Source organism: Modestobacter altitudinis, from assembly GCF_005930475.1.
Lineage (GTDB): Bacteria > Actinomycetota > Actinomycetes > Mycobacteriales > Geodermatophilaceae > Modestobacter > Modestobacter altitudinis.
On the sequence record NZ_SJEW01000015.1, the window covers coordinates 1 to 54753 of the forward strand.

Here is a 54753-nt window from a genome sequence, read left to right on the forward strand (position 1 = left end):
GTGCTCGAGCAGCGCGACGGCGAACTCCTGGGGGCGCTCCACGTGCGGTGAGTGGCCCACCCCGGGCAGCAGCACCTCGCGGTAGCTCCCGCCGCTGGCGGCGTAGCGGTCGAGCACCGAGCGGGTCTGGGTGACCATCGGCTGGGCCGGGAAGACGGCGTCCCCCGGCCAGCCCGGGACCGCTCCGAGCGCTCCCAGGTGCGCGAGGTCGAAGACCGAGGCGTCGGACACGATCGCGTCGGCGTCGCCGCGGACCCACAGCACCGGCGGCCGCACCGGCAGCTCGGTGATGCCCGACAGGTCCAGCACCGTCGGCGCCATGGTGTTGAGGACGCCGCGCTCCCCCGGCGCCGTCCCGGGCCAGTCGGCCGTGGGCACCGCGTCACCCGGGTAGTGGTCGACGCCGGTGCGGGTGGTGAGCATCGAGCCGACGAAGACGTCCTCCAGCTGCGGGTCCAGCGGCAGCGAGCCCGGCGCGACGTAGAACGCGCGCAGCACCGACCGCGGGCTGGCCGGGCCGTCGGCCGAGGTGTCCCCCGCGGCCAGCGCGGCGACGAAGTCCGGGTTCGCGGCCCCGGCGCCGGAGCCGGTGCCCTCGGGGTGCACCCGCTGCCCGTCGTGGCCGACGGTGCCCCCGAAGCCGTACGGCGACACCGGCGCCACCAGCGCCACGGAGGCGACCCGGGCCGGGTCGTCGAGCAGGCGCTGGAGGACGACGCCGGCGCCCATGCTCCAGCCGACCAGGTGCACGCGGTCCAGGCCGAGCGCGTCGACGAGGGCGCCGAGGTCGTCGGCCCAGTCCCGGACACCGCGCCGGGCGTCGACCGGCAGCGGGTCGGTGCTCCCGAAGCCGCGCAGGTCGACCGCCAGCGGCCGCCAGCTCGGGTCGAGGGTGAGCAGCTGCGGCTGCCAGAAGGCCGCCGAGCTGACGTTCCCGTGCACGAAGAGCACCGCGTCGCCGCCGCCGAAGGGGTCCACGCCCTCGGCGTGCAGCACCTGCTGGGTCAGCCGGGCGGTGGGCACCGCGGTGGCGGCGATCCCGGGGAGCAGCAGGTCAGTGGGCATGGGCAGGCTCCCCGAGGTCGTGCCGGGTCCGCTCCCGGCGTCCGGGGCAGGGTAGTGCGGGCCGCCGCGCGGGGACAGCGAGTCCCCGCTCTGCCGGGGTCGCCCACCTACCATCGACGGCGATGGCGAGCACCCGGGTCGGCAGTCGCCCACCCGTACGCCGGGTCGCCCGTCCGACTCCCCCACGACGACGGGGCCCGCGCCGCAGGATCGGGCCCTTCGTGCTCATCACGGTGCTGGTCGCCATCGGGGGCCTGAGCCTGCAGACCCGCCACGACGAGGAGGCACCCGCCGCGGTGGCCAGCCGGTGCTCGATCCCCGGGCAGGACGTGGAGCTCACCACCGAGCAGGCCGCCAACGCCGCCTCCATCGCGGCCGTGGCCCGCTCCCGCGGCCTCCCACCGCGGGCCACGGTGATCGCGCTGGCCACGGCCCAGCAGGAGTCCCGGCTGCGGAACCTCGACTACGGCGACCGGGACTCCCTCGGGCTGTTCCAGCAACGGCCCTCCCAGGGCTGGGGGTCCGCCGAACAGGTCCGGGACCCGGTCTACGCGGCCGGGAAGTTCTTCGACCACCTGGTCGAGGTGCCCGGCTGGGAAACCGGGGACCTGACGACCGTGGCAGACGCCGTGCAGCGCAGCGCGTTCCCGCTCGCCTACCGACAGTGGACGGGCCTGGCCGAGGCCCTGGCTCCGGTGCTCCTGTCCGACCAGCCCGGGCAGCTCTCCTGCAGCTTCATGCCGGCGGCCGAGGTCGCCACCGTGGCCGACCGCGCGCCGGCGATCACCGACGCGGTACGGCGGGAGGCGGGTACCCCCACCCTCGAGGCCGGCGTGGTCTCGGTGGCCGGAGCGGGTTGGCCGGAGGCGAGCTGGGCGGTGGCGCACGCCGACCGGTTCCAGCTCACCGCCGTGGTGATGGACGGCTGGCGGTGGACGCCGGGCTCCGGCTGGGAGAACACCCCGAGCGCCTTCGCCCGGCCGCTCCAGCTGCACCTTGGGTGAGCGCTCATTCCGCCCCGACCAGGACGACGACCAGCAGCGAACCGGCGGCCAGCGACGCCAGCGCCCGCACGGTGTTCCAGGCCGTCCACCGGCGCAGGTAGTCCGTCCACTGGCCGACCGCGGTCCCGTCGGCCCGGGCCAGCGCGTCGTTGAGCGGCACGTTCGCCAGCACGGTCACCCCGACCACCCCGACCAGGTACAGCCCCACCCCGACCAGCACGGCCGGCCGCCGGTCCCCGCCGAGCTCCCAGCCGCCGACGACCAGGCAGAGCAGCGCCGTCCCGAACAGCAGGCCCGTGAACACCGGCCGCACCGCGGTCCGGTTCACCGACTGCATCGCGGCGATCCCACCGGCACCGGGCAACGCGGCGAGCGCTGGCATCACCATCAGGCTGAACACGGCGAAGGCACCGGCCACGACGGCCGCGCTGAGCCCGGTCGCCAGCAGGACGACGCCGCGGACGCTCACGTCCAGCACCCTGCGGCCGCGCTGCGCCGCACCGCGTCGGCCAGGTCGGTGGGCGGGCGCCCCAGCACCTGCTGCACGCCGTCGGCCGGCCGGGAGTTGCGCCCGTCCAGCACCTCGGTGAACAGGTGCGTCAGCAGGTCCAGGACGTCGTCGGGCACCCCCTCGGCGGCCATGGCCTCCCGGAACCCGGCCGGCGACACCGGACGGAAGGTGACCGGTCGGCCCATCGCCGCGGCGCACTCACGCACCGCCTCGGCGAAGCCGAGCGCGCGGGGCCCGGTCAGCTCGTACGTCCGCCCCGCGTGTCCGTCCGCCAGCAGGGCCTCGACCGCCGCGTCGGCCACGTCGTCGGCGTCCAGGAACGGCTCGACGACGTCGCCCACCGGCAGCGCCAGCTCCCCGGCCTGCAGGGCCGGTGCGAACTGGCCCTCGGTGAAGTTCTGCACGAACCAGCTGCAGCGCAGCACCGTCAGCGCCAGCCCGGCGGCGTCGGCGACCGCCCGCACCGAGCGCTCGGCCGCCTGGGCGCCCGGCTCGCCGCGGCCGGAGAGCAGCACGACCCGATGCACCTCGGCGGTCGCCGCGCACCGGGTGAAGGCCGCGAGCGTCTCCGCGGCCCCCGGCACGGCCAGGTCCGGCGCGTAGGCCAGGTACACCCCGGTCACGCCGGCCAGCGCCGGCTCCCAGGTGCCCGGCTGGTCCCAGTCCAGCGCGCAGGCGCTGTGCCGGGAAGCCGCCCGCACCCGCCTGCCCCGTGCCTCCAGGCGCTGCACCACGCGGCCGCCGGTCGTACCGGTGCCGCCCGTCGCCAACGTCAGCTCTCGTGTCATGCGCTCAGTCCAGCGGCCCGGATCGAGACGGGCCATCGTCGAGACGCCCGAGCGCATGCGCGAGCGTCTAGGTTCGCCGTCATGGACGCCGTCGCCGCGTTGCTGAACGGCCCGCGGGCCAGCGGCGCGTTCCTGCTGCGCTCGGTGCTTCAAGCGCCCTGGTCGATGCGGATCGCCGACGAGGCGCCGCTGACGGTGCTGGCGGTGCTGCGCGGGTCGGCGTGGGTGCTCACCGGCGGGCGGACGGAGCAGCTGGGCGCGGGCGCCGTCGCCCTGCTGCGCGGGCCGGAGCCCTACACGGTGGCCGACGACCCGGCGACGGCCCCGCAGGTGGCGGTCGGGCCCGGGCAGGTGTGCACCCCGCTGGGCGCTGCGGTGATGGCCGGCCTGGGCACCCGCACCTGGGGCAACGACGCCGACGGGGAGACCACCCTGCTGACCGGCACCTACACCGCGCCGGGCGCCGTCGGCGAGCGGCTGGTCCGGGCGCTGCCCGCGCTGGTCGTCGTCCCGCCCGACGCGGGCACCGCCGCGGTCACCGCGCTGCTGGCCGCGGAGATGGCCCGCGACGCCCCCGGTCAGGACGCGGTGCTGGACCGGCTGCTGGACGTCGCCCTGGTCAGCGCGCTGCGCGCCTGGGCGGCCCAGCCCGGCACCGACGCACCCGGCTGGTACCTGGCCCACGGCGACCCGGTGGTGGGTCCCGCGCTCCGCCTGGTGCACGACCGCCCGGCCGAGCCCTGGACGGTCGGCTCGCTGGCCGCCACGGTCGGCGTCTCCCGGGCCACGCTGGCCCGGCGCTTCACCGACCTCGTCGGCGAGCCCCCGATGAGCTACCTCACCGGCTGGCGGATCGCGCTCGCCGCCGACCTGCTCGCCGACCCCGCGCTCACCGTCGCCGGCATCGCCCGGCGGGTCGGGTACGCCACCCCGTTCGCGCTCAGCACCGCGTTCAAACGGGTCACCGGGGTCAGCCCGGCCGTGCACCGCAGCGCCGTCGGCTAACTGGCCAGGCGCTCCACGGCGGCGTCGATCCGCTCGTCGGTCGCGGTGAGCGCCATCCGCACGTGCCGGCTCCCGGCCGGTCCGTAGAAGCTGCCGGGCGCGGCGACGATGCCCAGGCCGGCGAGCCGGTCGATCGTCGTCCAGCAGTCCTCGTCGCGGCTGACCCACAGGTAGAGCCCCGCCTCGGAGTGGTCGATCCGGGCGCCGGTCCCGCGCACCGCCGCCGCCAGCCGGTCCCGGCGCCGCCGGTAGCGCTCCCGCTGGGCCGTGACGTGCTCGTCGTCGGCCAGCGCCGCGGCCATCGCCGCCTGCACCGGGGTGGGCACGAGCAGGCCGAGGTGGCGGCGCACCTCCCACACCCGGCGGACCAGCGCGGGATCGCCGGAGAGCAGGCCCGCGCGGTAGCCGGCCGCGGTCGACTGCTTGGACAGCGAGTGCACCGCCAGCAGGCCGGTGTGGTCGGCGCCGGCGACGTCGGGGTGCAGCACCGAACGCGGGACGACGTCCCAGCCCAGCTCGACGTAGCACTCGTCGGCGACGACCGGCACCCCGTGGGCTCGGCCCCAGGTGACCCATGCTCGCAGCTCGTCGTCGGTCAGCACCCGGCCGTGCGGGTTGCCCGGCGAGTTGAGCCAGACGAGGACGGCGTCGCCCGGGTCGGCCGGCGGGGTGTCGGTGCGCAGCACCTGCAGGCCCGCGACGACCGCCCCCACCTCGTAGGTCGGGTAGGCGACCTCCGGGATGAGCACCGTGCCGCCACGCGGGAGCCCCAGCAGGGTGGGCAGCAGCGCCACCAGCTCCTTGGAGCCGACGGTCGGGATCACCGACGGATCGGCACCGAACGGGTCGGCCACCTCGACCCCGAGCCGGCGGGACAGCCAGCCCGCCGCCGCTCGCCGCACGTCGGCGGTGCCGAGCGCCGTCGGGTAGCCCGGGGCGTTCCCCGCCGCGGCCAGGGCCAGGCCGAGCAGCGGCGGGGTGGGGTCGACCGGCGTGCCGATCGAGAGGTCGACGACGCCGTCGGCGTGCTCGGCGGCGCGGGCACGCGCCGCGGCCAGCGCGTCCCAGGGGAAGTCCGGCAGCCGGACCGTGCTCACTCGCCCTGCGGGGGCAGCGCGGCCACGAGCGGGTGGTCCTTGTTGATCTTCCCGGTCTTGGCAGCGCCACCGGGGCTGCCCAGGTCGGAGAAGAACTCCACGTTGGCGTTGTAGAAGTCCTTCCACTTGTCCGGGACGTCGTCCTCGTAGTAGATGGCCTCCACCGGGCACACCGGCTCGCAGGCGCCGCAGTCCACGCACTCGTCGGGGTGGATGTAGAGCATCCGGTCGCCCTCGTAGATGCAGTCCACCGGACACTCGTCGATGCACGCCTTGTCGAGGACGTCGACGCAGGCCTGGGTGATGACGTAGGTCACGGGTTCCTCCGGGGCGAGTTCCCTGGCAGGCCAGGGGCGTGTTCGATCACCGCAAGTATCACCCTCGGGCTCCCGGGTCGGCGCGACGGGTGGGCGGGACACGACCCGGTGGCCGGCCGCTCGACGCGCCGACGGAGGATCGCGGCATGGGACAGCGCCGTTCACCGCTCGGCGTCGAGGACCTCGAGCGGGTGGCCGCCCGTGGCTGGCGCGCGCTCGAGGAGCACTCCCTCGGCGGGTGGCTGCTGCGTGCCGGCGGCGGGTTCACCGGGCGGGCCAACTCCGCGCTGGTGGTCGGCGACCCGGGCGTGCCGCTGCCGACCGCGGTGGGCGCCGTCGCCCGCTGGTACGACGACCGCGGGCTGCGGCCCGCCGCCCAGCTGCCCGGCGTGCAGTCGCGCGCCGCCGACGCGGCGTTCGCGGCGGCCGGCTGGGAACGGGACGAGGACACGCTGGTCCTGACGGCGCCGGTCGGGCGGCCACAGCCGGTCGACGTCCCGGTCGCGCTGGCGTCGTCCCCCGACGAGGCCTGGCTGGCCGGCTACCACCACGGCGGGCAGCCGCTGCCCGCGGTCGCCGTCGAGGTGCTCACCAGCGCTGCGGACGTCGTCTTCGCCTCCGTGCGCCTGGCCCCCGCCCCGGCCCCGCTGGCCGCGGTGGCCCGCGGCGTCCTCACCGACGGCTGGCTCGGGGTCACCGCGGTCACCGTCGCCGAGGAGCACCGTCGACAGGGGGTGGCCACCGCGGTGATGACCGCGCTGCAGGCCTGGGCCGCCGGACGCGGTGCGCACTCCGTCTACCTGCAGGTGGTCGGGAGCAACGCCGCCGCGCGGGCGCTCTACCGGCGGACGGGCTTCATCGAGCACCACCGCTACCACTACCGGCGCCGGGTGGGCTGACCGGAGCGCCCAGCACCTTGCCGACGGCGAACGCCGCGGCGAGGACGCCGAGCAGCAGGAACCCCAGGGTCGTCGTCGAGGTGACGGCGTCCCCACCGGGCAGCAGCAGGTCCCCCTCGGGACGGCGCATGGTCGCGCCGACCGCGATCACCAGCCACACGACGGCGGGCAGGACGGCGACCAGCCGCGACCCCGACAGCCGCCGGGCCGCGCCGGCCAGCAGCAGGTTGCCGACGACGGCGGCGAGCAGCGAGATCGGCACCGGGATGCCGGCGAGACGCCACGGCAGCCAGAAGACCTCGACCAGGGCGAGCCAGGCCGCGACGACGACGGCGGCGACCGCCCAGCCGAGCAGGTGCAGCGCCCTCATCCGGGCAGGCCGGCGAACAGGTCGTCCTCCCAGCCCTGCTCCCCCGGTCCGGCGGGCCCGCGGGTGCCGCGGACCAGTCGGTAGTGCTCGGTGCCCAGCACCGCGTGCCCGAGGTTGTTGGACAGCGCGAAGAAGGGCCCGTCGACGGTCATCTGCGTCGGGTGCGCGCGCATGGCCGCGTCCTTGCGGTCGGCGTGGGCGCGGCCGTCGACGGCGGTGGTGACGACGTCGTCGGCCACCGCGAACGGGACGTCGTCCAGGTCCCCCAGCCCCTCGAACGGCGACGCCTCCCCCAGCGCGGCCATGGCGTCGATGCCGGCCTGCACCACCGAGCGCGGCATGGCGTTCCAGTAGACCTTGGCGACCTCCCAGGCCGGGCCGAGGTCGGGGCGGTAGCCGGGGTCGGCCGCGGCGTCGACGGCGCCCATCGCGACGCGGTGCGCCTGGATGTGGTCCGGGTGGCCGTACCCGCCGACCTCGTCGTAGGCGACCAGCACCTGCGGGCGCACCTCCCGGACGACGGCCACCGCGTGCGCGACGGCCTCGCCGAGGTCGGCCCGCCAGAAGGCCCGCGGCTTGTCGTTGGCCGGGGTGTCCATCATCCCGGAGTCGCGGTAGCGGCCGGCGCCGCCGAGGAAGCGCCAGTCGGTGACCCCGAGGGCTGCCATCGCGGCGGCGAGCTCGCTGATCCGGTACCCGCCGAGCTGGTCGGCCTGGTCGGCGGCGAGCTGGGCCAGCGCGGGCACGAGCACCTCACCCTCCTCACCCAGGGTGCAGGTGAGCACGGTGACGGAGGCGCCCTCGGCGACGTAGCGGGCCATGGTCGCCCCGTTGTTGATCGTCTCGTCGTCCGGATGGGCGTGCACCAGCAACAGGCGTCGAGAAGTGCTCACGCGGAGATAATCCCGGACAGCACCCACGCGGGTGAGCGGGGCTCCCGACCGCACCACCACGCCCGAAGGGCTGTCGAGTGCAGGCACGGGGCCCGGAGGGCTCCTGCCTGCCCTCGACGAAGCGGCTCAGCGACAGCCGGGACGGCTCCTGGGCGCGGTGCGGCCCGTCAGGGTCGCCGTGTCACAGTCGCGATGTCAGAGCACCGACTGGACCTCGGCGAAGTGGCAGGCGTTGAGGTGCCCGGTGCCGCGGTCGGCGAGGGCCGGGTCGTCGGTGCGGCACTTCTCCCGCCGCCCGTCGTCCAGGACGTTGGCGAACTTCTGGCAGCGGGTGCGGAACCGGCAGCCCGAGGGCGGGTTCGCCGGGCTGGGCACGTCGCCGGAGATGATGATCCGCTGCCGGGCACGCTCGCGGCGCGGGTCGGGCAGCGGGATCGCCGACAGCAGCGCCTGCGTGTACGGGTGCGCCGGGCGGTCGAACAGCTCGTCGCGATCGGCGATCTCGATGATCCGGCCGAGGTACATGACCGCGACCCGGTCGGAGATGTGCCGGACGACGGACAGGTCGTGGGCGATGAACAGGTAGCTCAGGCCGAGGGAGTTCTTCAGGTCCTCGAGCAGGTTGATCACGCCGGCCTGGATGGAGACGTCCAGCGCGGACACCGGCTCGTCGAGCACGAGCACCTTCGGCTGCAGGGCCAGGGCACGGGCGATGCCGATGCGCTGGCGCTGACCGCCGGAGAACTCCGCGGGGTACCGGTTGGTGTGCTCGGGGTTGAGCCCGACGGTCTCGACCAGCCCCCGCACCCGGCTGCGCAGCTCGTCGTTGCTCTTCGTCAGGCCGTGGATCACCAGCGGCTCGGCGACGATGTCGAAGACCGGCAGCCGGGGGTTGAGCGAGGCGTACGGGTCCTGGAACACCAGCTGGATGTCGCGGCGCAGCGGGCGCATCTGCTTGCGGTTGAGCCCGACGATCTCCCGACCCTGGAAGACCACCGACCCTCCGGTGGCCGGCTGCAGGTTGAGGATGGCCCGGCCGGTGGTCGACTTGCCGCAGCCGGACTCCCCGACCAGGCCGAGGACCTCTCCGGGGTAGAGGTCGAGGTCGATGCCGTCGACGGCCTGCACCGCGCCGACGGTGCGCTTGATCAGCCCGCCGCCCTTGATCGGGAAGTGCTTCTGCAGGCCGCGCACGCTGAGGATCGGCTCTCCGCGACCCGTCGCGCCGCTCCTGGTGCGCTCGGTGGTGGGAGCGCTCATGCCCGGTCTCCGTCCTTCGTGCCGCGGTGGGTGCTGATGACGCTGCCGGTGTCGGGGACGTCGGCGGCGGGTTCGGTCTGGTCCGGCGGCGGGGTGTCGCCGGCGGTCGTGTCGCCGGCGCCCTCGCCGAGCGCCAGGTCGGCCGGCAGGGCGTCCCCGGCCAGGACGGCGTCCGTCGCCGTCCCGCTGAACACCTCGGCGGCGTGGCCGTGCGCCCGCTCCACCTGCTCGGTGCGGATGCAGGCGGCCTCGTGCCCGGCGCCGACCTGGAACAGCGGCGGCTCGGCCGCGTCGCACTCGTCGATGTGCAGCGGGCAGCGCGGCGCGAAGGGGCAGCCGGGCGGCATGTTCACCAACGAGGGGGGCGCACCGAGGATCGGCGTCAGCCGCTCCCGGGTCGGGGCGTCCAGCCGGGGCAGCGACCCCAACAGGCCGAGGGTGTAGGGCATCCGCGGCTCGTAGTAGATGTCCTCGACGCTGCCGACCTCGACCGGCCGGCCGGCGTACATGACCAGCACCCGGTCGGCGATCCCGGCGACCACGCCGAGGTCGTGGGTGATCATGACCATCGCCGCGCCGGTCTCCTGCAGCGCCGTCTGCAGCACCTCGAGGATCTGCGCCTGCACGGTCACGTCCAGCGCGGTCGTCGGCTCGTCGGCGATGATCACCTCCGGCTGGTTGGCCATGGCGATGGCGATGACCACGCGCTGGCGCATGCCGCCGGAGAACTCGTGCGGGTAGGAGTGCACCCGGTCGCCGGCGTTCGGGATGCCGACCAGCTCGAGCAGCTCGACCGCGCGGGCCTCGGCGGCCTTCGACGACAGCGACGAGTCGTGAGTCCGCAGCGTCTCCTCGATCTGCGCCCCGACCTTGTAGACCGGGTCCAGCGAGGTCATCGGGTCCTGGAAGATCATCGAGACGCCCTTGCCGCGGATCCGCGACATGCTGCGGTCGCTCTGCCCGAGCAGCTCCTGGCCGCGGTACCTCACCGAGCCGGTGACCCGGGCGGAGCCGGGCAGCAGGCCCATGACGGCCAGCGAGGTGACCGACTTGCCGGACCCGGACTCGCCGACGATGCCCAGCACCTCACCGGAGCGCAGCGTGTAGTCGACGCCGCGGACGGCGTGGACCAGGCCGTCGTCGGTGGGGAACCGGACGTTGAGGTCGGTGACCTGCAGCAGTGGCGCAGCGGCGTCGAAGCCGGGCAGGCTCTGGGTGCGACCGCGGCTGATCGTCCCGGTCGAGGAGACGGCGGTCGCGCCGGTGGTCCCGGGGGTGGACATGGTTCTCTCCGGTCTCAGCGCTGTCAGGCCCGCACGCGGCGGTTGCTCGGGTCGAAGGCATCCCGGATCCCGTCGCCGATCAGGTTGATCGACAAGACGATGATCAGCAGGGTGATGCCGGGGAAGTAGAAGAGCCACGGGCGGGTCGACGCGGCCTGCACGCCGTCGGAGACCAACCGGCCCAGCGACGTGGCGTTGGGGTCGTTGACGCCGAAGCCCAGGTAGGTCAGGGACGCCTCGAGGATGATCGCGTTCGCCGCGGCGAGCGTCGTCCACACGATGAGGGAGCCCAGCGCGTTGGGGATCAGGTGCTTGAAGATGATCCGGCCGTTCGACGCGCCCAGGGAGTGCGCCGCCTCGACGTACTCCTTCTCGCGCAGCGACAGGAACTGGCTGCGCACGATGCGCGCCAGGTCCAGCCAGCCGAACAGGCCCAGGATGATGCCGACCCCGAGCGGCGTCCGGGAGCCGGGGAAGTTGCTGGCCACGACGATCAGCACGACCAGCAGCGGCACCGTGAGGATCAGGTCGACCACCCGCATGAGGACGCTGTCCACCCACCTGCCGAAGTAGCCGGCCAGCGCGCCGACGAGCAGGCCCACCGGCAGGGCGATGACGATGAACAGCAGCACGATGAACAGCGACCGCTGGACACCGGACATGAGGCCGGCGAGCAGGTCGCGGCCGATGGCGTCGCTGCCCAGCAGGTAGCCCTGGGTGCCCGGCCGGACCGACTGCGCCCCGGAGTCGAGGTCGGAGTAGGTCTTGCCGTCGACGAGCGGGCCGATGAAGCCGAAGACGAGCAGCAGGCAGAAGACGACCAGTCCGGTCATCCCGACCTTGTTGTGCAGGAATCGGCGGACGATCTGCTGCCGCTGACTGCGGGCCTTGACGGTGAACTCGCGCTCGACCCCGGCGCCGCCCTGGGGTGCCCCGGGCACGGCCGGCTGCACGCCGCCGGCGGTGGTGCTGGCCTGGGTGGTGGCCATGGTGGTCTCTCTCTCTGAGGGGGTCGGCCGCTCAGGCCAGCCGGATCCGTGGGTCGAGGACCGCGTACAGGATGTCGGCCACGAGGTTGAACACGACGATGAAGATCGCGCTGACCAGCAGCCAGCCGAGCACGACGTTGATGTCGTTCTGGCCGATCCCGTCGAGGATCAGGTACTCCCCCATGCCGTGCCAGACGAACACCTGCTCGGTGATGATGGCGCCGCCGAACAGCGTGCCGATGCCCAGCGCCACGACCGTGGTGAGCGGGATCAGCGCGTTCCGCAGCCCGTGCTTGACCACGGTGCGCCGGTAGGTCAGCCCCTTGGCCCGCGCCAGGCGCATGTAGTCCGAGCCCAGCACGTCGAGCATCGAGGCGCGCTGGAACCGGCTCCACGCGGCGAAGGTCAGCAGCGCCAGGCTCAGCGTCGGGAGCACGAGGTGCCCCAGCCGGTCTTGCCAGAGCTCCCAGCCGCCGGCGTACAGCGACAGCCCGGGCGTCTCCTCACCGAGGGTGTAGACCACCTGGCTGCCGACCAGGTCGTTGATCCCGCCGGCGACGAACTCCTTGAGCAGGGCGGCGAACCAGAAGGTCGGCAGCGCGATGAGGATGTAGGCGATGAAGGTGAAGGTGTAGTCCGAGGGCTTGTACTGCCGGACCGCACCGATGACGCCGACGATGATCGCGAGCAGGACGGCGATGACGACCGCGCCGATGATCATCCGGCCGGTCACCGCCAGCCGCGGGCCGAGCTGCTCGGCCACCGGCGTGCCGTTCACGGTGTTGCCGAAGTCGCCGGTGACCGCGCCGGACAGCCAGTTCCAGTACCGGACGAAGAAGTTGTCGTTCAGCCCCAGCTGCTCGCGCAGGTTCTCGAAGAACGCCGGCGGCGGCTGGGGGTTGCGGTTGTAGTACTGCGCGAGCGGATCGAAGCTGGTCGCGCAGAGCGCGAACACCAGGAACGAGCTCACCAGCAACACGAGGACCGACGCCAGGATGCGCCGGATCGTGAAGAAGAACATGCGGTGACCTTACGCCGACAGCGGAAGTCGTCCGGGCGGAACGACCAGTGCAGCGAACTCCCCTCACCGGTTCCGCGCAGCTCGGGCGGAACCTCGGTCCAGGAGGACATCAGGGCGGACGCGTCGACGCACGGGACGGTCATCGGCGCGACACAGCGGTGTCACATCGTGCCCGGACAGACCTCGGCCCCCGGGGGGTGTGCCCGGGGGCCGAGGTCCGTCCGCGGCCGGCTCCGCGGAGCGGGGCCGAGCCGGAGGGCGGTTGGTGCTCCCGCTGTGCCGGGCAGGGTGCCCGGCACAGCGGGTGGTGCGGTGCTGCGTGCGGCTCAGTACCGTCGGGGGACCCGACGGGTCACTGCACCGTCCAGGTGGACGCGTTCCAGAGCGGGCCGGCCTGCGTCGGGTTGTCCTCGACGCCGGAGACGGTGCTGGTGTACGCGATGTAGGTCGGCTTCTGGTACAGCGGCAGGGTCGCCATCTGCTCCCAGAGGGCCGCGTCGATCTCGTTGCCGGTCGCCGCGACGGCCGACTCGTCGGTCTCGGTCAGCCACCGGGTGAGCAGGGCATCGATCTCCGGCGTGCCGGTCCGGGAGTAGTTCTGCTGGACGGCACCCCCAGCACCCTCAGGGGACTGGTAGATCGGCGGGGTGTTCGAGATGAACGGGCTGCCGACCCAGGCGAACAGGGCGACCTGGAAGCCACCGGCGACGAGGCTGGTGGGCTTGTCCGGGCCGGCGAAGATGTCCGGGTTGGCGTTGAAGACGCCCTCGATGCCGGCGGCCTTCAACTGCGGGATCATGACGTTGATCGTCTGCTCGCGCAGCGGGTTGCTGGCCGTGGTGTCGATCTTGAACGACAGCCGCTGCGAGCCCTTGGCGTAGATGCCGTCGGAGCCCAGGGTGTAGCCGGCCTGCTCGAGCAGCGCCTTGGCACCGGCGGTGTCCTGCGCCTTGTACTGCTCCGGCGCGTTGTCCTGGTACTGCTCCTGGGTGTTGAGCCAGACGCGGTTGTTCAGGACCTGGGCGTCGGAGGAGAACTGGCCGACGGTCTGGTCGACGATCTCCTGCCGGTCCATCGCCATCGCGAACGCCTGACGCACCCGGACGTCGCTCAGCAGCGGGTCGGTGGTGTTGAAGTCCAGGTGCTCGAACGTGATGCCGAAGTTCACGTCGCTCTCGACGTTCGGCTTGAGGGCGTCGATCTGGGCCACCAGGTCCAGCTGCGGCTGCGGGTAGATGACGTTCAGCTCGCCGCTCTTGAGCGCCTGCACCTGAGCCGTCGGGTCGTTGCCCACGCCCTGGATGACCAGCTGCTCGAGCTTGGGCTTGTCACCCCAGTAGTTCTCGTTGGGGGTGAGGACGACGATCTGCTGACCGTTGTTGATGTTGGACTTCTTCAGCTGCCACGGGCCGCCGGAGATGTCCTGCGGCAGACCGTCGGCGATCGGCCAGCCGGTGCTGATGTAGGCGCAGTTGGCCTCGGGGCTGCCCTGGTCCATCACGTGCTTGGGGAAGACCGGGTTGTTCGACCCCGAGAAGAGGGCCTTCCAGTCGGCGTACGGGGAGAGCGTCACGGTGACGGTCTTGCCCTCGTCCGACCCCTCGACCGCGGTGATCTTGTCGTAGCCGGAGGTGCTCAGCAGCGTCTCGCACCCACCCTGCGCGGGGTCGGAGGACTTCTGCAGGTTCCAGCTGAACTCGAAGTCGTCCGCGGTGATCGGCTCGCCGTCGCTCCAGTTGGCGTCCGGGTTGATCTTGTACGTGACCGTCTGGGTGTCCCCGGCGACCTCGGAGGTGGGCTCCTCGGTCAGCAGCTGGTCGTCGTACTTGATGGAGAGGTCGGGCTGGACGAGGTACGCCTGCGGGAGCAGCTGCGCCTCGATGTTCGCCACCGACAGGGCGTTCCCGGCCGAGATCAGCGGCATCAGGTTCTCCGGCCAGTCGGTCGCCTCGCCGTAGACGACGCGGCCGGAACCGGAATCGCTGCCACCGCCCTCGCTGTCGCTGCCGCCACCGCACGCCGACAGGGCCATCGCACCGGTGAGCCCGGTGGCGATGAGCACTGCACTGCGCTTGCTCAACTTCACGTTCGAATGCCTCCTCGACCCGCATGTGCGGGGGGAACGTCCATGTCCGACCGCCCCGGGATCGGGGGGCTGACTGGCTGCCTGCGGAACCACACCCTGTCGAAGACCTGTCCGGAGACTGTCCTGCAGGGAGCGACGGGCCGACATTAGGCAGGTGCCGGAGACCCGTCGAGGACCGTCACCATTTTGTGACCTCGCCTCACGATCAGGGCCATCTCACCGGAACATCACCGCAACATCGGGCCTCTCGCGGGAGGAATTCCGGTCCAGTGGTGGGCCCCCGGGAAGAGATGATCTTCGCGTCCCCCACACGGGCGACCCCACGTGTGCCCGCCCCCGGGCTGGGTATGCGGGCACTGATCGCATCGGACCAGAGGAGGCCCACATGAGCGCCATGGACAAGTTGCAGAACAAGGCCCAGGAGCTGGCAGGACAGGGCAAGGAGGCCGCCGGCAAGGCGACCGACGACAAGGACCTGCAGGCCGAGGGCCACAAGGACCAGGCCGCCGGCAACGCGAAGCAGGCCGGCGAGAAGGTCAAGGACATCTTCAAGTGACCTGCGGTCACTGACCAGCACCACCGAGAGCGCCGTCCCTGGTCCGCCGGGGGCGGCGCTCTCGCTTGTGCCCCCCTCCCCCGGGGCGCACGATGGCCCCGATGATGAGCCTCGCTAAGAGAAGTGACCGGATCCGTGGCTGAGGTCCCCGGCAACGTGGAGGCCGCTGCCTTCGACGCCGCCACGGCGGCGGTCGAGGCCGCACTGGCCGCCGGCGCCCGCTACGCGGACGCGCGGCTGGTCGACCGGCGGTACGAGTCGATGACCGCACGGGACGGTGACGTGCGCGCCCTCACCCAGACCACGTCGGCCGGGCTCGGCGTCCGCGCCCTCGTCGGCTCGTCGTGGGGCTTCGCCGCGCTGGGCGACCCCGCCGGCGACGACGACGCCCGCCGCACCGGCGCCCGCGCCACCGCGATCGCCGAGGCGTCGGCCGCCGTCCCCGGGCCTCCGGTGGACCTCGTCAGCGTCCCCGCCGTGCAGGGCGGCTGGGCCAGCGAGTGCCGGGAGGACCCGTTCGCCGTCCCGCTGGCAGAGAAGGGCGACCTGCTCACCGGCGTCACCGCGACCATGCGGGCCGCCGGGGTGGCCGTGGCGGAGGCCTCGTCACAGGCGTGGGACACCCGCACCGCGTTCGTCTCCAGCGAGGGCGCCCGGATCGGACAGCACGTCCGCGAGTGCGGCGCGGGCATGCACTGCCTGACCGTGGGGGACGGCGAGACCCAGCGTCGCTCCTACCCGGCCTTCCGCGGCCAGTTCGGCACCCGCGGCTGGGAGCTGGTCCGCGAGATCGACCTCCCCGGGCACGCCGACCGGATCGCCGCCGAGTGCCAGGAGCTGCTCACCGCGCCGTCCTGCCCCAGCGGGGACACCACCCTCCTGCTGGGCGGGGAGCAGATGTCGCTGCAGATCCACGAGTCGGTGGGGCACGCGATCGAGCTGGACCGCATCCTCGGCTGGGAGGCCGCCTTCGCCGGGACCTCGTGGCTGGACCTCGACCAGCTCGGCTCGCTGCGCTTCGGCTCGGAGCTGATGAACATCACCATCGACCCGACGATCCCCGGGGCGCTGGGCTCCTTCGGCTTCGACGACGAGGGGACGCCCGCCACGGCCCGCGACGCCGTCCGCAACGGGGTCTGGGTGGGCGTGCTCGCCGGCCGGGACTCCGCTGCGGTCGCCGGCCTGGGGTACGCCGGCTCGGTCCGCGCCGACGGGTTCGCCCGGCTGCCGATGGTGCGGATGACCAACGTCGGCCTGGAGCCCGGTCCGCACACGCTGGAGGAGATGATCGCGGCCACCGACGACGGCGTCCTGATGGAGCACAACCGCTCCTGGTCGATCGACGACCGCCGGCTGAACTTCCAGTTCGGCTGCGAGATCGGCTGGGAGGTGAAGCGCGGCCGTCGCGGTCGGATGCTGAAGAACCCCTCGTACACCGGCATCGGCCCGCGGTTCTGGTCCTCGCTGGACATGCTCGGCGGCAAGGCCCCCGGCGAGTGGCGCGCGTGGGGCACGCCGAACTGCGGCAAGGGCCAGCCCGGCCAGGTCGGGCACACCGGCCACGGCGCGGCGCCGGCCCGGTTCTCCGGCGTCCGGGTGGGGGTGCGCGGGTGACCGCCCTCGACTCGCTGGTGGCCGCCGTCCTCGACGAGGTGCGCCGGCAGGCCGGTGTCCAGGCGTCCGCGATCGTGCGGGCCGAGTCCAGCGCGCTGGCGCTGACCCGGTTTGCCGCGTCGGCCGTGCACCAGAACGTGGCCGACGAGCAGACCACGCTGCACCTGCAGCTCACCGTGGACGGCGGCCGGACGGCGACCGCGTCGACCACCCGGACCTCCTCGGCGCCCGACCTGGTGACCGCGACCCTCGCCGCCGCCCGGCTGCGCCCCCGGGACGCCGACTGGCCGGGGCTCGGCGGCTCCGCTCCCCTGGTGTCGTCGGGCAACCCGGACGAGGCCACCGCGCAAACCTCCCCCGCCGAGCGGGCCGCTGCCGTGGCCGCGTTCGTCGAGGCCGCCGGTGGGCTGAGCACCGCTGGCTACGTGCAGACGTCGGCGAGCACCGTCGTGCTGGCCGACACCGCCGGCCAGCACGTCCGCGGCGCGGCGACCTCGGCGGCGTGCGACGGCATCGCCCGGCTCAGCGGCGCCGACGGCGTGGCACGCTCGGCGTCCCGGCGGTTCGCCGACCTGGACCCCGCTGCGCTGGGTGCCCGGGCCGCGGCGAAGGCCCGGGCCGGGGTGGACGCCGTCCCGGTCGACCCCGGCCGCTACGCCGTAGTGCTCGAGCCGGCCGCGGTCGGTGACCTGGTCGCCGGCCTGGCGTCGGGCCAGTTCAACGGCAAGGCCGTGGTCGACGGCACCTCCGGGCTGCGGCTGGGCGAGCAGCAGTTCGACCGCGCGGTCTTCCTCGTCGACGACGCGGTCGGCCCGGACGCGACCGGCCTGCCCTTCGACACCGAGGGCACCCCTGCCCGGCGCACCGACCTGGTGCGCGACGGCGTGCCCGTCGGCCTGACCACCGACCGGCGGGTGGCCGCCACCCTCGGGAGCTCCTCGACCGGCCACGCGTCGGACACCTCGGCAACCGCCGGTCCGGTCGCGGGCGATCCCGCGCTGGCCGCCGCCGACGGCGGCTCGGTCGACGACCTGGTGGCTGGGCTGGAGCGCGGACTGCTGGTCAGCGACCTCTGGTACACCCGCGTCGTGGACCCCAAGCGGTCGGTGTGGACCGGGCTCACCCGCAACGGCGTGTGGCTGGTCGAGGACGGCCGGGTCGTGGCTCCGGTGAGCACGCTGCGTTTCACCCAGTCCTACCTGGAGGCCCTCGCCCCCGGCGCGGTCACCGTCGGCTCCGTGGTCGACCCGCAGCCCGGCCGGCTGACGATGACCTACGCGGGCACCAACCGCCTCGCCGTCCCCGCGCTGCGCCTGGCCTCCTGGAACATCACCGGCAACACCACCGGCTGACCCCCTCCCCCGGCGCTTTCCCGCGCTCAAGTACGCGCGCTTTCGCGCGCTCAAGTACGCGCGCTTTCGCGCGATCAAGTACGTGCCATCAGCCGAGGACGCCGGCGTCCGTGAGTGCGGTGCGGATCCGGTCGACGACGGCGTCCAGGTCGTGCAGGTCGAACGAGCTCAGCCGGATGACCTTCCACCCGGCGGCGACCAGACGCGCGTACCGCGCGTCGTCCTTGACGATCTGGTGCTCGTCGAAGTGGTACTCGCCCTCGTACTCGACGACCAGCCTGGCCTCGGGCCATGCGAAGTCCACCTGTCCCAGGAGAACGCCCTCGTGGACGACTTCGTACTGGGGGACGGGGTGCGGCAGCCCGGCGAGGTGACACGCCACCCGGACACGCGACTCCGGCGGGCTCATCGCTCGACCGTCGATGAGCGGCAGCAGGTTGCTGGCCCGCCTGCTGCCCCACTGACCGCGCCGTCGGAGGAACTCGGTCACGAGCGCAGACCCGGTGAGACCGTCCGGGTTCTCCCGCCCGTCCCTCAACATGCCGTCGAGAAGGGCGACCGCTGCCGAGGTCGGCTCGAGCGTCGCGACGTCCCACGCGGTGCGCGTGGCCGTGGTGAGGGGCACCCCGTCGTCCGCTGTCCAGGTCACCCGTCCGTCGACGTCTGTCCGGTGGACCTGCACTCCGCGGGGTCCGGTCCACCGACACTCATGCGGGACGACGACCAGGACGGGATCGGCGGACGAGGTGAAGGGCGCACCGAACCAGGCCGCTGCCGAGCGCCCGCCCAGAGCCGCCCCGGCCGGCATCAGCAGAGCAGCCGCGCGTGCCTTCAACCGGTGGTCGTGCCGGAGACCTGGATCCGCGTAGACGTTCCGCAGCACCCGGCGGTACAGACCCGACTCCAGTTGGCGCTTCGTCAGCACTCCCTCGGCCAACGCGTGGGAGCCGAGGAAGAGACCTCCGAGGAAACGTCGGTACGGCGTCACGGCCGCAGCGTCGCCCATCCGGCCACACCCGTGCGTCCGTTGTCCACAGCCCCGTACTTGATCGCGCGAAAGCGCGTACTTGATCGCGCGAAAGCGCTAGGGGCGGGCGAGGAGGGTGCGGACGGCGGGGAGGAGGGGGCGGTCGGCGGCGATCCAGGCCAGGTCCTCGAGCTCGTCGGCGGACAGCCACCGCAGCTCGGTGTGCTCGTGCGCGACCAGCTCCCCCGCCGCGATCCGTCCCGACCACACCCGCAGGGTCGAGGCCCCTGGGGCCCCGCCGGCGACGACGCCGTCCAGCGGCACCTCGCCGAGGAAGGTCTGCGGCTGCACGTGGACGCCGAGCTCCTCGGTGCACTCCCGGACCAGCGCGGTGAGGTCGGACTCCCCTGGCTCGACCTTGCCGCCGGGGAACTCCCAGAGCCCGGCGAGCGGACCGGACCCACGCTGGGCGACGAGCACCCGGCGCCGGTCGTCGACGAGCGCCGCGCCGACCACCTGGGTCACGTCCAGCGCCTTGCGCGCAGCTGCGGCGGAGAAGGCGTCCAGGTGCGCCTGCATCGCCCGGACGACGCGGCCGCGCAGCACCGCCCGGCCCACAGCGCTCCCGAGGGGGCCGGGCAGGGCGGTGTCCCAGTCGACGTGCTCGTCGACGCGCGTGCCGGCGCCGGTCGCGGAGAAGTGCCGGGTGTGCACCAGCGTCCGCCGACCGTTGCCGGGCGCGGCCCGGTAGACGTCCCGCCACGGCCGCTCGGACACGACCTCCTGCAGCGGGTGCCCCCAGGGGCGCCCGAGGGACCTCGCGACGTCGAAGGCCACGGTGAGCGGGGCATCCACCAACGTGGTGAACCTCAGCTGGGGCACGGGTCCAGCCTCGCAGACACGGCAGGATGGCCTCCGTGCGCATCTCAGCCCGGGTCGACTACGCGGTGCGGGCGGCCGTCGAGCTGGCCTCCGTCGCCCCCGAGTCCCTCACCTCCGACCGGATCGCGCAGGCCCAGGGCATCCCGGCGCGGTTCCTCCAGGCGATCCTCGGCGACCTGCAGCACGCCCGGCTGGTCACCAGCCAGCGTGGCCGGGAGGGCGGCTACCGGCTGGCCCTCCCCCCGTCGGAGGTGTCCATCGCCCGGGTCATGCGGATCGAGCAGGGCTTCCTGGCCGAGGTGCACGGCCAGCGGCCCGAGGACGTCGAGTACCCCGGCGCCGCCGCACCGCTGGCGCACGTGTGGGTCGCCGCCCGGGAGGCCTACCGGCGGGTGCTGGAGAACGTCACCCTCGCCGACGTCGTCTCGGGCGAGATGCCCCCGCAGGTGGCGGAGATGATCGAGCTGGAGAGCGCGTGGCGGTCCTTCGGCACCGCCGAGGCCGACTGACCCGGCCGAGCTCCCCTCCGCCCACACCCGGGCGGTGCCCGGGTGTGGGACCATCGAGTCGTGACGGACTGCGGCGCTCTCCTCGTGGAGCGCCTGCACGTCGACCTGGCGCGCGTCTCCAGCGCCGCGTGTCGCGCCCAGCGCTGACCCCGGCCCCGCTCCGCGCAGCCTCCCGAGCTGCTCCCCCGCACCTGGCCGCGTCGCGCACGCTCGGCGTGCCGGCGCAGATGGAGAATCCCTGACGTGTCCACCCCCACCCGCACCAGCACCCGGCCGCAGCGCGGTCAGGGCCAGTGGGCGCTCGGCTACCGCGAGCCGCTGAACCCGAACGAGCGGATGAAGAAGGACTCCGACGGGCTCGACGTGCGCCAGCGGATCATCGACATCTACGCGCACACCGGCTTCGACGGCATCGACCCCGGCGACCTGCGCGGGCGGATGCGCTGGATGGGCCTCTACACCCAGCGGGCGCAGGGCATCCCCGGCGGCAGGACCGCCGTGCTGGAGCCCGAGGAGCTCGAGGACTCCTACTTCATGATGCGGGTGCGCACCGACGGCGGGCAGCTGTCCAGCGAGCAGTTGCGGGTGCTCGGCACCATCAGCACCCAGTTCGGCCGGGACGTCGCCGACGTGACCGACCGGCAGAACGTGCAGTACCACTGGATCCGCATCGAGGACGTGCCGCAGATCTGGGAGCAGCTCGCCGCGGTCGGCCTGCAGACGACGGAGGCCTGCGGCGACACCCCGCGCGGCATGCTGAACTGCCCGCTGGCCGGCGTGCTCGCCGACGAGGTCCTCGACGCCAGCGACGTGATGGCCGCGACGGTCGCCCGGTACGTCGGCGACCCGGCGTTCAGCAACCTGCCGCGCAAGTGGAAGACGTCGATGAGCGGCTGCGTCGACCACTGCACCGAACCGGAGATCGACGACATCTCCTTCGTCGGGGTCCGCAACGCCGACGGCGAGGCCGGCTACGACCTGTGGGTCGGTGGCGGGCTGTCGACCAACCCGATGTTCGCCAAGCGGATCGGCGTCTTCGTCCGGCCCGAGCAGGTCACCGACGTCTGGGTGGCCGCGACCTCGATCTTCCGTGACTACGGCTACCGCCGGTCGCGGACCCACGCGCGGATCAAGTTCCTGATGGCCGACTGGGGCCCGGAGAAGTTCCGGCAGGTGCTGCAGGACGAGTACCTGCACGCAGAGCTGCCCGACGGGCCGGCCGCCGCGCCGGCGGTGCACGACCAGCGCGACCACGTCGGGGTCAGCAAGCAGAAGGACGGCGCCAACGCGGTCGGGTTCGCGCTGCGCACCGGCCGGATCAGCGGCTCGTTGCTGACCCGGATCGCCGACCTCGCCGCCGAGTACGGCACCCAGGGCGGCCGGGTCCGGACGACGACCCAGCAGAAGCTGGTGATCCTCGACGTCCCCGACGAGCGGGTCGAGGACCTGGTCGAGGCGCTGGCCCAGCACGACCTGCTGGTGCGGCCGAGCGCCTTCCGCCGCGGCACGATGGCCTGCACGGGGCTGGAGTTCTGCAAGCTCGCGATCGTCGAGACCAAGCAGCACGCCCAGGACCTGTACGCCGAGCTGGAGAAGCGGCTGCCGGACTTCGACGAGCCGATCGGGATCAACGTCAACGGCTGCCCGAACAGCTGCGCCCGGTTCCAGACCGCCGACATCGGCTTCAAGGGCATGATCGTCCGCAACGCCGAGGGCGAGAGCGTCGAGGGCTTCCAGGTGCACCTGGGCGGTCACCTGGGCGTGGACGCCGCACTCGGTCGCAAGCTCCGCGGCCACAAGATCACCAAGGACGAGACGGCGGACTACTGCGAGCGGGTGCTGCGCGGCTACCTCGACCGGCGGACCGAGGGCGAGAGCTTCGCGGCCTACGTGTCCCGGGCCGAGGACGACTGGCTGCTGTGACCGAGCCCACCCACGGAAGGCAACGGCAGGCGCCACCGTTCCACTGCCCGTACTGCGCGGAAGAGGACCTGACACCGCACGGCGACGACCCGGACGGCTGGCACTGCGGTGCCTGCCTGCGGACCTTCACCGTGCACCTGACCGGAACGGGAGTGCAGCGCCCATGACGATCGCCGTCGCGACGCCCACAGCAGAGCTCGCGGCCGAGGCCGAGGCACGCTTCGCCGGCGTCGCCGACCCGGTCGAGCAGGCGCTGGCCGTGCTGGCCTGGGCCGGGGACACCTTCGGCGAGGCCTTCGCCATCACCTCGAGCATGGCCGACGGCCTGCTGGCACACCTGGCCAGCCGGGCGGTCCCCGGCGTCAACGTGGTGTTCCTCGACACCGGGTACCACTTCGCCGAGACGATCGGCACCCGCGACTGGATCACCAGCGCCCTGCCGATCACGCTGCACAACATCACGCCGGCGCGCACCGTGGCCGAGCAGGACGCCGAGCACGGGCCGGCGCTGTACGAGCGCGACCCCGACCTGTGCTGCGGGCTGCGCAAGGTGCAGCCGCTGGCCGCGGCGCTGGCCGGCTTCAGCGCATGGGGCTCCGGCGTGCGCCGCGACGAGGCGGTCACCCGGGCCGCCACGAAGCTGGTCGACTGGGACGCCAAGCGCGGCATGGTGAAGGTCAACCCGCTCGCCGCCTGGACCCAGGACGACGTCGACGCCTACATCACCGAGCACCAGGTGCCGGTCAACCCGCTGCAGGAGATCGGCTACGCCTCCATCGGCTGCGAGCCCTGCACCCGCCCGGTGGCCCCGGGCGAGGACCCGCGCGCCGGGCGCTGGGCGGGCAAGAACAAGGTGGAGTGCGGGCTGCACCTGTAGCTCTGCGGGGGCCAGGATGGCCGGGTGCCCCGACCTCCGCGCCTGTCCCCCGACGACGTCGCCGCAGCACTGGGCGGGCTCCCGCTGTGGTCCGGCGGCGCCGACGGGATCGAACGCACCCTCGAGCTGCCCAGCTTCCGAGCCGCGGTCGAGGCGATCAGCGTGATCGCCGACGCCGCCGAGCTGATGGACCACCACCCGGACATGGACCTGCGGTGGACGAGGGTGCGGATCGCCGTCGTCACCCACTCGGCGGGCGGGCTGACCGAGCTGGACCTGGAACTGGCCCGGCGCGTGGACGCCCTCTACCCCGGGTCCTGACCACCCTGCGTCACGGCGCGCGCCGACGTCCGGCCGGCAGTCCGGCGCGCCGCCTGCCGCTCCGCCTCGCGAGTAGCTTCCGCCGGGTGACCACCACGGTTGGCACCACCGTCGTCGACAGCTATGCCCGGGCCTGGCTGGAGCCGGACCCGGTGGCCCGACGGGCGCTGCTGGAGCAGTGCTGGGCGGTGGACGGCGTCTACTGCGACCCGCTGAGCCAGGTGACCGGCCGGGACGGGCTCGCCGACCACATCGGCGGCTTCCAAGCCGGGCAGCCGGGCGCCCGCCTGGAGGTGGTCAGCGGCGTCGACGAGCACGACGGCCACCTGCGCTTCGCCTGGCAGTTGCGGGCGGCGGACGGCTCGGTGGCGCTCGAGGGCACGGACTTCGGGGAACTGGACGGCGACGGAGTGCTGCGCCGGATCATCGGCTTCTTCGGCCCCCTCCCCCCGGGTGGTCCGACGAGCTGACCCGACGCCGCCTCCACGGACGGAGGACGGCATGGCTGCGATCACGGTGCTCGGCGGCGGGGTGTGTGGGCTCGCGACGGCCATGGTGCTGGCCCGGGACGGGCACGAGGTGCGAGTGCTCGAGCGGGACGCCGCACCGGCCCCGGACTCCCCGGCGGAGGCGTGGGAGGGCTGGCGCCGGCCCGGGGTGGCGCAGTTCCACCAGGCGCACTTCCTGCACGCCCGTTCCGCCCGGGTCCTCGACGCGGAGCTGCCGGACGTCCGGGACGCCCTGCTCGCGGCCGGGGCGCTGCGCTACGACCCGCTGCGCAACGCGCCGCCGACCGCCGGCGTGCAGGAGCGGCACCCGGACGACGACCGGTTCGTCTCCGTGACCGCACGCCGGACGACGCTGGAGCAGGTGGTCGCCCGGGCGGCCGCCGACGAGCCGCGGGTCCAGGTCCAGCGGGGCGTCGAGGTGGACGGCCTGATCACCCGCCGGGTGGACGGCGCCGCGCTGGTGACCGCCGTGCACACCGCCACCGGCCGGCGGGTCGACGCCGACCTCGTCGTCGACGCGACCGGCCGCCGGTCCCCGTTGGCGGCATGGCTGCACGCGGCCGGGGACCGGCCGCCGTACCAGGAGGCGACGGACTCCGGGTTCGGCTACTACACCCGGTTCTTCCGGTCCCGGGACGGCGACCTGCCGCAGGTCCGGGCCAGCCTGCAGACCCCCGTCGGCACCTTCTCCCTGCTCACGCTCCCGGGCGACTGCGGCACCTGGTCGGTCACGGTGGTCGTCGACTCGCACGACCGGCCGTTGAAGGAGCTGCGGCACGAGGACGTGTGGACGGCGGTCGTGGCCGCCTGCCCGCGGCACGCCCACTGGCTGGACGGCGAGCCGCTCACCGGGGTGCTGCCGATGTCCGGGGTGCTCGACCGCTACACCCGGGCGGTGGTCGACGGCGTCCCGGTCGTCACCGGGCTGGCCGCCGTGGCCGACTCCTGGTCCTGCACCAACCCCTCGCTGGGGCGCGGCATCACCATGGGGCTGATGCAGGCGGCGTGCCTGCGGGACGCCCTCCGGGACGGGGTGGACGACGACCCGCGGACGTTCGCCGGACGCTGGGACGACCGTGTGGAACAGGAGATGACCCCCTGGTACCGGGCGACCCTGGCCGTCGACCGGGCGCGGCTGGCCGAGATGCGGGCGCTGCGGGAGGGCCGGGTGCCCGACCCTCCCCAGGGACGCGCTGCGCTGGGGCCGGCGCTGGGCCGGGCGGCCGGGCACGACCCGGAGCTGTTCCGCGCGCTGCTGGAGATCATCGGCTGCCTCGCCCTGCCGTCGGAGGTGTTCTCCCGGCCCGGCGTGGTCGAGCGGGTGCTCCAGGTGGCCGGCGAGCTGCCGCCGGCACCCACGCCCGGCCCCGACCGTGAGCAGCTGCTCCACCTCGTGGCCGGGGCGCCGGTGAGCTGACCGGCGACCCACCCCGCCAGCGGGGCGTAGACGTCGACGCGGTACCCGTCGGGGTCCGCGACCGTCGCGTAGCGCTGCTCCCAGGGAGCGTCGAAGGCCGCGGTCTCGACGGTGTGCCCGGCCGCCGCCACCCGGGTCACCAACCCGTCGACCTGCCCGGGCGTCGGCACACGGACGGCGAAGGCCGGGGTCTGCTCCGGGGCTCCGACAGTTCTCGCGCCGGGCGCCCCACCGCGGGACCGCCTCAGTCGGTGACCGGCAGCACGAGCAGCCGGAGCAGCCGGTCGGCCTCGACCTCCGGGTCTGCGGTGAGGCCGGTGTGCACCGGGCCCGGCTGGACGACGGTGCTGCGCGGCGCGGTGAGCCAGCGGAACCGCGAGCCGAGCGCCTCCCGCCCGGCGGCACCTGAGGCGACCGCGGCCGAGCACACGTCGGCGGACGCCTGCAGGGCTGCGGTGATCGCGGCCGGGTCGGCGGTCGGGTCCAGCGCGCGCAGCCGGTCGACGTCCAGGTGCACCCGAGAACCGAGGTAGTCCCGCTGCCGGCAGTAGACCAGCACGCCGGCGTTGAGCGACTCGCCCCGCTCGACGCGGGGCACGACCCGCAGCACCGCGTACTCGAAGGTGTCCTTCGGTGTTCCAGCGCGCGCCGTCATCGCTGGGTCACCCCCGCGGGCGGTGGCGGCCCCAGCCAGCTCGGTCGGTTCTGACCGCGCGGTGCGGTGCGCCGGCCGGCTCCCCCGGCGGCGGCCGCGGCCAGCACGCCGGGCAGCCAGGCGTCCCGGGCGGCCAGCCGGTCGAGCAGCTGGGTGACGTAGCGCACCCGGACGTCGTCCGGGGCGTCGTCGGGCGAGGGCCCCTCCAGCCACGCGTCGGGCACCTGGGCCAGCACGTCGGTGAGCAGCCGGCGGGTGACCAGCGGCGCCAGCGCGGCGTCGGCCGCGGCGACGTCCGGGTCGCACTCGATCAGCGCGTGCTGTGCCGCGTCGTAGGCGCGGCCCACCGCGGCCGGCGCGCCCGGCCAGTTGTGGTGGAAGGTCAGCGCGGCGCCGTGGTCGATCAGGTGCAACCGGCCGTGCCAGAAGAGCATGTTCGGGTTGCGCCAGGACCGGTCGACGTTGCCGATCAGCGCGTCGAACCAGAGCACCCGGCCGGCCAGCTCGGCGGAGACCGCGGCGACACCGGCCTCGAAGTCCAGCGCGCCGGGCAGGTAGTCCATGCCGAGGTTGACCCCCGCGGAGTTGCGCAGCAGCTCCTGGACCTCGAAGTCCGGCTCTCCGACGGCGAGCTCGGGCGCCACGTCGACGGTGACCAGCGCGGGGATCGGCAGCGCCAGCCGGCGGGCCAGCTCACCGCAGACCACCTCGGCGGCGAGCACCTTCACGCCCTGGCCGGCGGCACGCCACTTCACCACGTAGGTGCCGAGGTCGTCGGCCTCCATGAGCCCCGGCAGCGACCCACCCTCGCGCAGCGGGGTGACGTAGCGGGTGGCGGTGACGGGGGGGAGCACAGTGACCTGACCCTATGCGGTCCGCTGCGGCTGGAGCTGCACCTCCACCGGGCAGACGTGCGCCGGCGTGCCGACCACCCATCGGACGGCATCGGCGACGTCGTCGGGCTGGATCAGCCGGGACGGGTCGACCCCGGGCGCCCGCAGCCCCGCCCCGGCCGCGACGAGCCCCGGCGACAGCAGCGTGACGGCGACGTCCCGGTCCCGGACGTCCAGGAAGACCGAGCGCGCGAAGCCGGCCAGCCCGTGCTTGCTCGCCACGTACGCCGGGTTGCCCGCGAAGGCGCCGTGCGCGGCCGCCGAGCCGAGCAGCACCAGGGACGACGGCGCGGCCGCGAGCAGCGCTGGGAGCACACCACGGGTCACCCGCAGAGCCGCGGCCAGGTTCACCGTGAGCAGCTCGTCCCAGACGTCCGGGTCACCCTCGTCGGCCGGGGCCCAGTCGAACAGCCCGGCGGCGTAGACGACGACCGACAGCCGGTCGGGGAGCTCGGCCAGGGCGGCGTCCACCTCCCGCGGTGACCGCAGGTCGACCACGCGGGACCGCTCGGGCAGCCGACCGACGTCGCGGCCCCAGCCGAGGCAGTCGTGCCCCGCAGCGGTCAGCGCCCGGACGACGGCCGCGCCGATCGCACTGCTGGCACCCACCACCAACGCCGTTCCCATGCGGCGCCCGGTACCCCGGGTCCCGCAGACTGACCCGGTGGGAGTCCTCCGCCGCGCGACCCTCGAGCAGTTCGCCGACGCACCGTTCAGCTACCCCGAGGTCGGCGGCACCCGGGAGACCGGACTGCCGGGCGGCTACGACCACGTCGAGCGCGAGCACCTGATCGGCGCCGGCCGGGCGGACTTCGACCGGGCGGCCGCGGCGGTGTTCCGCTGGACCGCCCAGCGCGGCGCGGGACTCCGGGTCCAGGCCAGCGGCCCGGCGAGCACCCCGGGCACCGTCGTCCTGATGACCGCCGGGCTGCGCCGGCTGGGCCTGGACATCCCCTGCCGGGTGGTGTGGGTGGTCGACGAGCCGGACCGGCGGGGCTTCGGCTACGGCACGCTGCCCGGCCACCCGGAGAGCGGCGAGGAGTCCTTCGTCGTCTCACTGCGGCCGGACGGCTCCGTCATCTACGAGCTGCGCGCGTTCTCCCGGCTGGCTGACCGGTTCGCCCGGCTGGGCGCACCGGTCGGCCACCGGGTGCAGACCCTCGCCCTGGACCGCTACGTCGCCGCGATGCGCAGGGCAGCCCGGTAGGGACGGGTACGGCCTCCGTGCAGGGTGGGGGCGCGGAGTCCTCGTTCAGACGCCGGGCTCGGACCGGGGCCGGTCGTCCTCGCGCCGCTCGTCGCCGATCGCCACACCGAGAGCGGGGTTCGCCCGCTCCTTCAGCACGGTGTGCGGCGACTGGAAGAACCGCAGCAGGGTGACCAGCAGGACGCCCCCGACGATGTTCCCGACCGCCGCGAACCCCGCCGTCTGCGCCCACTGCAGGTAGCCGAACGGCGCATGCCCGGTGTGCAGCGCGGCGAACATCAGCAGCGAGTTCACGACGGCGTGGTTGAGCTGGGCACCGGCGAGCAGGAAGCCCCCGGTGACCGCCGGCACCAGGCGGACGCCGGCCGACTCGGTGGTGTGCTGCATCCAGGTCATCAGCGTGATCACCGCGCCGCCGATGACGGAGAGGCAGAAGGCCTTGGTGCCCAGGCCCAGGTCGACGTAGAAGCTGCCCGCCTTGATCGCGGTCTCCGCGAACTGGGGGAACCCCTTCATGATCAGGTAGGTGAACAGCCAGCCACCGGCCAGGTTGGCCACCAGCGTCCCGATCCACAGCCGCAGCAGCATCCGGGCTCGGGCCTGCCGGGCCATCACGGTCATCACCGGCACCAGGAAGTCCTCGGTGAACAGTTCGCTGCGGGCCAGGGTCAGCGCGATGAACCCGATCGTGAAGGCCAGGCCCGCCAGTACCACGCTCTGCGTCTCGTGCTCGACGAAGAGCAGCGCGAGCACGCCGGTGCCCACGTCGATCCCGCCCAGCACGCCGGTGGCCAGCAGCGGCCAGGTGCGCCGGGAGATCCGCCGGCGGCCCTCGTCGATCGCCCGGGTGACCGTCTCCTCGACCGGCTGCTCGGCTACCTCGGGGTCCTGCTCGGGGTCGGCGCCCACGCCCGGTCGCGACTCCACCCCGTCCTCGTCCCGCGCACGTGCCTGCGTCATGTCCTCCGGATACCCGGCCGACAGCGACGGAACCGGGCCGGACCGTGACCCTCCCGGTCAGACGTCGCAACGCACCAGCGGGACGGCGGCCAGCACCCACACCCCCCTCGTCGAGCCGGGGCCGCGGCAGGTGGTTGCTCTGCGCCAGCCCGAGCAGGTGGGCGCGGGCGGTGCGACCGGGGTGCCGCGCCCGCGGGTCGATCAGCGCGCCGACCGCGCGCATCGGGCGTCGAGCTCTGCGTACGCGACGCCCAGCACGGTCGCCGTCCCGCGGTCGGCCGGGCGAGGCCCAGGACGCACCGCACCGTCGTCGTCTTGCCGGAGCCGTTGGGCGCGAGGAGACCGGTGACCCGGCCCGGCCCGATCCTCACCCTCAGGTCGTCGACCGCCGTCCGGGCGCGGTAGCGCTTGGTCAGCCCCTCGATCTCGATCACAGACACCTCCGGCGGCCAGCCCAGCAGATCGCCGGCGGCCGCCGGCGGCGGACACGCGGTGGCCCGGCTCAGCCGAGGGCGGGCACCGTGGTGACCGGGTCGCCGTCGGCGGCAGCGGCGAGCGCCGGCACGACCTCGTCCAGCAGGTAGGGCAGCGACAACGGACTGCCGTAGCCCAGCGCCGCGGACACGGCGCCGGAGTAGCTGCCCAGCAGGACCGTCCGGCCCTGGGTGACGACGTCGAGACCGGAGAACAGGGTGTCCGCGGCGGCGTCGGCCTCGGTGTACCCGTTCACCGCCAGGACGTCGGCCTCGAGCAGGTCCAGCCGCTCCTGGCTGACGTCGGTGCTGGTCTCGGGGACGGTGAAGCCCAGGTCGGTGAAGAACTGGGTGCGCAGGTCGTCCTGGCCGAGCGCGTAGTGGCCCGAGCCGACACCGGTGAGGTCCACGGCGAGGCTCGTCCCGGCGAACGAGGGGTTCGCGCTGATCGCCTCGGCGAACTGGCCCTCGACGTCGTCCACGAGCCGCTGGGCCTCGTCCTCCTCGCCCAGCGCCTGGCCGGTGAGCAGGGTCTGCTGCTGCCAGGGGGTGGCGCCGTCGGCGTACTCGTCGGTCTGCGCGAGGGTCGGCGCGATGCCGGAGAGCTGGTCGTAGACCGCCTGGTCCATGTAGGAGTAGACGCCGACGATCAGGTCGGGTCGCAGGGCGGCGACGGCCTCGACGTCGACCTCCTCGCCACCGACGGTCGGGATCTCCCCCGCCCCGGCGAGCTGCTCCTGCGCCCAGGGCCGCTTCGTGACGTCGTAGTCACCGAGGTTCTCCCGGACACCGACCGGGGTCACGCCGAGGGCCAGCACGAAGTCCGCGTCGTTGAAGCCGACCGTGACCACGCGCTGCGGCTCCCCGGGGATCTCCGTGGTGCCGAACGCGTTCTCGATGCTCAGCGGGAAGGTGCCCTCGGCCGACGATCCGGCCGGCGCCGGTGGTTCGTCCTCCGCGCCGCCGCAGGCAGCCGGGCCGGTGATGACGGCGAGCGTCCCCATCAGTACGAGGGCACGACGGACGGTACGGCGGGGCACGGCGACTCCTGGGTGATCGTGGGAAGCAGAGGATAGCCTGCCCTAACTTCACCCTCCGAGCTGTACCCGGCAGCCGACCCGCGGCCCGCACAGCGCCCACCCAGCCGCCACCCAGGGTGACCGCGCGCCGCCCCCGCCGACGGGCGTCGACCGGGCACCCGACCGGGCACGGACCCGCCCCTACCGTCAGCCCGATCTCGCACCCTGCACCCCACGGAGGTGGCCATGAACCGGCGGCTGGCAGGACTCACCCTCACCACGGCAGCGCTGGCCCTGGTGCCCGCGACGGCGCTTGCGGCGCCCGGGCACGGCGGGCACGGGACCCCCTCCCCCGGGGCGCCGGGCATCGGCGACCCGTACTACCCACTGGACGGCAACGGCGGGTACGACGTCGACCACTACGACCTGGACCTGCTCTACGACCCCGCCACCGACGAGCTCACGGCCACCGCGACCATCGAGGCCGTCGCCACCCAGGACCTGTCGGCGTTCGACCTGGACCTGCAGGGCCTGACCGTCGACGCGGTGCGGGTCGACCACGCCCCCGCCGGCTGGACCCGGGAGGGCGGCGAGCTGGTCATCACCCCGCACCGGCCGGTGTGGGAGGGGCACGAGTTCACCACCGTGGTCCGCTACCACGGGGTCCCGGAGACCATCCAGGACGCACTGGGTGCCTCCGGGTTCCTGCACACCGACGACGGTGCGGTGGTGGCCGGGCAGCCCGACGGTGCGGCCACCTGGTTCCCGTCGAACGACCACCCGCTCGACGCGGCGTCCGTGTCGGTCAGCGCGACCGTGCCCGAGGGGCTGGAGGCGGTCTCCAACGGCGTGCTCGAGGACCAGCGCACCCGGCACGGCTGGACCACGTGGCGCTGGCAGGCGGCCGAGCCGATGGCGACCTACCTGGTCACCCTGGCCGTCGGGGAGTTCGACCTGCGGGCCTACGAGGTCGACGGCGTCCGCTACTGGGACGCCCTGGACCCCGACCTCTTCTCCCCCGTCGAGGGCGGCCCGCCGCCGGGTGAGGTGGCCTCGGCGTCCTTCGCCCGGCAGCCGGAGATCATCGACTGGCTCGGCAACTACTTCGGGGACTACCCGTTCCAGGCCGCCGGCGGCATCGTCGACGACACACCGGACCTGCAGTTCGCGCTGGAGACGCAGACCCGCCCGGTCTACGGCTCGGTGTTCTTCACCGACCAGGTGTCCGGTGACAGCGTGGTGGTGCACGAGCTGGCCCACCAGTGGACCGGCGACCTGGTGCGGCTCGCGGCCTGGCAGCACATCTGGCTCAACGAGGGCTTCGCCACCTACGCCGAGTGGATGTGGCAGGAGCGTGCGGGGATCTTGACCGTGCAGCAGCAGTTCGACGAGCTCGCGGCGCTGCCGGCCGACTCGGACCTGTGGGTCGGCGCCCCTGGCGACCCGGGGCCGGCCATCGAGGACCTGTTCAGCACGGGGGTCTACTCCCGTGGGGCGATGACGCTGCACGCGCTGCGGCTGCAGGTCGGGGACGAGCTGTTCGCCACGATCGTGCGGGAGTGGACGGCCCGCCACGCCGGGGAGGCGGTCACCACGGCGGACTTCATCGCGCTCGCCGAGGAGGTCTCCGGACAGCAGCTGGACGAGCTGTTCCAGACCTGGCTGTTCACGCCGGGCAAGCCCGCCGTCCTGGGCTGAGCAGCACGGCGGCCCCGCTCCTCCGGGGAGCGGGGCCGCCGCCGTTCAGCGCTTGGGCGAGTCCAGTGCGGAGGGGCCGAACTTCTCCACCCGCACCGACGTCGGCGGGATGCCCAGCCCGACCAGCAGCTGGCTGGCCGACTCGGCGAAACCGGCGGAGCCGCAGACGAACGCGGTCTGCCCCTCCTCCCAGAGCGGCAGCAGGTCCATCGCGGTCAGCCGGGCGGCCGGGCGGATGCCGTGCGCCTCCCGGGTGGTCACGATCAGCGCGCCGACGTCGGCCAGCTCGTCGGCGTAGGGCAGGTCGGCCAGGGTGCGGGTCGACACGGCCACCCGCAGCAGGTCCAGCCGGCCGAGGTCCCGTGCGTGCCGGACCATCGCCACCAGCGGGACGACGCCGGTGCCACCGCCGACCAGCAGCGCCGGGGTGGCGCCGTCCCAGACGAACCAGCCGCCGATCGGGCCCCGGACCTCCAGCTCGTCACCGGGCTCGACGACGTCGACCAGGTAGGGCGAGACCTCACCGTCGTCGAGCCGCTCGACGAAGAGCTCGACGAGCGGGTCGGACGGCGGCGAGGCCACCGAGTAGGAGCGCTGCGCGGTGTACCCGTCCTCGGCGGTCAGCCGCACGACGTAGTGCTGCCCGGGCAGGTGGGCGACCCGGTCGTGGACGTCGAAGCGCAGTTCCACCGACCGGGCGACCGGACGGCGCACACCGGCCACCGTCGCCGTCCGCCAGCCACCCGCCGGTGCCGCGGCACCGCTGGGCGGGCCGCCCCCGGCGCCGAGCGGGGTGGCGGCGGGGCCTCCCTCGAGCGGCTCGGCGCTAGTCACCCTGGTACCGCTGCTGCTTCCACGGGTCGCCACGGTCGTGGTAGCCGTTCTGCTCCCAGAAGCCCTGCTGGTCGCGCTTCATCACGGTGATCCGGCTGATCCACTTGGCGCTCTTCCAGAAGTACAGGTGCGGCACCAGCATCCGCACCGGTCCGCCGTGCTCGGCGGTCAGCGGCTTGCCGTCGAACTCCCACACGATCCAGGCCTTGCCGCCGGTGACGTCCTCGATCGGCAGGTTGGTCGTGTAGCCGGTCTTGGACGTGGCCATCACGAACCGGCCCTCGGCGGTCGGCTGGGCGACGTCGAGCAGCGAGTCGACGCTGACGCCACCGAAGACGGTGTCGAACTTCGACCAGGTCGTCACGCAGTGGATGTCACCGCGGTACTCGGCGCCGGGCAGCGCGTGCGCCTCGTCCCAGCTCCAGGTCGTCGGGTTCGCCACCTCGCCGTCGACGGTGATGCTCCAGGTCTCCGGGGTGATCCGGGGCGTCGGCTCGGCGGTGAGCACCGGCCAGTCACCCCCCACGTCGTACTGGCCGGGGGGCAGCCGCGGGTCGCTGGCGGTACGGCGGCGTCCGAGGAAGCCGCGGGTCGGTCCGGGCACGTCTCTGGTCCTGTCTGCAGGGCCCCTCCGGGGCACTCGACTCGGTCACGGACGATGTTCCCGCACCCACGGTCCCGTTGTCTGTAGGGGTCGGGGAACACCGGGTGACGCCACCTCGTTGGCCGGACGGGAGAACCCGCAGGTGAGGGTCGCCTTACATGAGGTGTGTCACGACCGGTTCACCTGGGTGTCACGTGTGTCGTGGGCTTACCGTGGCGCTGTGGCGACAGTGACGACGCAGCAGGCTCCACGCACGACCCGGAAGCCCGGGAAGTTCAGCAACTCGGTGGTCAAGAAGGCCGTCATGGCGGTCACCGGGATCATCATGATCCTGTACTTGATCGCGCACATGATCGGCAACCTGCACGCGTTCCAGGGCGCCGAGGAGTTCAACGGCTACTCCCACTGGATCCGCACGATCGGTGAGCCGGCCGTGCCGGAGCAGACGACGCTGTGGATCATCCGGATCGTGCTGCTGGTCTCCGTGGTGGCGCACTTCTGGGCGGCGATCTCCCTGTGGCGCCAGGCCCGGCGGGCCCGGCCGGTGCCCTACGCGACCAAGAAGCGCGTGCAGCAGAGCTTCGCCTCGCGCACGGTCCGCTGGGGCGGGCTCATCCTGGCGCTGTTCATCATCTGGCACATCCTCGACCTCACCTTCGGTGTGGTGAACCCGGCCGGCACGGACACGACGCCCTACGACCGGCTGATCGCCAGCTTCTCCAACATCCCGATCACGCTGTTCTACGTGGTCTCGATGATCCTGCTGGGCCTGCACCTGCGGCACGGCATCTTCGCCGCCACCCAGACGCTGGGGCAGACCAACAAGCGCCGCGAGCGCGCGGTCAACGGGATCGCCTACGCGGTGTCCGCGGTGATCACCCTGGGCTTCATCCTCGTGCCGCTGTCCATCGCGTTCGGCCTCATCGACTGACGGAGTCATCAGCCATGCCACTCGAGCTCTTCACCGTCGGCGAGCCGATCGCCGACACCAAGGCCCCCACCGACGTCCCCGTCCCGCAGATGTGGGACGAGCGCAAGTTCCGTGCCCGGCTGGTCAACCCGGCCAACCGTCGCCGGCTGTCGGTGATCGTGGTGGGCACCGGCCTGGCCGGCGGCTCGGCCGCCGCGACGCTGGCCGAGGCCGGCTACCGGGTCAAGAACTTCTGGTTCCAGGACAGCCCCCGGCGCGCCCACAGCGTCGCCGCCCAGGGCGGTATCAACGCGGCCAAGAACTACCGCAACGACGGCGACAGCGTGCACCGGCTGTTCTACGACACGGTCAAGGGCGGCGACTTCCGCTCCCGGGAGTCCAACTCCTACCGGCTGGCCGAGGTCAGCGCCGCCATCATCGACCAGGCGGTCGCCCAGGGCGTGCCCTTCGCCCGTGAGTACGGCGGCCTGCTGGACAACCGCTCCTTCGGTGGCGCGCAGGTCTCCCGGACCTTCTACGCCCGCGGCCAGACCGGCCAGCAGCTGCTGTACGGCGCCTACCAGGCCCTCGAGCGGCAGATCGGCCTCGGCAACGTGGAGACCCACGGCCGCACCGAGATGCTCGACCTGGTCGTCGTCGACGGCCGGGCCCGGGGCATCGTCGTCCGGGACCTGATCACCGGGCAGATCAGCACCCACCTGGCCGACGCCGTCGTCCTGGCCTCCGGCGGGTACAGCAACGTCTTCTACCTCTCCACCAACGCCAAGGGCTCCAACGTCACGGCGGCGTGGCGGGCGCACAAGCGGGGCGCGCTGTTCGCCAACCCCTGCTACACGCAGATCCACCCGACCTGCATCCCGGTCAGCGGCGACTACCAGTCGAAGCTGACGCTGATGAGCGAGTCGCTGCGCAACGACGGTCGCGTCTGGGTGCCCAAGGAGCGGGGCGACGACCGCGACCCGCGGCAGATCCCCGAGGACGAGCGCGACTACTTCCTCGAGCGCAAGTACCCGGCCTTCGGCAACCTGGTGCCCCGCGACATCGCCTCGCGCCAGGCGAAGAACGTCTGCGACGAGGGCCGCGGTGTCGGGCCCACCGGGCTGGGCGTCTACCTGGACTTCAGCGACGCCATCGAGCGGTTGGGCCGGAGCACCATCGAGTCCAAGTACGGCAACCTCTTCGACATGTACAACCGGATCACCGGCGAGGACGCCTACGAGACCGGGATGCGGATCTACCCCGCGGTGCACTACACGATGGGTGGCCTGTGGGTCGACTACGACCTGGAGTCCAACATCCCCGGTCTGTTCGTGATCGGTGAGGCCAACTTCTCCGACCAGGGCGCCAACCGGCTCGGTGCCAGCGCGCTGATGCAGGGCCTGGCCGACGGCTACTTCGTGCTGCCGAACACGCTGGCCAACTACCTCGCCGACGGGCCGTTCCCGAAGGTGGCGGCCGACCACCCGTCCGTGGTGGAGGCCGAGACGGCGGTCCGCGCGCAGACCGAGAAGCTGCTGTCGATCAACGGCACCCGCACCGTCGCCTCGTTCCACCGCGAGCTCGGCCGGCTCATGTGGGACCTGTGCGGCATGGAGCGCTCCGACGAGGGCCTGCGCAAGGCGCTGGACCGCATCCCGGAGATCAAGCACGAGTTCTGGACCAACGTGAAGGTCTCCGGCGAGCAGGGCGTGTTCAACCAGAACCTGGAGCACGCCGGCCGGGTCGCCGACTTCATCGAGCTCGCCGAGCTGATGTGCGTCGACGCCCTCCACCGCAACGAGAGCTGCGGCGGGCACTTCCGGGCCGAGAGCCAGACCCCCGAGGGTGAGGCCCTGCGCGACGACGAGAACTTCGCCTACGTCGCCGCCTGGGAGTACACCCCGGACGGGACCCCGCCGGTGCTGCACCGCGAGGCCCTCGAGTACGAGTACATCCACCTCGCACAGCGGAGCTACAAGTGAACTTGACCCTCAAGATCTGGCGGCAGGTCAGCCCTGCCAAGAAGGGCAAGATGGTGAGCTACCACGTCACCGACGTCTCGCCCGACATGTCCTTCCTCGAGATGCTCGACGTGCTCAACGAGAAGCTGATCCTGGACGGCGACGACCCCATCGCCTTCGACCACGACTGCCGCGAGGGCATCTGCGGCTCCTGCGGCCTGATGATCGACGGTGTCGCGCACGGCCCGGAGCAGGCGACGGTGTGCCAGCTGCACATGCGGTCGTTCTCCGACGGCGACGTCATCGACATCGAGCCGTGGCGCTCCGGTGGCTTCCCGGTCGTCAAGGACCTCGTCGTCGACCGGTCCGCCTTCGACCGGATCATCTCCGCCGGTGGCTTCATCAGCGCGCCCACCGGCACGGCGCCGGAGGCGCACGCCACCCCGGTGCCGAAGAAGGACTCCGACGCCGCCTTCGACGCCGCCACCTGCATCGGCTGCGGCGCCTGCGTGGCCGCCTGCCCGAACGGCTCGGCGATGCTGTTCACCGCGTCGAAGGTCGCCCACCTCGGCCTGCTCCCGCAGGGCCAGCCGGAGCGGGACGAGCGGGTGCTGCGGATGGTGGGCCAGCAGGACGCCGAGGACTTCGGTGGCTGCTCCAACATCGGCGAGTGCTCCGCGGTCTGCCCGAAGGGCATCTCGATGGAGACCATCTCCCGGCTGAACCACGACCTGCTCGGCGCCCTGCGTGCAGGAGCAGTCCCTGCGAGTTGAGGAAGGACCCCGTCCTCCTCATCCCTCGCGAGCTCGGGACGAGCCTCTGGACGGGGCCGTTCGAACGGGCCGGTACCCCATCGGGGTGCCGGCCCGTTCGTCGTCTCAGGAGGGGGAGATGCCCAGCCGGTCGGTGAGGAAGAGGAAGGCGACGGCGAAGTCGTTGCCCTCGACCTCGCTGCGCAGCCGGTCCCAGTCCAGCTGCTCCCGGACGGCGCGGACGTGCGGCAGCAGCCGGCCGAAGTCGCAGTAGTGCTCGGTCATCGACCGGAGCTTGCTGGACAGCAGGTCGGTGGCCGGCAGCACCGGCAGCCGGATGCCCAGCAGGTCCATCTCCTCGGACCGCTTCAGCAGCTCGGGGTCGACCGGCTCCCCCACGACCCGGTGCAGCACGTCGACCTGCGCTCCCTCGCAGCCGACCTTGAACAGCCAGTCCTCCGGCGGCCGGACCACCTCGAAACCGGCCTCAGCCAGCACGTCGACCGCGCGCTCGGTGTCCTCCTCGGCGACGACGAAGTCGACGTCGTTCTCCGACTCCGGGGCGCCGTGCGCCCACAGCGCGTAGCCACCGGCCAGCGCGAAGGGCACTCCGTCGGCCTTGAGGGTGGAGGCGGTCCGCTTGAGGGCAGATCGCAGGGCGTCCCGGTCGGCGGGCACGCGTCACGCTCCTCGGTCGGGGACCGGATCGGGTGGAGCGTTACCCGGACGGGTAGCGGTCACGCGTGCGCCTCGCGACCTTCAACATCCTGCACGGACGCTCCCTGGACGACGACCGGGTGGACGTCGACCGCTTCGCCGCGGCGGTGCGGACGCTCGACGCCGACGTCCTGGCGCTGCAGGAGGTGGACCGGGAGCAACCCCGTTCGCACCACGCCGACCTGACCGCGGTGGCCGCCGAGGCGATGGGCGCCGCCGAGCACCGGTTCGTCGCGGCGATCGCCGGCACGCCGGGGGCCACCTGGATGGCGGCGACCGGGCGCGAGCAGCCGGGGACGGCGGAGTACGGCATCGCGCTGCTGTCCCGGTACCCGGTGCGCTCCTGGCAGGTGGTCCGGCTGCCCGCCATCCCGTTCCGGTTCCCGATGTGGCTGCCCGGTCCGCGCAAGGTGATCGTGGTCGACGAGGAGCCGCGGGCCGCCGTCGTCGCGGTGGTGGAGACCCCGCACGGCGAGCTGACCGTGGTGAACACCCACCTGTCGTTCGTGCCGGGGTGGAACCGGCGGCAGCTGCGCCGGCTGCAGCGCGACCTGACCGCGTTCCCCGGACCGCTGGTGCTGATGGGCGACCTGAACATGACCCCGCCGACGCCGACCTCGGTCACCGGCTGGCAGTCCCTGGCCAGCGGGCTGACCTTCCCGCTCGACGCGCCGGACCGGCAACTGGACCACGTGCTGCTGCGCGGGTCGTTCGCGCCGGTCACCGCGGTGTCGGCGCCCGCGCTGCCGCTGTCGGACCACCGCGCGCTCACCGTCGACGTCGGTTGACGGAGGTGCACCATGAGCCACATGCCCGCTGGAACGCTCGTCTTCGACGGTGACTGCGCCTTCTGCACCCGCTCGGCCGACGTCGCCCGCCGCCTGCTGCCCGCCGACGTCGAGGTCGTCCCCTGGCAGTGGACCGACCTGGCCGCCGCCGGGGTGACCGCCGAGCGCGCCCGGTCCGAGGTGCTCTGGATCAGCGGGGACGGAGCGGTGGCCGGCGGGGCGCCCGCGGTGGCGCTGGCACTCCGGGCGGCCGGGGCGCCGTGGTCGCTGGCCGGCCTGCTGCTGTCGGTGCCGCCGCTGCGCTGGGTCGCCCCGCAGCTCTACCGCCTGGTCGCGGCCAACCGGCACCGCCTGCCCGGGGGGACGGCGGCCTGCCGGATGCCCCCGCGCGACGCCGCCTGATCAAGCAGCGCGGTCCTGCCGGCGGGCAGCCAGCTCGAGCAGGCGCGGCGCGAGCGCGTCGGCCACCAGCGCGTAGCCCGCGGACGAGGGGTGGAACCGGTCGGCGGAGAACAGCGACGGGTCGCCGGCGAACCGGGCGGTGAGCTCGGGCGCGACCGGGGCGACGACGCCCCCGGCGGCCGCTGCGGCGGCGGTCTGCCGGGCCCGCAGCTGGTCGCAGATGCCGGCCACCACGGCGCGGAACGCCGGCGGGACCCAGGCCACCGACGACAGGTCGGGCGTCGGGACGACGAGCACCTCGGTGCCGCGGGCGCGCAGCTCCCGCACCGCCGCGCCGAGTGCGGCCGAGGCCCGCGCCGGCGGCACCTGGCGGGTCAGGTCGTTGGCGCCCACGACCAGCAGGGCCAGGTCGGCGTCGACGGCGGTGGCGCGCTGGACCTGCGCCGCGAGGTCGAGGGAGGTGGCACCGGGGACGGCGACGACGTGCAGCTCGACGGAGGAGCCGGCGTCGGTCAGCGTGCGGGTCAGCCGGGCGCCGAGGGTGTCCTGAGGGCGGGCGGCCCCGGTGCCGAAGGCGAGGGAGTCACCGAGGACGAGGAAGCGGAGCGTCACACCCCGTACAACCGCCGTGCGCCGTGCGCTGTGCCGTGATCCGGGACGCCCTCAGCCGCCCTGGGCGAAGAGGGCGGCGGCCTGGGCGTCGTCCACGAACGGGTACTTGACCTTGAACTGGGCCAGCGCATCGGGCACCGACAGCACGTGGGTCTCCCGCCTGCCGGTCGCGTCGACGGTCTGCACGGTGACCATGTCCCCGTTGATCGGCACCCAGTGCGTCTCGGCGTAGTCGGTGAAGACGTTCATGCCGCCATCCTGACCTCCGATGAGTCCGGCCGGCCGGGGCGGTCTGCACTGGACCACCGCTCCCCCAGGAGGACGTCATGACCGGCACCGCACGCCGCACCCACCTCACCTCCGTGCACACCGTCGCCGTCCCCGTCACCGACCAGGACCGCGCGCTGGCCTTCTACGTCGGCGTCCTCGGCTGCGAGGTGCGGCTCGATGGCTCCTACGGTCCCGGCGCCCGGTGGCTGGAGGTCGCGCCGCCCGGTGCGGCGACCACGCTGGCGCTGGTCCGGCGGGACGACGCGCCGTCCGGCGTGGACACCGGCATCCGGCTGGCGACGAGGGACGCCGCCGCCGACCACGCGGCCCTGCGCGCCGCCGGGGCCGACGTCGATCCCGAGCTGATCGACATGGGTCCGCAGGTCCCGCCGATGTTCACCTTCCGCGACCCGGACGGGAACACGCTCGTCGTCGTGCAGCTGGCGTAGCGCCGGGGGTGGCGCGGGGTCGTAGCGTCCCCGGCATGGCCACCTGGGACGACGTCGCACGGCTCGCCCTCGCCCTCCCGGAGGCAACCGAGGGACCGACCCACGGCGGCAACCGCAGCTGGCGGGTGCGGGACAAGCAGTTCGCCTGGCAGCGGCCGCTGCGCCCCAGGGACCTCGCCGAGCTGGGGGACGCCGCACCGGCCGGCCCGGTGCTGGGCGCGTACGTCCCGGACGTCGGTGTGCGCACCGCGCTGATCGCGGACTCCCCCGGCGTCTACTTCACCACCGCGCACTTCGCCGACCACCCATCCGTGCTGGTCCGGCTCGCCGAGGTCGACGCCGCCGAGCTGGCCGAGCTGCTCGACGAGGCGTGGGCGTGCCGGGCACCCCGCCGGCTGGTCGCCGAGCACCGCCGGCCGGGCTGAGGTCAGCCGGCGGCCGCGGCCACCGCGGCCAGGTGCCGCTGCTTGTCCGCCTCGGGCAGGAAGCTGGCCCGGAAGCTGTTCTCCGCCAGCAGCCGCCGTTCCGCGGCACCGAGGCCGAGCGCCCGGCAGGCGGCGACGGTGTTGTCGTGCAGGTAGCCACCGAAGTAGGCCGGGTCGTCGGAGTTGACGTTGACCAGCAGGCCGGCGTCCAGCATCGAGCGCAGCGGGTGCGCAGCCAGGCCGGGCACCGCCTTGAGGGCGACGTTGGACAGCGGGCAGACGGTCAGCGGGACCTGCTCCTCCCGCAGCCGGGCCACCAGCGAGGGGTCCTCCATGCTGCGGATGCCGTGGTCGACCCGCTCGACACCGAGGGCGTCCAGCGCGCCGTGCACGTAGCCGGGCGGCCCCTCCTCCCCCGCGTGCGCGACCCGGTGCAGGCCCTCGTCGGCCGCCAGCGCGTAGGCGCGCCGGAAGAGCTCCGGCGGGAACCCGACCTCGGCACTGTCCAGCCCGACGCCGATGACGAGGTCGTGCCACGGGCGCAGCCGCGGCACCAGCGCCTCGGCCTCCTCCGGGTCCCGGTCGCGCACGAAGCAGACGATCAGCCGGGCGCTGAGCCCGTGCCGCTGCTCCGCCGTCCGGAAGGCCTCGGCCAGCCCGTCCAGGACGACCTCGAGCGGCACGCCGCGGCTGGTGTGGGCCTGCGGGTCGACGAACACCTCCGCGTGCCGCACCCCGTGCGCCGCGGCCCGGGCCAGGTAGGCCTCGGCCAGGTCGGTGAAGTCCTGCGGCTGCTGCAGCACCTCGGTGAGCTCGTAGTAGAGGTCCAGGAAGGACGGCAGGTCGCTGAACGAGTACGCCCGGCGCAGCGACGCCAGGTCGGGGTGGCGCAGCCGGACCCGGTTGCGCCGGGCCAGGTCGACCGCAAGCTCGGGCTCGAGGGTCCCCTCGATGTGCAGGTGCAGCTCGGCGGTGGGCAGGGCGGGCACCTTGGAGCTGGTCTGCATGGCCGGCATTGTCACCCGGGCGCTGTGGTCAGGGGACCATCCGCTGAGGAGAGCCGGTGTGCCACTCCAGGACGACGATGCTCGCGTCGTCCTGCAGTTGGCCACCCTGGTGCTCCAGGACCTTGCGCATCAGCCGGCGCAGCGCCTCCGGGGCTGCGTCCCCGGAGGCCCCGGCCTGGAGGACGAAGTCCGCCAGCCGCTCCTCGCCGAAGAACTCACCGGACTCGGAGCGGGCCTCCACGATCCCGTCGCTGTAGACGAGCACCCGGTCGCCGGGGTGCAGGTGCATCTCGCAGACGTCGGGCTTGCGGACCTGGAGCCCCAGCGGCGGGTGTGGCCGGCACACGGGCGGGCGGACGAAGGCACCGTCCCGCAGGACCAGGGGGTCCGGGTGCCCGGCGTTCACCCACCGCAGCAGCCCGGTGTCCAGGTCCAGCCGGGCGATCGCAGCGGTGGCGAACTGGCTGCCGGTGAAGTTGTCCGCGATGACCCGGTTCACCGCCACGGCGATGTCCGGCAGGTCGTACATCTCCCGACGGGCGTGCCGGTAGGCGCCGATCGCGGCGCTGGCGAGCAGCGCGGCAGGCAGCCCGTGTCCCACGGCGTCCAAGACCAGCACGTGCGCGGAGGAACCGTTGACGGCGTAGTCGAAGCTGTCCCCACCGATGTCATAGGCGGGTTCGAGGGCACCGGACACGACGACCCGATCGGTCGCAAAGGTCATCGGCGGCAGCAGCTCCCACTGGATCTCCGCCGCCACGCTCAGCGTCTTGCGCCGCCGGAGCCGCGCGAAGATGTCGGTGTAGGCCTCGTTGACGACCAGGACCTCGGCGAGCAGGGAGACGAAGGCCTTCGCGGTCTCCTCCACCTCGTCGGTGACGGAGTCCACGAGCAGCTCGACCACGCCCAGCCGCTCGACGCCGTCCAGCAGCGGCACCCACAGCCGGGGACCGCCGCTGCCCGTGGTGCGCACCGTCTCGTGCTTCCGGTAACACCGGCCGGCGACCGAGCCCTCCACCGAGAGCTCCTGGCGCTCCGGCACACCATCGCCGCGGACCGGCTGCAACAACACCTGTTCGTAGTCCACCACGTACAGCACGGTGTCGCGGAAACCCAGTCGGCGGCCGTGCACGGCGACCCGCTCGGCCAGCCTGTCCGGAGCGAGCAGGTGCAGCTCGCGCAGCATGGACCGGAGCGGGCCGGGCAGCGCTGGCTGGTCGATCGACGTCACGGACGCACCCTGGCAGAGAGGCGCATCGCACGCCCAGGGGGTCAGGCCTGCTTCGGCTCGCGCGTCCGGCGGACGTCCCGGATCGCCAGCACCGCGGCGGCCGCGGCGAAGACCACGCTCACCACCAGGCTGAGCGCGTAGGCCTGCCCGTAGTCGCCCTGCCGGCCGGCGCCATCGGACGCCGCCCCGGAGACCGAGACGTAGAAGACCGCGGTGATGACCGCTGCGCCGACGGCGTTCCCGAAGCGCTGCGCGGTCTGCAGCACCCCGCCGGCCGTCGACCCACCGCGGACGTCGACCTCGGCCAGGGACAGCGCCTGGTTCGGCGTGATCACCGAGCCGCCGCCGAGCCCGGCGACCAGCAGCGCCGGGGCCATCGCCGGCGCCACCAGCCCCGGATCGACCTCACCGGCCAGCGCGAGTGCCACCAGCGCGGCCGCCGCCACGCCGACCAGGAACAGCCCGAGCGCGACCACCAGGACCCGCTGCCCCAGCCGGGACACCAGCCGGCCGCCGATCGGCGCCGACAGGGCCGCACCGACCGCGTAGGAGGACGCGGTGAGCCCGGACTGCAGCGGGCTGTAGCCGAGGCCCTCCTGGAGGAAGAGCGCCAGCACCAGCGGGGTGCCGGTGTAGGCGCAGAAGAAGAGCACGGCCAGCACGGTGCCGTCGGCGAAGGACCGGATGCGGAACAGCGCCAGGTCCACCAGGGGGTGGCCGCGCCGACGTCCCGGCCCGCGTTTCCAGCCGACGAAGCCGGCGAGCACCGCGAGTGCCGGCAGCAGCAGCAGCGCCAGCCGGAGGTCGTGGGCGGCGTCGTACTGGACGACGGGGAAGAGCAACCCGAGGACGCCGACCGCCAGCAGCGCCGCGCCGGGGAGGTCCAGCGGCCGGTGGGCGTCCCGGGGCGGCGGCGAGGGCAGCAGCCGGGCGCACAGCACCAGCGCGAGGAGCCCCACCGGCACGTTGACCAGGAAGCACAGCCGCCAGCCGGACTCCTCCCCACCCAGGGCGATCAGCGCACCGCCGACGACCGGGCCGGCGGCGGTCGCGATGCCCACGGCCGCCCCGATCGTGCCGAACGCCCGGCCGCGCTCGTGCTGCGGGAACAGCTGCTGCACCAGGCCGGAGACCTGCGGGTTGACCAGCCCGCCGGCCAGTCCCTGCAGCACCCGGCCGGCGATCAGCACCCCCGGCGTCGGAGCCAGCCCGACGAGTGCGCTGCAGACGACGAAGGCAGCGATCCCGATGAGCAGCACCCGCCGGCGGCCGCGGTCGTCGCCCAGCCGGCCACCGATGATCGGCACCATCCCGAAGGCGAGCGCGTAGCCGGAGACCACCCACTGCAGCTGCGACGGGCCGGCACCGGTGCTCGTGCCGATCGAGGGCAGCGCGACGGTGACGATGCTGACGTCCAGCAGCGTCATGAACAGCGCGGAGACGCAGACACCGAGGGCCACCCACCGCCGCGGGTCGAGCTGTTCCGTCTCGCCGGGGGCGGTGCTGGTCACGGTCGGCATCCTCCGACGGCCGCCACCGGGCCGCTCGTTCTCCGACCGGCTCCCGCCGGTCGCCAGTTGCTTTCGTCAACTCATTGTCGCCCCTCGCTCAAGCAGTGCGCCGCGTCGGCCGATCAGGTCCTGGGTCACCCGAACGGATGACCATCCAGCGGAAGGCGAGGCGGACATGGGCACCCAGGCATCCACCCCGGCACGGACCGGCAACCGGCTGGCACGTTCGGTCGCCACGGTCGTCGTGTCGCTCGCCCTGGGCGTCGGAGTCGCTCCCGCTACCGCCACTGCGGCCCCGACCGACCCCAGCGACACCCAGCTGAGCCAGGCGCAGCAGGCCAAGGCCGACGCCGCCGAGCAGGTCGGCGCACTGTCCGCCGCCCTCGCCGCCGCCCAGACCCAGGTGGACGACGCCCGGGCGCAGTCCGCCATCGCACTGGACGCCTTCCAGGGCGTGCAGGCCGAGTACGAGGCCGCGCAGACCGCCGCCGACGATGCCGCCACCGCTGCCCAGCGCGCCCGGGACGACCTGGCCGCCGCCCGTGCCGACCTCGCCGACTTCGCCCGGCAGAGCTACCTGCAGGGCAGCACCTCACCCACGCTCGAGGCGCTGATGACCGCCGAGGGGCCCACGCAGATCGTCGAGCGGGCCGCCCTGCTGGAGGCCGCGGGGGCGCACCAGGGCAGCGTCGTCGTCCAGGTGACCGCCGCCGAGCAGCAGGCGACCGCCGCCGACCTCGCCGCGCAGACCGCGCTGGCCCGGGCGGCCACGCTCGAGCAGCAGGCCGCCGACGCGCTGGCTGCCGCCGAGGCGCTCGAGGTGACTGCGCGGCAGCAGGCCGCGGGACTGGCGAGCCGGCAGGCCGCCGTGCAGCAGCAGCTCGAGCAGGCCCAGCAGACCCTGCTCGGCCTGGAGGGCGCCCGTGCCGCTGCCGACCAGTACGCCGCCCAGCAGACCGCCGCCGCGGCCCGCGCGGCCGCCGACCAGCGGTCGGCCAGCCATGCCGTGTCCGCCGGCGCCGTCACCACCGCCGGAGCCGGCTCGTCCGCCGCGGCCGAGACCGCGATCTCCGCGGCCCGCCGGTGGCTGGGCACGATCTACGCCTGGGGCGGGGGCTCGCTCACCGGCCCGAGCGTGGGCTGGGGCATCGACGCCGGCATCGTCGGCTTCGACTGCTCGGGCCTGACCCGCTACGCCTACGCCCAGGCCGGCGTCAGCATCCCGCGCAACAGCAGTGCGCAGTACTCAGCGCTGCCGAGGGTCTCCCGCAGCGACCTGCAGCGGGGTGACCTGGTCTTCTGGGCCACCGACACGAGCAGCCCCGCGACGATCCACCACGTCGCCCTCTACCTGGGCGACGGGCAGATCCTGGAGGCACCGGAGAGCGGGTCCCGGGTCCGGGTCACCGCGATGCGGTGGGGCGGCTTCATCGGCGGAGCCCGCCCCAGCGCCTAGGCGAGGGCCTCGGCGGTGAGGGTGACCGAGCGCAGCCGGCCCTCCGTCGTCGGGGACTGGTGGGCGACGATCAGCTCGTCGGCGTCGGCCTGCTTGCGGAAGCCCTCCAGGTACTCGCCCACGTCGTGCGGCGTGCCCACCGCGGCGTGGGTGAACATCGAGCTGACGTGGTGGCCGGCGCCCTGCTCGAGGAGCAGGTCGGCCTCCTCGTCGGTGAAGGAGCGTCCCCGGCCGAAGAGCCCGACGGCCATGGTCCGCCGCACCGCCTGCAAGTTCTCCTCCGCCTGGCTGCGGCTGTCGGCGGCGATGACGTTGACCCCGGCGATCACGTACGGGGCCTCGAGCTCGGCGGAGGGCTGGAACTCCCGCCGGTAGGTGGCCACGGCGGCCTCCAGCGCCTGCGGGGCGAAGTGGCTGGCGAAGGCGTAGGGCAGCCCGAGCGCCGCGGCGAGGTGCGCGCCGAACAGCGACGAGCCGAGCACGTACAGCGGGACACGCGACCCCTTGCCGGGGATGGCGTCGACCCCGGGCACCCGGGTCTGCCCGGCCAGGTAGGCCTGCAGCTCCAGCACGTCCTGCGGGAAGGTGTCGGCCGAGTTCGGGTCGCGGCGCAGCGCGTACATCGTGTTCTGGTCCGAGCCGGGCGCGCGGCCCAGCCCCAGGTCGATCCGCCCGGGGTACATCGCCTCGAGCGTGCCGAACTGCTCGGCGATGGTCAGCGGCGAGTGGTTGGGCAGCATGACCCCGCCGGCCCCGAGCCGGATCGACGACGTCCGGGCGCCCACGTGCGCGATGAGCACGCTGGTCGCCGACGAGGCGATCGTCGGCATGTTGTGGTGCTCGGCGTACCAGACACGGCGGTAGCCGTGCTCCTCCGCGCGCTGGGCGAGCGCGACGCTGGCGGCGATGCTGCTGCTGACGGTCTCCCCGCGGGCGATCGGCGCGAGGTCGAGGACGGACAGCGGGATGCGCATGGGATGCCTTCCGGTCGGTTGTCCGGACCAACGCGGAGGGCGCCGCTCCCCTTCCCCACCGCCGGGTGGGGCACGTCTCCACGCGCACCCCGTGACGGTGGTGCCGTTCGGGTCCGCCCCTTCCGGAACCCCCGCCGCACGTGTCACGCTGGGGGATCCACCGTGGACGCAACGCCTTCTCCTCGGGAGCAGCCGTGGTGTTGACCCGGAGCACGTACGCACCGGACTACGTCGAGCAGCGGCGGGCCGCCGTCGACGCGCAACTGGACGCCTACCGGAGGCTGGTGAGCGAGGCCGACTGCGCCCCGGACGCCCTGTACGACTTCGAGCCGGTCTTCTTCAACAACATGGTCATCGCCTTGGAGCACAGCTTCGTGCACCGCGGCCGGGGCCTGGAGGAGGGCGACGGGACGGCCCTGGACGAGGTGCGGCTGATCAGCGAGTCGCTGCACCGCGGCAACACGGTGATCACCGACCGGCAGATCCGGCTGGACCCGGACCGGACGGTGCTGAAGTACCGGCACGGTGATGAGATCGCGGTCCGCGAGGCCGACTTCGTCGCCCTGTGCAAGGCCTTCTTCGCCGAGCTGGAGAGCAGCTACCTGTAACCCCGGATGACGTCCACGACCAGCTCGGGGACGACGTAGCGCTCCCCCGGCACCGCGCGCTCCGGGAAGTCGAAGACCGCCAGCATGGACTGCATCGGGTAGTCCGGGGTGACCGCCACCGAGCGCACCGGCTCCCCGTCGACGGAGAAGACGGCGCCGTCGGGCCGCCAGTCGACCGCGTAGGTGTGGAAGTCGGCGACGTCGACGGCCAGCCGCGGGGCGGCGAAGTCCTCGACCGACCGCGGGTCCCGGAACGGGTGCGCACCCATCCCCACGGCGGCGCTGGGCCGACCGTCGTCCCCGACCCGGACCGCGTCCCCGAAGACCTCGGCCACGCACAGCTCCGCGGAGCGCTCGGGTCGGTCCTCGAACCCGACCAGCCACCAGGCCGCCATCGACCGGGCGGTCAGGGTCATCCGCGCCCGCATCTCCAGCCGGCCGAACGTCGGCGTCCATCCCGCCAGCGCCGGCTGCTCCTCCCGGACGACCGCGCCCGGTCGCACCGGCTGCTGGCCGACCGTGCTGCCGACCGGGCCGGAGAACACCCCGGACTGGACGCAGGAGACCCGCAGCGGCGGGTGGTCGTCGGGACACCAGAGCGGGTGCTCGGCGGGCAGGAACAGCCGGAGGCAGGAGTCACGCACCTCGTAGGCAGCCGCGGTGGCCGCGCGCGAGGTCCACTGCGGGAGGTAGTGCGGCACCCAGACAGCGGTGTCGAGGCCCGGTCCGTCGAAGTCGTCGGCAAACGTCGGCACGGTCGGCCATCCTGGAGCCGCGGCCTCCGGCGGGGAAGAGCTCCGGGCGCGCGCCGTTCCGGCCCGGTCCCGTCCGTCGGTCACTACGGTGTGCCCGTGCGCGACGGGGAGGGCAGGACGACCGGCACGAGCCGGTCCCCCCGGGGCAACCCCGGGGACTCGTGAGAAGCCCAGGCACGGCGTCATGAGCCGGACGGCGCGCTCCGCGCACGCAGCGGCGCATCGCCCAGGGACAGGCTGGTCTCCCCGTCGCGCACCTTCCCGGCCGGCGTGACCGCCGAACGGCACGCCGCCGTCACCGCCTCGGGGATCGCCACCGCACTGCTGGCCGGACCGTGGCGTCGGCGGGACATGGTGCGGCGGGTGGCGGTGGCGCTCGGTCAGGCCCGCGCCGCGACCTGGGTGGGCACGATGGTCGGCGAGGTGCAGACCGGCTACCCGCAGGCGCCGGTCGACCGGCCGCGGGAGCTGGCCCGCTTCCTGCGGACGACGCACGGTTGGGCCCGCGGGCAGGACGCGACGCCGCCACCCCGCGTGCTGCGCTGGGAACCGCGGCCGACGGAGCTCGCCTGGTCGCGCTCCCCGGTCGCCGACCTGCCCGACCAGGCCGCGGTCGCCCGGCTGCTGGACGTCGACGCCGGCGAGCTGGCCTGGTTCGCCGACGCCCGCGGGCTGGAGCGCACCGCAGGTGAGCCGCTCCGGCACTACCGGTGGCACGTCGTCCCGCGCCCGCACGGCGTCCGGCTGCTGGCCGCCCCCAAGCCACGGTTGAAGGAGGCGCAACGGCGGCTGCTGCGGCACGTGCTCACCCGGGTGCCGGTGCACGACGCGGCGCACGGATGCGTGCCGGGCCGGTCGGTGCGCACCGCGGTCGCCCCGCACGCCGGGTCCCCGGTCGTGCTGCGGATGGACCTGGAGGCGTTCTTCGCCTCGGTCGCGGCCGCGCGGGTGCACGGGCTGCTCCTCGGCCCGGCCGGGCTGCCAGAGCCGGTCGCGCACCTGCTCACCTCGCTGGCGACGACGGTGGTGCCCGCGCAGGTGTGGCGGCAGGTCCCCCTGCCGACCGGCGTCGAGGCCCGGGAGCGGCACCGCCGGCTGGGCCGGCAGCTGGCCGTCCCGCACCTGCCGCAGGGGGCGCCGACGTCCCCGGCGCTGGCGAACCTGGTGTGCTTCCGGCTGGACCGGCGGCTCGCCGGGCTGGCCGCCTCGTGCGGGGCCCGGTACACCCGCTACGTCGACGACCTGACCTTCAGCGGGGGCACGGCGGTCGGCCGGGACCGCTTCGCCGACCTGGTGGCCCGGGTCGTCACCGACGAGGGCTTCCGGGTGAACGCCGCCAAGACGGCGGCGACCAGTGCCGCGCGCCGGCAGTCGGTGCTGGGCGCGGTCGTCAACACCCGGCCCACGCTGTCGCGCCGGGAACGCGACGCGCTGCGGGCGCTGCTGCACAACTGCGCCACCTCCGGCTGGGCCGGCCAGACCCGCGGCCGCGAGCCCGCCACCTTCCGCGACCACGTGCTCGGCCGGGTGGCGTGGGCGGCGTCGCTCGACCCGGCCTTCGGCGCCCGGCTGCACGCCCTCGCCGAGCGGATCGACTGGTCGCACGGGCCGGCCGGCTAGCGGCTCTGCAGCGCGTCCAGCGCGACGGCCATCGAGGCCGCGACGCGGAAGTCCAGCCGCGGGTCGGGCACGGTCACGGTGTACCGGTCGCGGACCGCCTTCTGCCGCTCGCTGACCAGCACCGGCCGGCCGGTGGCGGTGTCGGTGAAGTCGAAGTGGAAGACGAAGGGCACCCAGACGTCACCGACGTAGGGCAGCAGGTCCCAGACCCGGCGCAGGACGGCGACCGACATGCGGCGCTCCTGCCCGACCGCCTCCAGCCCCGGCACCGACAGGTTCCAGGTCGAGCGCAGCAGGCTGGCGCCGAACTGCTTGCTGAAGCTGCCCAGCGGCACGCCGTTCTCGTCGAGGACGTCGTGCTCGGCGTGCACGTCCAGCCGCTGCCGGGCCTTGAAGGAGAACACCCGACGGGTCCGGGACTCGTCGGAGAAGAACTCGACCTCCTCCTTGAGCTTCATCCGCTTCTGCTCGGCGAAGGCCAGCAGCTGACCCTCGCCGCCGTCCGGGCCCACCGCCCGGACCTCGTACCGGTTGACCATGACCGTGATCCGCTGCTTGATCAGGAAGGCCGGGACGACCATCGGGGCGGACGGACCTGTCACGGCTGCTCCTGGGGCTGGGTGGACGTGCGGGAGCCCATCCTGGCGCATCCTCCGCTGTGCGCTACCGGGAGCGGTCCACGTCGAAGGAGAGCTCGGTCATCGGCACCTGCCGGTCGACCAGCCTGGCGGAGAGGTCGTCCAGCGTGGTCCCGGTGGCGTACGCGTGGGCCCGCAGCACGGCGAGCGCGTCGGGGCTCGCCAGCCGGAGGGCTGCGTTCACCATGCCGATCGCCTGCCACACGGTGGCCCGTCGTCCGGCTGCCGGGGCGTCCAACCAGGCCGGCCCGTCGGCGTGTCCACGGTCCCGCTCGTTCACGACCGCGAAGGCCGCCGCGACCTCGTGGGTGACCGCCACGGCGTCGGCCAGGGACAGCGCACCGGGGTCCCGGGGCGGCACGAGGTAGAGGTCGAGGGCGCCGATGTCGCGCAGGTCGTCCTCCAGCGGGAGCGAGAGGGTGGCCCGGATCGGGGTGGTGCTCGCCAGGCAGTCGTAGAAGGCCGGCCACCGGGACCGGATGGTCGCCTCGTCGGCCATGAGCGGGCGGCCCTCGGCGTGCGCAGCGAGGCAGGGGCCCTCCCCGACGGTGAACTGCAGGCGCTCGGCCTCGGCCGACACCGCATCGCTGGCCCCCAGCGGCAGCCGCCGGTCGTCGGCGAAGAAGAGGCTGATGCCGGCCCCGTCGACGGGCAGCGCCCGGGCGCAGGCCCGGGCGAGCCGTTCGGGGAGCAGTTCGGGGCCGGGCATCTGCGCCGAGGAGGCGGCCAGTGCGGTGCGGAACTGCTCGATCAGGGTCACGCGGCTCCCGCCGGCCGGAGCCGTCCTGAGGACAGCGCGCAGCGCCGGCTCCGCTCGCCGGCTCCTGGGGACTGCCCGCTCGCCCGGCCGGGAAACCCCCGGGCGCAGCAGGTCGGTCCACCAACTGGTCCAGCAGGGCGAACGTGCGCCGGGCCATCAGGTCGGCACCCAGGGCCCGGACCGCCCGGACGCGCGCTCGCGCGCCGAGGTCGGCGCGCCGCCCGGCGTCCGTCAGCAGCACCGCGAGCGCGCCGGCCGCAGTCGCCGAGCGGCTGCGGCATGCTGTCGCCGCCGACCTCGCGGACGGGCTCTCGGTGACCATCTCGGCGGGGGTGGCCTCCGCTCGGGGCGCGCAGGTGGAGCTGGGGGACCTGACCTGCCGGGCGGACCACGCGCTGTACGCCGCGAAGGCCGCCGGTCGCAACCAGGTCAGCTGCGACGAGGACGCCACGGCGGCCTCCCGACCCGTGCGCTGAGCTCGCGAGCTCCGCGTCATCGGTGGGTCCCAGAGGTCGCGGCTGCTCGTCGACCGCTCCCGGACGCCGGCGACCCCCCCGGACCGCGGAGAGTCGCCGGGGCGTCCAGGTGGTCACCACGCCGACCCGCTGGTCTCACGTGCGGAGCGGGCTCGCAGCTCGGTCACGCCGGGCGGCCTCGCCGGCGGAGGGCCCCGGGTCGCCCGACGGGAGCGGGATCTCCGTCGTCAGCGGCAGTGGTGCACCGAAGTCGGGACGCCCGTCGGCGTGCCAGGCCAGACGCTGCGCCCGCGCCGTCCGGCCTTCGTAGGTGTACTCATCGGTGCTCTTGGCGTGGTAGACGAACCAGTCCTCGGTTCCGTCCGGGGAGGTGAAGAAGCCGCTGTGGCCGGGACCGAACACCCCATGGTCGGCTCGGCTTCGGAAGACCGGCTCCGGGTGCTGGTGCCAGGAGCTCGCATCCAGCAGGTCATCGGTCTCATCAGCGCTGAGCATGCCCATGCAGTAGTCGGGTGTACCGGTGTCGCAGGCCGAGTACACGAGGAACACCCTGCCGTTCCGCCGGATGCAGACGGGCCCCTCCCGGATGTCCGGGCAGCCGAACCCGCTCGCGGGCAGCTGTACGCGGTCACCGACCAGCTGCCAGGGGCTGGCCATGCGGGAGAGGTAGAGCACGTGCCCTGGCATGCCCGCCCAGACCAGGTAGAGCGCACCGGAGGGGAGCAGGAGCGGGCTCCCGTCTATCGCGTAGTGCTCATCGGCGGGATCGGTGTTCAGACGCGCCTTGTAGCGGAAGGGACCGCACGGGTCGTCACCGGTGCTCTCCAGGACGTGCATGCGGTGATGGAGGTGGTCGGAGGCATCCGACGCGGTGTAGTAGAGGTACCAGCGTCGACCGTCGGGACCGTCGAGCAGGTGCAGCTCCGGTGCCCACAGCATCGCGCACCGGTCTGGCTCGGTGTCGCTCCAGACGACCTGCGCCGGCGTGTCCGCCAGGTCGGCGATGCTCGAAGCCCTCGTGACCACGATGTGGTCGTGGGAGGTGCCGGTCGAGTAGTAGTGGCCGTCGTGGTGGACCAGCCAGGGATCGGGGTGCTGACTGATCGGGTTGAGGAACGTCGTCACAGCTGCCCCGTCCGTCGAGGGAGGCCTCCCGTGTCGGCGTCCCGACGGTCACGGGCCCGACCGCCGGGGAACTCGAGCCGGACCTGCAGGACCACCGGCGCCCCGTGCCCATGATGACACCCGCCGGGATCGGCACGGACCTGCAGGGCATGGCGCCCGGTCCGGACCAACTGCTGTGCAGACCGTCGAGGGACGGACGACCTGTTCGCCCGCGAGGAGTGCGACCCCGGTCAGCGCACGATCAGGAGAGAGCCCGCAGGTCACCGTCTGTCGGGTTCCGGTCCGGGACCGACGTGGTGCCCTGCGCGGCCAGCCAGGCGGCCCCCCTGCGGGCAGAGGCCTGAGCGAGCCACGCGTCCTGCACCAGTTCGGCCAGTTCCTGCCGGGTGATCTCGCCGAGCCGGCTCGCCTGCACCAGCACCGAGTTGTGCCCGTCGAAGTGCGGGGTGGTGAAGAACGGCGTCGTCTCGTCCTGCACCAGGGCCTGCTTGTCAGCTTCGGACTCGACCCAGAAGACGATCACGTCGGGAAGCCGTTCCCCGGTCGCGGCGTCCACGGCGTCCGGTCGCGGAGTACGGAAGAAGACGAAGGACTTTCCACCCACCTGGTACACAGGATTGCCGCGCTCCCCGTGGACGACGGTCACGTGCGGGAGCCCCCGCGCGAGCTCGTGCACGTCTTCCGCCCGGGCCTGCCGATCAACGGTCACGCCGGGCAGCGTAGGAGCGGTCCCGTGGCCATGCCGGCGGTCGTTCTCGTTGCGAGTGTCGGAGTGCAGACGGGCCGTGCCCGGTAGCCCTGAGTGGGCCGCTGAGGGACGGGGGGCACCTTCGGGGACACGCGTGTGATCTCAGGAACGGCCTCCGGCCCCAGGTGGGAGGGAGTTCCGGCCCACCTTCGCTGTGCAGGTGCGTGTCGTGGGAGCGAGCTCGGCCCGATTTGATCTTGGTGGTGTTCGCTCGCCGTGTGCGTCGCGCGGGTGGTGCCGTGCGGCGCTGACCTGTAAGCAGTCGAGGAAGCGCCGAGGCCGGCGACAGGGTGCTGACCGTGGTCGGCAAGGAACTGGCCGAGTCCAGCGCGGACTGTCGGCCTCGACGGGCGGCGACCGGTCGGGTGAGCCGGTGGGCATCGGTCAGCTCGGCGCAGCGCGCCGGGCGTGGGCGAGCCGGGACGATCGGCCGCAGCGTCATGGGTTCCTCGTCACCCGACAACGCGGACCGACGAGTTCGCGGCTCCCGGCCGGTCCAAGCTCGTGACACCTCAGGAGAGGACACCACCATGTCGGAGCTTCTCGTCGACTTCATCACCTCCCTCGACGGCTACGCATCGGGAGAGGGCTGGCCCGGGTTCTGGGGCCTCGAGGGCCCAGAGTACCTCGCTTGGCTCGGCGAGCAGCCCGAGGTCACCTACCTGATGGGAGCGAACACCTACCGCCTGATGTCGGGCTT

General features: G+C 73.6%; 61 protein-coding genes and 2 pseudogenes (1 of these 63 only partly in view). 28 read left to right on the forward strand and 35 right to left on the reverse strand.

Going from position 1 to position 54753, the window contains the following annotated elements; genetic code table 11:
• On the reverse strand, window positions 1-1065 hold a 1065-nt coding region (locus tag FHL79_RS07795; protein WP_138758048.1), incomplete at its 3' end, for an alpha/beta hydrolase.
• A gap of 221 nt (window positions 1066-1286) precedes the next feature.
• Here FHL79_RS07795 and FHL79_RS07800 point away from each other — a divergent pair.
• Window positions 1287-2069, forward strand: a complete 783-nt coding sequence (locus FHL79_RS07800) for a hypothetical protein (RefSeq protein WP_138758049.1) — start codon at window positions 1287-1289, stop codon at window positions 2067-2069.
• Between the two features lie 4 nt (window positions 2070-2073).
• Here the strand turns inward: FHL79_RS07800 and FHL79_RS07805 are convergent, their stop codons facing one another.
• The gene (locus tag FHL79_RS07805) at window positions 2074-2538 is read right to left on the reverse strand and encodes an anthrone oxygenase family protein (protein WP_218938371.1); all 465 of its coding nucleotides are present in this window, start codon (window positions 2536-2538) and stop codon (window positions 2074-2076) included.
• Window positions 2535-3368, reverse strand: a complete 834-nt coding sequence (locus FHL79_RS07810) for a Rossmann-fold NAD(P)-binding domain-containing protein (protein WP_171058072.1) — start codon at window positions 3366-3368, stop codon at window positions 2535-2537. Before FHL79_RS07810 ends, FHL79_RS07805 begins: the two co-directional genes overlap by 4 nt.
• 81 nt (window positions 3369-3449) lie before the next feature.
• Here FHL79_RS07810 and FHL79_RS07815 point away from each other — a divergent pair, with 81 nt between their 5' ends.
• Window positions 3450-4373: an AraC family transcriptional regulator gene (locus tag FHL79_RS07815; RefSeq protein ID WP_138758051.1), complete on the forward strand. Its 924-nt coding sequence runs from the start codon at window positions 3450-3452 to the stop codon at window positions 4371-4373.
• Here FHL79_RS07815 and dapC read toward each other — a convergent pair.
• Both dapC and fdxA read right to left on the reverse strand, forming a co-directional pair.
• Entirely contained in the window at window positions 4370-5470 is a 1101-nt protein-coding gene (dapC, locus tag FHL79_RS07820) for a succinyldiaminopimelate transaminase (RefSeq protein WP_138758052.1), read from the reverse strand. The two genes, FHL79_RS07815 and dapC, sit on opposite strands and share 4 nt — an antisense overlap.
• Window positions 5467-5787, reverse strand: coding sequence for a ferredoxin (fdxA, locus tag FHL79_RS07825; protein ID WP_014739194.1), 321 nt, complete (start codon window positions 5785-5787; stop codon window positions 5467-5469). The genes dapC and fdxA overlap by 4 nt, the downstream gene beginning before the upstream one ends.
• A gap of 146 nt (window positions 5788-5933) precedes the next feature.
• Here fdxA and FHL79_RS26120 point away from each other — a divergent pair, with 146 nt between their 5' ends.
• The gene (locus tag FHL79_RS26120) at window positions 5934-6686 is read left to right on the forward strand and encodes a GNAT family N-acetyltransferase (protein ID WP_138758053.1); all 753 of its coding nucleotides are present in this window, start codon (window positions 5934-5936) and stop codon (window positions 6684-6686) included.
• Here the strand turns inward: FHL79_RS26120 and FHL79_RS07835 are convergent.
• The 7 genes from FHL79_RS07835 to FHL79_RS07865 all read right to left on the reverse strand — a co-directional run bounded on the left by FHL79_RS07835 (window position 6643) and on the right by FHL79_RS07865 (window position 14588).
• Complete coding sequence (locus tag FHL79_RS07835) at window positions 6643-7056, reverse strand: hypothetical protein (protein WP_138758054.1); 414 nt, start codon at window positions 7054-7056, stop codon at window positions 6643-6645. The genes FHL79_RS26120 and FHL79_RS07835 overlap by 44 nt on opposite strands.
• Window positions 7053-7949: an N-acetyl-1-D-myo-inositol-2-amino-2-deoxy-alpha-D-glucopyranoside deacetylase gene (gene mshB / locus FHL79_RS07840; RefSeq protein WP_138758055.1), complete on the reverse strand. Its 897-nt coding sequence runs from the start codon at window positions 7947-7949 to the stop codon at window positions 7053-7055. The genes FHL79_RS07835 and mshB overlap by 4 nt, the downstream gene beginning before the upstream one ends.
• A 195-nt stretch (window positions 7950-8144) precedes the next feature.
• On the reverse strand, window positions 8145-9209 hold the full coding sequence (locus tag FHL79_RS07845; protein WP_138758056.1) for an ABC transporter ATP-binding protein: 1065 nt from the start codon (window positions 9207-9209) through the stop codon (window positions 8145-8147).
• A complete protein-coding gene (locus FHL79_RS07850; RefSeq protein ID WP_138758057.1) occupies window positions 9206-10492 on the reverse strand; it encodes an ABC transporter ATP-binding protein in 1287 nt (428 codons plus the stop codon). The genes FHL79_RS07845 and FHL79_RS07850 overlap by 4 nt, the downstream gene beginning before the upstream one ends.
• 23 nt (window positions 10493-10515) lie before the next feature.
• Window positions 10516-11481: an ABC transporter permease gene (locus FHL79_RS07855; protein ID WP_138758058.1), complete on the reverse strand. Its 966-nt coding sequence runs from the start codon at window positions 11479-11481 to the stop codon at window positions 10516-10518.
• Between the two features lie 31 nt (window positions 11482-11512).
• Window positions 11513-12502 carry an ABC transporter permease gene (locus tag FHL79_RS07860; RefSeq protein ID WP_138758059.1) on the reverse strand — a complete coding sequence of 330 codons (990 nt, stop codon included), beginning with the start codon at window positions 12500-12502 and terminating at the stop codon, window positions 11513-11515.
• Between the two features lie 352 nt (window positions 12503-12854).
• Window positions 12855-14588 carry an ABC transporter family substrate-binding protein gene (locus tag FHL79_RS07865; RefSeq protein WP_171058073.1) on the reverse strand — a complete coding sequence of 578 codons (1734 nt, stop codon included), beginning with the start codon at window positions 14586-14588 and terminating at the stop codon, window positions 12855-12857.
• A 385-nt stretch (window positions 14589-14973) separates the two neighbouring features.
• On the opposite strand from FHL79_RS07865, the gene FHL79_RS07870 reads away from it, so the two are divergent.
• The 4 genes and pseudogenes from FHL79_RS07870 to FHL79_RS26440 form a co-directional block, all read left to right on the forward strand.
• A complete protein-coding gene (locus FHL79_RS07870; protein WP_014739185.1) occupies window positions 14974-15144 on the forward strand; it encodes a CsbD family protein in 171 nt (56 codons plus the stop codon).
• 135 nt (window positions 15145-15279) lie between these two features.
• Window positions 15280-16758: a TldD/PmbA family protein gene (locus FHL79_RS07875; protein ID WP_246080500.1), complete on the forward strand. Its 1479-nt coding sequence runs from the start codon at window positions 15280-15282 to the stop codon at window positions 16756-16758.
• Window positions 16755-18110, forward strand: a complete 1356-nt coding sequence (locus tag FHL79_RS07880; protein WP_138758061.1) for a TldD/PmbA family protein — start codon at window positions 16755-16757, stop codon at window positions 18108-18110. Before FHL79_RS07875 ends, FHL79_RS07880 begins: the two co-directional genes overlap by 4 nt.
• Before the next feature lie 24 nt (window positions 18111-18134).
• A pseudogene (locus FHL79_RS26440) lies at window positions 18135-18224 on the forward strand (hypothetical protein); the annotation flags it as partial.
• On the opposite strand, the gene FHL79_RS07885 reads toward FHL79_RS26440, so the two are convergent.
• Together FHL79_RS07885 and FHL79_RS07890 are read right to left on the reverse strand one after the other, a co-directional pair.
• On the reverse strand, window positions 18199-19098 hold the full coding sequence (locus FHL79_RS07885; protein ID WP_171058074.1) for an endonuclease domain-containing protein: 900 nt from the start codon (window positions 19096-19098) through the stop codon (window positions 18199-18201). The pseudogene FHL79_RS26440 and the gene FHL79_RS07885 sit on opposite strands and share 26 nt — an antisense overlap.
• Before the next feature lie 96 nt (window positions 19099-19194).
• On the reverse strand, window positions 19195-19959 hold the full coding sequence (locus FHL79_RS07890; RefSeq protein WP_138758063.1) for an NUDIX domain-containing protein: 765 nt from the start codon (window positions 19957-19959) through the stop codon (window positions 19195-19197).
• A 26-nt stretch (window positions 19960-19985) separates the two neighbouring features.
• Here FHL79_RS07890 and FHL79_RS07895 point away from each other — a divergent pair, with 26 nt between their 5' ends.
• From FHL79_RS07895 to FHL79_RS07925, 7 genes are all read left to right on the forward strand, one after another.
• A complete protein-coding gene (locus tag FHL79_RS07895) occupies window positions 19986-20468 on the forward strand; it encodes an RrF2 family transcriptional regulator (protein ID WP_246080502.1) in 483 nt (160 codons plus the stop codon).
• A gap of 60 nt (window positions 20469-20528) precedes the next feature.
• Window positions 20529-20615: a putative leader peptide gene (locus tag FHL79_RS26445; protein WP_369333688.1), complete on the forward strand. Its 87-nt coding sequence runs from the start codon at window positions 20529-20531 to the stop codon at window positions 20613-20615.
• A gap of 96 nt (window positions 20616-20711) precedes the next feature.
• A complete protein-coding gene (locus tag FHL79_RS07900; protein WP_138758065.1) occupies window positions 20712-22391 on the forward strand; it encodes a nitrite/sulfite reductase in 1680 nt (559 codons plus the stop codon).
• A 163-nt stretch (window positions 22392-22554) separates the two neighbouring features.
• Window positions 22555-23268 carry a phosphoadenylyl-sulfate reductase gene (locus FHL79_RS07910; protein ID WP_138758067.1) on the forward strand — a complete coding sequence of 238 codons (714 nt, stop codon included), beginning with the start codon at window positions 22555-22557 and terminating at the stop codon, window positions 23266-23268.
• A gap of 24 nt (window positions 23269-23292) precedes the next feature.
• Window positions 23293-23589, forward strand: a complete 297-nt coding sequence (locus tag FHL79_RS07915; RefSeq protein ID WP_138758068.1) for a 4a-hydroxytetrahydrobiopterin dehydratase — start codon at window positions 23293-23295, stop codon at window positions 23587-23589.
• 86 nt (window positions 23590-23675) lie between these two features.
• Complete coding sequence (locus tag FHL79_RS07920; protein ID WP_138758069.1) at window positions 23676-24059, forward strand: nuclear transport factor 2 family protein; 384 nt, start codon at window positions 23676-23678, stop codon at window positions 24057-24059.
• Between the two features lie 31 nt (window positions 24060-24090).
• On the forward strand, window positions 24091-25515 hold the full coding sequence (locus FHL79_RS07925) for an FAD-dependent oxidoreductase (RefSeq protein WP_138758070.1): 1425 nt from the start codon (window positions 24091-24093) through the stop codon (window positions 25513-25515).
• A gap of 92 nt (window positions 25516-25607) precedes the next feature.
• Here FHL79_RS07925 and FHL79_RS26450 read toward each other — a convergent pair.
• The 4 genes and pseudogenes from FHL79_RS26450 to FHL79_RS07945 form a co-directional block, all read right to left on the reverse strand.
• Window positions 25608-25763, reverse strand: a pseudogene (locus tag FHL79_RS26450) (hypothetical protein); the annotation flags it as partial.
• The gene (locus tag FHL79_RS07935; RefSeq protein WP_138758071.1) at window positions 25760-26170 is read right to left on the reverse strand and encodes a DUF3037 domain-containing protein; all 411 of its coding nucleotides are present in this window, start codon (window positions 26168-26170) and stop codon (window positions 25760-25762) included. The pseudogene FHL79_RS26450 and the gene FHL79_RS07935, both read right to left, overlap by 4 nt.
• The gene (locus FHL79_RS07940) at window positions 26167-27024 is read right to left on the reverse strand and encodes a HipA family kinase (RefSeq protein WP_138758072.1); all 858 of its coding nucleotides are present in this window, start codon (window positions 27022-27024) and stop codon (window positions 26167-26169) included. The genes FHL79_RS07935 and FHL79_RS07940 overlap by 4 nt, the downstream gene beginning before the upstream one ends.
• A 12-nt stretch (window positions 27025-27036) precedes the next feature.
• Window positions 27037-27690 (reverse strand): SDR family oxidoreductase, encoded by a 654-nt coding sequence (locus FHL79_RS07945; protein ID WP_138758073.1) that lies wholly within the window; start codon window positions 27688-27690, stop codon window positions 27037-27039.
• Between the two features lie 37 nt (window positions 27691-27727).
• On the opposite strand from FHL79_RS07945, the gene FHL79_RS07950 reads away from it, so the two are divergent.
• Window positions 27728-28270 carry a DUF1990 domain-containing protein gene (locus tag FHL79_RS07950; protein WP_218938372.1) on the forward strand — a complete coding sequence of 181 codons (543 nt, stop codon included), beginning with the start codon at window positions 27728-27730 and terminating at the stop codon, window positions 28268-28270.
• Window positions 28271-28315: 45 nt separating this feature from the next.
• Here FHL79_RS07950 and FHL79_RS07955 read toward each other — a convergent pair whose 3' ends face one another.
• The 3 genes from FHL79_RS07955 to FHL79_RS07965 all read right to left on the reverse strand — a co-directional run bounded on the left by FHL79_RS07955 (window position 28316) and on the right by FHL79_RS07965 (window position 30707).
• Window positions 28316-29230: a formate/nitrite transporter family protein gene (locus FHL79_RS07955; RefSeq protein ID WP_138758075.1), complete on the reverse strand. Its 915-nt coding sequence runs from the start codon at window positions 29228-29230 to the stop codon at window positions 28316-28318.
• Window positions 29227-29670 (reverse strand): ATP-binding cassette domain-containing protein, encoded by a 444-nt coding sequence (locus FHL79_RS26455; RefSeq protein WP_171058075.1) that lies wholly within the window; start codon window positions 29668-29670, stop codon window positions 29227-29229. The genes FHL79_RS07955 and FHL79_RS26455 overlap by 4 nt, the downstream gene beginning before the upstream one ends.
• A gap of 62 nt (window positions 29671-29732) precedes the next feature.
• Complete coding sequence (locus FHL79_RS07965) at window positions 29733-30707, reverse strand: iron-siderophore ABC transporter substrate-binding protein (protein ID WP_138758076.1); 975 nt, start codon at window positions 30705-30707, stop codon at window positions 29733-29735.
• A 261-nt stretch (window positions 30708-30968) separates the two neighbouring features.
• On the opposite strand from FHL79_RS07965, the gene FHL79_RS07970 reads away from it, so the two are divergent.
• Window positions 30969-32420, forward strand: a complete 1452-nt coding sequence (locus FHL79_RS07970) for a M1 family metallopeptidase (protein ID WP_138758077.1) — start codon at window positions 30969-30971, stop codon at window positions 32418-32420.
• A 45-nt stretch (window positions 32421-32465) separates the two neighbouring features.
• Here the strand turns inward: FHL79_RS07970 and FHL79_RS07975 are convergent, their stop codons facing one another.
• Together FHL79_RS07975 and FHL79_RS07980 are read right to left on the reverse strand one after the other, a co-directional pair.
• Window positions 32466-33254, reverse strand: a complete 789-nt coding sequence (locus tag FHL79_RS07975) for an FAD-binding oxidoreductase (protein WP_246080505.1) — start codon at window positions 33252-33254, stop codon at window positions 32466-32468.
• On the reverse strand, window positions 33247-33858 hold the full coding sequence (locus FHL79_RS07980; RefSeq protein ID WP_138758078.1) for a sulfite oxidase-like oxidoreductase: 612 nt from the start codon (window positions 33856-33858) through the stop codon (window positions 33247-33249). Before FHL79_RS07980 ends, FHL79_RS07975 begins: the two co-directional genes overlap by 8 nt.
• A gap of 220 nt (window positions 33859-34078) precedes the next feature.
• Between FHL79_RS07980 and FHL79_RS07985 the strand changes: the two genes are divergently transcribed.
• From FHL79_RS07985 to FHL79_RS07995, 3 genes are read left to right on the forward strand one after another with little or no spacing between them, the layout of a single operon-like run.
• Complete coding sequence (locus tag FHL79_RS07985; RefSeq protein ID WP_138758079.1) at window positions 34079-34789, forward strand: succinate dehydrogenase cytochrome b subunit; 711 nt, start codon at window positions 34079-34081, stop codon at window positions 34787-34789.
• A 14-nt stretch (window positions 34790-34803) separates the two neighbouring features.
• Complete coding sequence (locus FHL79_RS07990) at window positions 34804-36750, forward strand: fumarate reductase/succinate dehydrogenase flavoprotein subunit (protein ID WP_138758080.1); 1947 nt, start codon at window positions 34804-34806, stop codon at window positions 36748-36750.
• Complete coding sequence (locus FHL79_RS07995; protein WP_138758081.1) at window positions 36747-37502, forward strand: succinate dehydrogenase/fumarate reductase iron-sulfur subunit; 756 nt, start codon at window positions 36747-36749, stop codon at window positions 37500-37502. Before FHL79_RS07990 ends, FHL79_RS07995 begins: the two co-directional genes overlap by 4 nt.
• 105 nt (window positions 37503-37607) lie before the next feature.
• Here FHL79_RS07995 and FHL79_RS08000 read toward each other — a convergent pair whose 3' ends face one another.
• The gene (locus tag FHL79_RS08000) at window positions 37608-38159 is read right to left on the reverse strand and encodes a nucleotidyltransferase (protein ID WP_246080507.1); all 552 of its coding nucleotides are present in this window, start codon (window positions 38157-38159) and stop codon (window positions 37608-37610) included.
• A 65-nt stretch (window positions 38160-38224) separates the two neighbouring features.
• Between FHL79_RS08000 and FHL79_RS08005 the strand changes: the two genes are divergently transcribed.
• Together FHL79_RS08005 and FHL79_RS08010 are read left to right on the forward strand one after the other, a co-directional pair.
• Window positions 38225-38986 carry an endonuclease/exonuclease/phosphatase family protein gene (locus FHL79_RS08005; RefSeq protein ID WP_138758082.1) on the forward strand — a complete coding sequence of 254 codons (762 nt, stop codon included), beginning with the start codon at window positions 38225-38227 and terminating at the stop codon, window positions 38984-38986.
• Between the two features lie 21 nt (window positions 38987-39007).
• Window positions 39008-39388: a thiol-disulfide oxidoreductase DCC family protein gene (locus FHL79_RS08010; protein WP_138758083.1), complete on the forward strand. Its 381-nt coding sequence runs from the start codon at window positions 39008-39010 to the stop codon at window positions 39386-39388.
• Here FHL79_RS08010 and FHL79_RS08015 read toward each other — a convergent pair whose 3' ends face one another.
• Both FHL79_RS08015 and FHL79_RS08020 read right to left on the reverse strand, forming a co-directional pair.
• Window positions 39389-40000 carry a GDSL-type esterase/lipase family protein gene (locus tag FHL79_RS08015; protein ID WP_138758084.1) on the reverse strand — a complete coding sequence of 204 codons (612 nt, stop codon included), beginning with the start codon at window positions 39998-40000 and terminating at the stop codon, window positions 39389-39391.
• 51 nt (window positions 40001-40051) lie between these two features.
• Entirely contained in the window at window positions 40052-40249 is a 198-nt protein-coding gene (locus tag FHL79_RS08020) for a hypothetical protein (protein ID WP_014739155.1), read from the reverse strand.
• Window positions 40250-40326: 77 nt separating this feature from the next.
• Between FHL79_RS08020 and FHL79_RS08025 the strand changes: the two genes are divergently transcribed.
• Together FHL79_RS08025 and FHL79_RS08030 are read left to right on the forward strand one after the other, a co-directional pair.
• The gene (locus tag FHL79_RS08025) at window positions 40327-40719 is read left to right on the forward strand and encodes a VOC family protein (RefSeq protein ID WP_138758085.1); all 393 of its coding nucleotides are present in this window, start codon (window positions 40327-40329) and stop codon (window positions 40717-40719) included.
• Window positions 40720-40754: 35 nt separating this feature from the next.
• Window positions 40755-41144, forward strand: coding sequence for an MmcQ/YjbR family DNA-binding protein (locus FHL79_RS08030; RefSeq protein WP_138758086.1), 390 nt, complete (start codon window positions 40755-40757; stop codon window positions 41142-41144).
• A 2-nt stretch (window positions 41145-41146) separates the two neighbouring features.
• Here the strand turns inward: FHL79_RS08030 and FHL79_RS08035 are convergent, their stop codons facing one another.
• The 3 genes from FHL79_RS08035 to FHL79_RS08045 are packed head-to-tail and all read right to left on the reverse strand — an operon-like array spanning window position 41147 to window position 44893.
• Window positions 41147-42151, reverse strand: a complete 1005-nt coding sequence (locus tag FHL79_RS08035) for an adenosine deaminase (RefSeq protein WP_138758087.1) — start codon at window positions 42149-42151, stop codon at window positions 41147-41149.
• 28 nt (window positions 42152-42179) lie between these two features.
• The gene (locus tag FHL79_RS08040; RefSeq protein WP_246080509.1) at window positions 42180-43382 is read right to left on the reverse strand and encodes a PP2C family protein-serine/threonine phosphatase; all 1203 of its coding nucleotides are present in this window, start codon (window positions 43380-43382) and stop codon (window positions 42180-42182) included.
• Window positions 43383-43423: 41 nt separating this feature from the next.
• Window positions 43424-44893 carry an MFS transporter gene (locus FHL79_RS08045; RefSeq protein ID WP_218938374.1) on the reverse strand — a complete coding sequence of 490 codons (1470 nt, stop codon included), beginning with the start codon at window positions 44891-44893 and terminating at the stop codon, window positions 43424-43426.
• Window positions 44894-45068: 175 nt separating this feature from the next.
• Here FHL79_RS08045 and FHL79_RS26125 point away from each other — a divergent pair, with 175 nt between their 5' ends.
• Window positions 45069-46349: an NlpC/P60 family protein gene (locus tag FHL79_RS26125; RefSeq protein ID WP_138758089.1), complete on the forward strand. Its 1281-nt coding sequence runs from the start codon at window positions 45069-45071 to the stop codon at window positions 46347-46349.
• Here the strand turns inward: FHL79_RS26125 and FHL79_RS08055 are convergent.
• On the reverse strand, window positions 46346-47323 hold the full coding sequence (locus FHL79_RS08055; RefSeq protein ID WP_138758090.1) for an LLM class flavin-dependent oxidoreductase: 978 nt from the start codon (window positions 47321-47323) through the stop codon (window positions 46346-46348). The genes FHL79_RS26125 and FHL79_RS08055 overlap by 4 nt on opposite strands.
• A 194-nt stretch (window positions 47324-47517) precedes the next feature.
• On the opposite strand from FHL79_RS08055, the gene FHL79_RS08060 reads away from it, so the two are divergent.
• Window positions 47518-47931 carry a hypothetical protein gene (locus FHL79_RS08060; RefSeq protein ID WP_138758091.1) on the forward strand — a complete coding sequence of 138 codons (414 nt, stop codon included), beginning with the start codon at window positions 47518-47520 and terminating at the stop codon, window positions 47929-47931.
• Here the strand turns inward: FHL79_RS08060 and FHL79_RS08065 are convergent.
• Window positions 47922-48686, reverse strand: coding sequence for a glycoside hydrolase family 16 protein (locus tag FHL79_RS08065; protein WP_138758092.1), 765 nt, complete (start codon window positions 48684-48686; stop codon window positions 47922-47924). The genes FHL79_RS08060 and FHL79_RS08065 overlap by 10 nt on opposite strands.
• Before the next feature lie 270 nt (window positions 48687-48956).
• Between FHL79_RS08065 and FHL79_RS08070 the strand changes: the two genes are divergently transcribed.
• Window positions 48957-50306, forward strand: a complete 1350-nt coding sequence (locus FHL79_RS08070; RefSeq protein ID WP_218938375.1) for a reverse transcriptase family protein — start codon at window positions 48957-48959, stop codon at window positions 50304-50306.
• Here the strand turns inward: FHL79_RS08070 and FHL79_RS08075 are convergent.
• Both FHL79_RS08075 and FHL79_RS08080 read right to left on the reverse strand, forming a co-directional pair.
• Window positions 50303-50908: an LURP-one-related family protein gene (locus FHL79_RS08075; protein WP_218938376.1), complete on the reverse strand. Its 606-nt coding sequence runs from the start codon at window positions 50906-50908 to the stop codon at window positions 50303-50305. The genes FHL79_RS08070 and FHL79_RS08075 overlap by 4 nt on opposite strands.
• Before the next feature lie 61 nt (window positions 50909-50969).
• Window positions 50970-51704: a GAF and ANTAR domain-containing protein gene (locus FHL79_RS08080; protein ID WP_246080511.1), complete on the reverse strand. Its 735-nt coding sequence runs from the start codon at window positions 51702-51704 to the stop codon at window positions 50970-50972.
• A 143-nt stretch (window positions 51705-51847) separates the two neighbouring features.
• On the opposite strand from FHL79_RS08080, the gene FHL79_RS08085 reads away from it, so the two are divergent.
• Entirely contained in the window at window positions 51848-52180 is a 333-nt protein-coding gene (locus FHL79_RS08085) for a diguanylate cyclase domain-containing protein (protein ID WP_218938377.1), read from the forward strand.
• Window positions 52181-52315: 135 nt separating this feature from the next.
• Here FHL79_RS08085 and FHL79_RS08090 read toward each other — a convergent pair whose 3' ends face one another.
• Window positions 52316-53305, reverse strand: coding sequence for a glycoside hydrolase family 43 protein (locus tag FHL79_RS08090; RefSeq protein ID WP_138758095.1), 990 nt, complete (start codon window positions 53303-53305; stop codon window positions 52316-52318).
• Window positions 53306-53546: 241 nt separating this feature from the next.
• Window positions 53547-54014 (reverse strand): MmcQ/YjbR family DNA-binding protein, encoded by a 468-nt coding sequence (locus FHL79_RS08095; protein ID WP_138758096.1) that lies wholly within the window; start codon window positions 54012-54014, stop codon window positions 53547-53549.
• A gap of 569 nt (window positions 54015-54583) precedes the next feature.
• On the opposite strand from FHL79_RS08095, the gene FHL79_RS08100 reads away from it, so the two are divergent.
• Window positions 54584-54753, forward strand: partial view of a dihydrofolate reductase family protein gene (locus tag FHL79_RS08100; RefSeq protein WP_138758097.1) — the 5' end (the start) only. 436 nt of this gene lie beyond the right edge of the window; 170 of the gene's 606 nt are visible here — the first part of the coding sequence; the start codon lies at window positions 54584-54586; its stop codon lies beyond the right edge, outside the window.

Coding starts and splice junctions, on each gene's coding strand:
- FHL79_RS08055 (WP_138758090.1), bottom strand. CDS start 47,323: ATGCGCATCCCGCTGTCCGTCCTCGACCTCGCGCCGATCGCCCGCGGG.
- FHL79_RS07835 (WP_138758054.1), bottom strand. CDS start 7,056: ATGAGGGCGCTGCACCTGCTCGGCTGGGCGGTCGCCGCCGTCGTCGTC.
- FHL79_RS26125 (WP_138758089.1), top strand. CDS start 45,069: ATGGGCACCCAGGCATCCACCCCGGCACGGACCGGCAACCGGCTGGCA.
- FHL79_RS07850 (WP_138758057.1), bottom strand. CDS start 10,492: ATGTCCACCCCCGGGACCACCGGCGCGACCGCCGTCTCCTCGACCGGG.
- FHL79_RS08010 (WP_138758083.1), top strand. CDS start 39,008: ATGCCCGCTGGAACGCTCGTCTTCGACGGTGACTGCGCCTTCTGCACC.
- FHL79_RS07955 (WP_138758075.1), bottom strand. CDS start 29,230: ATGACGCAGGCACGTGCGCGGGACGAGGACGGGGTGGAGTCGCGACCG.
- FHL79_RS07870 (WP_014739185.1), top strand. CDS start 14,974: ATGAGCGCCATGGACAAGTTGCAGAACAAGGCCCAGGAGCTGGCAGGA.
- FHL79_RS07810 (WP_171058072.1), bottom strand. CDS start 3,368: ATGACACGAGAGCTGACGTTGGCGACGGGCGGCACCGGTACGACCGGC.
- FHL79_RS07910 (WP_138758067.1), top strand. CDS start 22,555: ATGACGATCGCCGTCGCGACGCCCACAGCAGAGCTCGCGGCCGAGGCC.
- FHL79_RS08035 (WP_138758087.1), bottom strand. CDS start 42,151: ATGCAGACCAGCTCCAAGGTGCCCGCCCTGCCCACCGCCGAGCTGCAC.
- FHL79_RS07965 (WP_138758076.1), bottom strand. CDS start 30,707: ATGGGGACGCTCGCCGTCATCACCGGCCCGGCTGCCTGCGGCGGCGCG.
- FHL79_RS08030 (WP_138758086.1), top strand. CDS start 40,755: ATGGCCACCTGGGACGACGTCGCACGGCTCGCCCTCGCCCTCCCGGAG.
- FHL79_RS07855 (WP_138758058.1), bottom strand. CDS start 11,481: ATGGCCACCACCCAGGCCAGCACCACCGCCGGCGGCGTGCAGCCGGCC.
- FHL79_RS07990 (WP_138758080.1), top strand. CDS start 34,804: ATGCCACTCGAGCTCTTCACCGTCGGCGAGCCGATCGCCGACACCAAG.
- FHL79_RS07945 (WP_138758073.1), bottom strand. CDS start 27,690: ATGGGAACGGCGTTGGTGGTGGGTGCCAGCAGTGCGATCGGCGCGGCC.
- FHL79_RS07935 (WP_138758071.1), bottom strand. CDS start 26,170: ATGACGGCGCGCGCTGGAACACCGAAGGACACCTTCGAGTACGCGGTG.
- FHL79_RS07815 (WP_138758051.1), top strand. CDS start 3,450: ATGGACGCCGTCGCCGCGTTGCTGAACGGCCCGCGGGCCAGCGGCGCG.
- FHL79_RS07925 (WP_138758070.1), top strand. CDS start 24,091: ATGGCTGCGATCACGGTGCTCGGCGGCGGGGTGTGTGGGCTCGCGACG.
- FHL79_RS07845 (WP_138758056.1), bottom strand. CDS start 9,209: ATGAGCGCTCCCACCACCGAGCGCACCAGGAGCGGCGCGACGGGTCGC.
- FHL79_RS08020 (WP_014739155.1), bottom strand. CDS start 40,249: ATGAACGTCTTCACCGACTACGCCGAGACGCACTGGGTGCCGATCAAC.
- FHL79_RS07860 (WP_138758059.1), bottom strand. CDS start 12,502: ATGTTCTTCTTCACGATCCGGCGCATCCTGGCGTCGGTCCTCGTGTTG.
- FHL79_RS07970 (WP_138758077.1), top strand. CDS start 30,969: ATGAACCGGCGGCTGGCAGGACTCACCCTCACCACGGCAGCGCTGGCC.
- FHL79_RS26120 (WP_138758053.1), top strand. CDS start 5,934: ATGGGACAGCGCCGTTCACCGCTCGGCGTCGAGGACCTCGAGCGGGTG.
- FHL79_RS07895 (WP_246080502.1), top strand. CDS start 19,986: ATGGCCTCCGTGCGCATCTCAGCCCGGGTCGACTACGCGGTGCGGGCG.
- FHL79_RS08025 (WP_138758085.1), top strand. CDS start 40,327: ATGACCGGCACCGCACGCCGCACCCACCTCACCTCCGTGCACACCGTC.